Source organism: Candidatus Bathyarchaeota archaeon (assembly GCA_023131225.1).
Lineage (GTDB): Archaea > Thermoproteota > Bathyarchaeia > Bathyarchaeales > SOJC01 > JAGLZW01.
Genome location: JAGLZW010000019.1, coordinates 57,672 through 114,197, shown reverse-complemented (window position 1 = coordinate 114,197; position 56,526 = coordinate 57,672). Strand labels below are relative to the sequence as shown.

63 protein-coding genes and 1 pseudogene (1 of these 64 cut by a window edge) are annotated in these 56,526 nt (G+C 42.7%); 31 read left to right on the top strand and 33 right to left on the bottom strand.

What is annotated here, in order from left to right:
* The 6 genes from gcvT to KAU88_05310 form a co-directional block, all read left to right on the top strand.
* Positions 1–240, top strand: the 3' portion of a protein-coding gene (gene gcvT, locus KAU88_05335; GenBank protein MCK4477932.1) for a glycine cleavage system aminomethyltransferase GcvT. 945 nt of this gene lie to the left of the window's left edge; 240 of the gene's 1,185 nt are visible here — the last part of the coding sequence; the start codon falls outside the window, past its left edge; its stop codon occupies positions 238–240.
* Positions 241–316: 76 nt separating this feature from the next.
* Positions 317–2,494 (top strand): hypothetical protein, encoded by a 2,178-nt coding sequence (locus tag KAU88_05330; protein ID MCK4477931.1) that lies wholly within the window; start codon positions 317–319, stop codon positions 2,492–2,494.
* 11 nt (positions 2,495–2,505) lie between these two features.
* A complete protein-coding gene (locus KAU88_05325; protein MCK4477930.1) occupies positions 2,506–3,354 on the top strand; it encodes a hypothetical protein in 849 nt (282 codons plus the stop codon).
* 171 nt (positions 3,355–3,525) lie between these two features.
* Positions 3,526–4,518 carry a DUF354 domain-containing protein gene (locus tag KAU88_05320; protein MCK4477929.1) on the top strand — a complete coding sequence of 331 codons (993 nt, stop codon included), beginning with the start codon at positions 3,526–3,528 and terminating at the stop codon, positions 4,516–4,518.
* 68 nt (positions 4,519–4,586) lie between these two features.
* Complete coding sequence (locus KAU88_05315) at positions 4,587–5,303, top strand: hypothetical protein (protein MCK4477928.1); 717 nt, start codon at positions 4,587–4,589, stop codon at positions 5,301–5,303.
* Positions 5,304–5,346: 43 nt separating this feature from the next.
* Positions 5,347–6,210, top strand: a complete 864-nt coding sequence (locus tag KAU88_05310; protein MCK4477927.1) for a GDP-mannose dehydrogenase — start codon at positions 5,347–5,349, stop codon at positions 6,208–6,210.
* A gap of 198 nt (positions 6,211–6,408) precedes the next feature.
* On the opposite strand, the gene KAU88_05305 is transcribed toward KAU88_05310, so the two are convergent.
* Positions 6,409–7,242: a glycosyltransferase gene (locus tag KAU88_05305; GenBank protein MCK4477926.1), complete on the bottom strand. Its 834-nt coding sequence runs from the start codon at positions 7,240–7,242 to the stop codon at positions 6,409–6,411.
* Between the two features lie 145 nt (positions 7,243–7,387).
* Between KAU88_05305 and KAU88_05300 the strand changes: the two genes are divergently transcribed.
* The gene (locus KAU88_05300) at positions 7,388–7,873 is read left to right on the top strand and encodes a class I SAM-dependent methyltransferase (GenBank protein MCK4477925.1); all 486 of its coding nucleotides are present in this window, start codon (positions 7,388–7,390) and stop codon (positions 7,871–7,873) included.
* A gap of 170 nt (positions 7,874–8,043) precedes the next feature.
* Positions 8,044–8,269, top strand: a pseudogene (locus KAU88_05295) (hypothetical protein).
* Positions 8,270–8,488: 219 nt separating this feature from the next.
* On the opposite strand, the gene KAU88_05290 reads toward KAU88_05295, so the two are convergent.
* From KAU88_05290 to KAU88_05245, 10 genes are all read right to left on the bottom strand, one after another.
* The gene (locus KAU88_05290; protein ID MCK4477924.1) at positions 8,489–8,806 is read right to left on the bottom strand and encodes a hypothetical protein; all 318 of its coding nucleotides are present in this window, start codon (positions 8,804–8,806) and stop codon (positions 8,489–8,491) included.
* A 203-nt stretch (positions 8,807–9,009) separates the two neighbouring features.
* Positions 9,010–10,005 carry a dTDP-glucose 4,6-dehydratase gene (gene rfbB / locus KAU88_05285; GenBank protein MCK4477923.1) on the bottom strand — a complete coding sequence of 332 codons (996 nt, stop codon included), beginning with the start codon at positions 10,003–10,005 and terminating at the stop codon, positions 9,010–9,012.
* Positions 10,006–10,015: 10 nt separating this feature from the next.
* Positions 10,016–10,483 (bottom strand): dTDP-4-dehydrorhamnose 3,5-epimerase family protein, encoded by a 468-nt coding sequence (locus KAU88_05280; protein MCK4477922.1) that lies wholly within the window; start codon positions 10,481–10,483, stop codon positions 10,016–10,018.
* 10 nt (positions 10,484–10,493) lie between these two features.
* On the bottom strand, positions 10,494–11,564 hold the full coding sequence (locus KAU88_05275; protein ID MCK4477921.1) for a glucose-1-phosphate thymidylyltransferase: 1,071 nt from the start codon (positions 11,562–11,564) through the stop codon (positions 10,494–10,496).
* Positions 11,561–12,457, bottom strand: a complete 897-nt coding sequence (gene rfbD / locus KAU88_05270; protein ID MCK4477920.1) for a dTDP-4-dehydrorhamnose reductase — start codon at positions 12,455–12,457, stop codon at positions 11,561–11,563. The genes KAU88_05275 and rfbD overlap by 4 nt, the downstream gene beginning before the upstream one ends.
* A 40-nt stretch (positions 12,458–12,497) precedes the next feature.
* Entirely contained in the window at positions 12,498–13,265 is a 768-nt protein-coding gene (locus KAU88_05265; GenBank protein ID MCK4477919.1) for a PAC2 family protein, read from the bottom strand.
* On the bottom strand, positions 13,207–13,431 hold the full coding sequence (locus tag KAU88_05260) for an RNA-protein complex protein Nop10 (protein MCK4477918.1): 225 nt from the start codon (positions 13,429–13,431) through the stop codon (positions 13,207–13,209). Before KAU88_05260 ends, KAU88_05265 begins: the two co-directional genes overlap by 59 nt.
* On the bottom strand, positions 13,431–14,228 hold the full coding sequence (locus KAU88_05255) for a translation initiation factor IF-2 subunit alpha (protein MCK4477917.1): 798 nt from the start codon (positions 14,226–14,228) through the stop codon (positions 13,431–13,433). The genes KAU88_05260 and KAU88_05255 overlap by 1 nt, the downstream gene beginning before the upstream one ends.
* A 12-nt stretch (positions 14,229–14,240) precedes the next feature.
* Positions 14,241–14,441, bottom strand: coding sequence for a 30S ribosomal protein S27e (locus tag KAU88_05250; protein ID MCK4477916.1), 201 nt, complete (start codon positions 14,439–14,441; stop codon positions 14,241–14,243).
* Between the two features lie 3 nt (positions 14,442–14,444).
* On the bottom strand, positions 14,445–14,729 hold the full coding sequence (locus tag KAU88_05245) for a 50S ribosomal protein L44e (GenBank protein ID MCK4477915.1): 285 nt from the start codon (positions 14,727–14,729) through the stop codon (positions 14,445–14,447).
* A 400-nt stretch (positions 14,730–15,129) separates the two neighbouring features.
* Between KAU88_05245 and KAU88_05240 the strand changes: the two genes are divergently transcribed.
* The 7 genes from KAU88_05240 to KAU88_05210 all read left to right on the top strand — a co-directional run bounded on the left by KAU88_05240 (position 15,130) and on the right by KAU88_05210 (position 21,477).
* On the top strand, positions 15,130–15,654 hold the full coding sequence (locus KAU88_05240) for a hypothetical protein (protein MCK4477914.1): 525 nt from the start codon (positions 15,130–15,132) through the stop codon (positions 15,652–15,654).
* A gap of 90 nt (positions 15,655–15,744) precedes the next feature.
* Complete coding sequence (locus KAU88_05235; GenBank protein MCK4477913.1) at positions 15,745–16,260, top strand: 50S ribosomal protein L16; 516 nt, start codon at positions 15,745–15,747, stop codon at positions 16,258–16,260.
* A gap of 5 nt (positions 16,261–16,265) precedes the next feature.
* Positions 16,266–18,707 carry a phosphoenolpyruvate synthase gene (gene ppsA, locus KAU88_05230; GenBank protein MCK4477912.1) on the top strand — a complete coding sequence of 814 codons (2,442 nt, stop codon included), beginning with the start codon at positions 16,266–16,268 and terminating at the stop codon, positions 18,705–18,707.
* A 51-nt stretch (positions 18,708–18,758) separates the two neighbouring features.
* On the top strand, positions 18,759–19,766 hold the full coding sequence (dph2, locus tag KAU88_05225; protein ID MCK4477911.1) for a diphthamide biosynthesis enzyme Dph2: 1,008 nt from the start codon (positions 18,759–18,761) through the stop codon (positions 19,764–19,766).
* Positions 19,739–20,428: a 50S ribosomal protein L11 methyltransferase gene (locus KAU88_05220; protein ID MCK4477910.1), complete on the top strand. Its 690-nt coding sequence runs from the start codon at positions 19,739–19,741 to the stop codon at positions 20,426–20,428. The genes dph2 and KAU88_05220 overlap by 28 nt, the downstream gene beginning before the upstream one ends.
* 160 nt (positions 20,429–20,588) lie before the next feature.
* Positions 20,589–21,209: an exosome complex RNA-binding protein Csl4 gene (locus tag KAU88_05215; protein MCK4477909.1), complete on the top strand. Its 621-nt coding sequence runs from the start codon at positions 20,589–20,591 to the stop codon at positions 21,207–21,209.
* Positions 21,187–21,477, top strand: a complete 291-nt coding sequence (locus KAU88_05210; protein ID MCK4477908.1) for a DNA-directed RNA polymerase subunit L — start codon at positions 21,187–21,189, stop codon at positions 21,475–21,477. Before KAU88_05215 ends, KAU88_05210 begins: the two co-directional genes overlap by 23 nt.
* Before the next feature lie 11 nt (positions 21,478–21,488).
* Here KAU88_05210 and KAU88_05205 read toward each other — a convergent pair whose 3' ends face one another.
* The gene (locus KAU88_05205; protein MCK4477907.1) at positions 21,489–21,881 is read right to left on the bottom strand and encodes a hypothetical protein; all 393 of its coding nucleotides are present in this window, start codon (positions 21,879–21,881) and stop codon (positions 21,489–21,491) included.
* An 88-nt stretch (positions 21,882–21,969) separates the two neighbouring features.
* Between KAU88_05205 and KAU88_05200 the strand changes: the two genes are divergently transcribed.
* Together KAU88_05200 and KAU88_05195 are read left to right on the top strand one after the other, a co-directional pair.
* Positions 21,970–22,560: a DUF99 family protein gene (locus tag KAU88_05200; GenBank protein MCK4477906.1), complete on the top strand. Its 591-nt coding sequence runs from the start codon at positions 21,970–21,972 to the stop codon at positions 22,558–22,560.
* Positions 22,561–22,641: 81 nt separating this feature from the next.
* A complete protein-coding gene (locus KAU88_05195; protein MCK4477905.1) occupies positions 22,642–22,989 on the top strand; it encodes a transcription factor S in 348 nt (115 codons plus the stop codon).
* A 101-nt stretch (positions 22,990–23,090) separates the two neighbouring features.
* Here KAU88_05195 and KAU88_05190 read toward each other — a convergent pair whose 3' ends face one another.
* The 5 genes from KAU88_05190 to KAU88_05170 form a co-directional block, all read right to left on the bottom strand.
* Positions 23,091–23,234 carry a hypothetical protein gene (locus KAU88_05190; GenBank protein MCK4477904.1) on the bottom strand — a complete coding sequence of 48 codons (144 nt, stop codon included), beginning with the start codon at positions 23,232–23,234 and terminating at the stop codon, positions 23,091–23,093.
* Complete coding sequence (locus KAU88_05185) at positions 23,235–23,495, bottom strand: hypothetical protein (GenBank protein ID MCK4477903.1); 261 nt, start codon at positions 23,493–23,495, stop codon at positions 23,235–23,237. It lies immediately after the preceding gene.
* A 19-nt stretch (positions 23,496–23,514) separates the two neighbouring features.
* Positions 23,515–23,745, bottom strand: a complete 231-nt coding sequence (locus KAU88_05180) for a hypothetical protein (protein ID MCK4477902.1) — start codon at positions 23,743–23,745, stop codon at positions 23,515–23,517.
* 77 nt (positions 23,746–23,822) lie between these two features.
* Entirely contained in the window at positions 23,823–25,160 is a 1,338-nt protein-coding gene (locus tag KAU88_05175; GenBank protein ID MCK4477901.1) for an acetyl ornithine aminotransferase family protein, read from the bottom strand.
* Positions 25,161–25,362: 202 nt separating this feature from the next.
* A complete protein-coding gene (locus KAU88_05170) occupies positions 25,363–25,503 on the bottom strand; it encodes a ribbon-helix-helix protein, CopG family (protein MCK4477900.1) in 141 nt (46 codons plus the stop codon).
* 89 nt (positions 25,504–25,592) lie between these two features.
* Here KAU88_05170 and KAU88_05165 point away from each other — a divergent pair, with 89 nt between their 5' ends.
* Entirely contained in the window at positions 25,593–25,739 is a 147-nt protein-coding gene (locus KAU88_05165) for a hypothetical protein (protein MCK4477899.1), read from the top strand.
* A gap of 96 nt (positions 25,740–25,835) precedes the next feature.
* A complete protein-coding gene (locus KAU88_05160) occupies positions 25,836–27,398 on the top strand; it encodes a site-specific DNA-methyltransferase (protein ID MCK4477898.1) in 1,563 nt (520 codons plus the stop codon).
* 13 nt (positions 27,399–27,411) lie between these two features.
* Here the strand turns inward: KAU88_05160 and KAU88_05155 are convergent, their stop codons facing one another.
* From KAU88_05155 to KAU88_05125, 7 genes are all read right to left on the bottom strand, one after another.
* On the bottom strand, positions 27,412–28,647 hold the full coding sequence (locus KAU88_05155) for a hypothetical protein (protein ID MCK4477897.1): 1,236 nt from the start codon (positions 28,645–28,647) through the stop codon (positions 27,412–27,414).
* On the bottom strand, positions 28,644–31,244 hold the full coding sequence (locus KAU88_05150) for an ATP-dependent helicase (GenBank protein ID MCK4477896.1): 2,601 nt from the start codon (positions 31,242–31,244) through the stop codon (positions 28,644–28,646). The genes KAU88_05155 and KAU88_05150 overlap by 4 nt, the downstream gene beginning before the upstream one ends.
* A 326-nt stretch (positions 31,245–31,570) precedes the next feature.
* Positions 31,571–31,804, bottom strand: a complete 234-nt coding sequence (gene albA / locus KAU88_05145) for a DNA-binding protein Alba (GenBank protein MCK4477895.1) — start codon at positions 31,802–31,804, stop codon at positions 31,571–31,573.
* Between the two features lie 277 nt (positions 31,805–32,081).
* Entirely contained in the window at positions 32,082–32,642 is a 561-nt protein-coding gene (locus KAU88_05140; protein MCK4477894.1) for a 2-oxoacid:acceptor oxidoreductase family protein, read from the bottom strand.
* A 3-nt stretch (positions 32,643–32,645) separates the two neighbouring features.
* Positions 32,646–33,401 (bottom strand): 2-oxoglutarate oxidoreductase, encoded by a 756-nt coding sequence (locus KAU88_05135; protein MCK4477893.1) that lies wholly within the window; start codon positions 33,399–33,401, stop codon positions 32,646–32,648.
* A gap of 3 nt (positions 33,402–33,404) precedes the next feature.
* Positions 33,405–34,466, bottom strand: a complete 1,062-nt coding sequence (locus KAU88_05130; GenBank protein ID MCK4477892.1) for a 3-methyl-2-oxobutanoate dehydrogenase subunit VorB — start codon at positions 34,464–34,466, stop codon at positions 33,405–33,407.
* Positions 34,463–34,696 (bottom strand): ferredoxin family protein, encoded by a 234-nt coding sequence (locus KAU88_05125; GenBank protein MCK4477891.1) that lies wholly within the window; start codon positions 34,694–34,696, stop codon positions 34,463–34,465. Before KAU88_05125 ends, KAU88_05130 begins: the two co-directional genes overlap by 4 nt.
* A gap of 250 nt (positions 34,697–34,946) precedes the next feature.
* Between KAU88_05125 and KAU88_05120 the strand changes: the two genes are divergently transcribed.
* Genes KAU88_05120 through KAU88_05105 form a run of 4 tightly spaced genes read left to right on the top strand, consistent with a single transcriptional unit; the run spans position 34,947 to position 37,994 of the window.
* Positions 34,947–35,498, top strand: a complete 552-nt coding sequence (locus KAU88_05120; protein MCK4477890.1) for a 2-oxoacid:acceptor oxidoreductase family protein — start codon at positions 34,947–34,949, stop codon at positions 35,496–35,498.
* Positions 35,495–35,782, top strand: a complete 288-nt coding sequence (locus KAU88_05115; GenBank protein ID MCK4477889.1) for a 4Fe-4S binding protein — start codon at positions 35,495–35,497, stop codon at positions 35,780–35,782. Before KAU88_05120 ends, KAU88_05115 begins: the two co-directional genes overlap by 4 nt.
* Before the next feature lie 3 nt (positions 35,783–35,785).
* On the top strand, positions 35,786–37,015 hold the full coding sequence (gene porA / locus KAU88_05110; GenBank protein ID MCK4477888.1) for a pyruvate ferredoxin oxidoreductase: 1,230 nt from the start codon (positions 35,786–35,788) through the stop codon (positions 37,013–37,015).
* A gap of 13 nt (positions 37,016–37,028) precedes the next feature.
* Positions 37,029–37,994 (top strand): pyruvate synthase subunit beta, encoded by a 966-nt coding sequence (locus KAU88_05105; protein MCK4477887.1) that lies wholly within the window; start codon positions 37,029–37,031, stop codon positions 37,992–37,994.
* A gap of 2 nt (positions 37,995–37,996) precedes the next feature.
* On the opposite strand, the gene KAU88_05100 is transcribed toward KAU88_05105, so the two are convergent.
* A complete protein-coding gene (locus KAU88_05100) occupies positions 37,997–39,814 on the bottom strand; it encodes a DUF2070 family protein (GenBank protein ID MCK4477886.1) in 1,818 nt (605 codons plus the stop codon).
* A 158-nt stretch (positions 39,815–39,972) separates the two neighbouring features.
* On the opposite strand from KAU88_05100, the gene KAU88_05095 reads away from it, so the two are divergent.
* Complete coding sequence (locus KAU88_05095; GenBank protein ID MCK4477885.1) at positions 39,973–40,260, top strand: hypothetical protein; 288 nt, start codon at positions 39,973–39,975, stop codon at positions 40,258–40,260.
* A 9-nt stretch (positions 40,261–40,269) separates the two neighbouring features.
* On the opposite strand, the gene KAU88_05090 is transcribed toward KAU88_05095, so the two are convergent.
* Entirely contained in the window at positions 40,270–40,455 is a 186-nt protein-coding gene (locus tag KAU88_05090) for a preprotein translocase subunit Sec61beta (GenBank protein ID MCK4477884.1), read from the bottom strand.
* Positions 40,456–40,571: 116 nt separating this feature from the next.
* Here KAU88_05090 and KAU88_05085 point away from each other — a divergent pair, with 116 nt between their 5' ends.
* Positions 40,572–41,885, top strand: coding sequence for a serine hydroxymethyltransferase (locus KAU88_05085; protein MCK4477883.1), 1,314 nt, complete (start codon positions 40,572–40,574; stop codon positions 41,883–41,885).
* Positions 41,886–42,069: 184 nt separating this feature from the next.
* Positions 42,070–42,336 (top strand): nucleotide pyrophosphohydrolase, encoded by a 267-nt coding sequence (locus tag KAU88_05080; protein ID MCK4477882.1) that lies wholly within the window; start codon positions 42,070–42,072, stop codon positions 42,334–42,336.
* Between the two features lie 7 nt (positions 42,337–42,343).
* Here the strand turns inward: KAU88_05080 and KAU88_05075 are convergent, their stop codons facing one another.
* The 5 genes from KAU88_05075 to KAU88_05055 all read right to left on the bottom strand — a co-directional run bounded on the left by KAU88_05075 (position 42,344) and on the right by KAU88_05055 (position 48,384).
* On the bottom strand, positions 42,344–42,622 hold the full coding sequence (locus KAU88_05075; GenBank protein MCK4477881.1) for a hypothetical protein: 279 nt from the start codon (positions 42,620–42,622) through the stop codon (positions 42,344–42,346).
* Positions 42,623–42,655: 33 nt separating this feature from the next.
* Positions 42,656–46,066: a DNA polymerase II large subunit gene (locus tag KAU88_05070; GenBank protein MCK4477880.1), complete on the bottom strand. Its 3,411-nt coding sequence runs from the start codon at positions 46,064–46,066 to the stop codon at positions 42,656–42,658.
* 178 nt (positions 46,067–46,244) lie between these two features.
* Complete coding sequence (locus KAU88_05065) at positions 46,245–46,997, bottom strand: geranylgeranylglyceryl/heptaprenylglyceryl phosphate synthase (GenBank protein MCK4477879.1); 753 nt, start codon at positions 46,995–46,997, stop codon at positions 46,245–46,247.
* Positions 46,998–47,009: 12 nt separating this feature from the next.
* Positions 47,010–47,270, bottom strand: a complete 261-nt coding sequence (locus KAU88_05060; GenBank protein MCK4477878.1) for a hypothetical protein — start codon at positions 47,268–47,270, stop codon at positions 47,010–47,012.
* 136 nt (positions 47,271–47,406) lie between these two features.
* Positions 47,407–48,384 carry a phosphate uptake regulator PhoU gene (locus KAU88_05055; GenBank protein MCK4477877.1) on the bottom strand — a complete coding sequence of 326 codons (978 nt, stop codon included), beginning with the start codon at positions 48,382–48,384 and terminating at the stop codon, positions 47,407–47,409.
* A 333-nt stretch (positions 48,385–48,717) separates the two neighbouring features.
* Between KAU88_05055 and KAU88_05050 the strand changes: the two genes are divergently transcribed.
* On the top strand, positions 48,718–48,960 hold the full coding sequence (locus KAU88_05050) for a hypothetical protein (protein MCK4477876.1): 243 nt from the start codon (positions 48,718–48,720) through the stop codon (positions 48,958–48,960).
* Between the two features lie 42 nt (positions 48,961–49,002).
* A complete protein-coding gene (locus KAU88_05045; GenBank protein ID MCK4477875.1) occupies positions 49,003–50,595 on the top strand; it encodes a DNA-directed DNA polymerase II small subunit in 1,593 nt (530 codons plus the stop codon).
* Here the strand turns inward: KAU88_05045 and KAU88_05040 are convergent.
* Positions 50,585–51,841, bottom strand: coding sequence for an orc1/cdc6 family replication initiation protein (locus KAU88_05040; GenBank protein ID MCK4477874.1), 1,257 nt, complete (start codon positions 51,839–51,841; stop codon positions 50,585–50,587). The genes KAU88_05045 and KAU88_05040 overlap by 11 nt on opposite strands.
* 743 nt (positions 51,842–52,584) lie before the next feature.
* On the opposite strand from KAU88_05040, the gene KAU88_05035 reads away from it, so the two are divergent.
* The 3 genes from KAU88_05035 (at position 52,585) to KAU88_05025 (ending at position 55,594) form a co-directional block, all read left to right on the top strand.
* Positions 52,585–53,004, top strand: coding sequence for a hypothetical protein (locus KAU88_05035; protein ID MCK4477873.1), 420 nt, complete (start codon positions 52,585–52,587; stop codon positions 53,002–53,004).
* Positions 53,005–53,076: 72 nt separating this feature from the next.
* Positions 53,077–54,063: a DNA double-strand break repair nuclease NurA gene (locus KAU88_05030; GenBank protein MCK4477872.1), complete on the top strand. Its 987-nt coding sequence runs from the start codon at positions 53,077–53,079 to the stop codon at positions 54,061–54,063.
* Positions 54,029–55,594: an ATP-binding protein gene (locus tag KAU88_05025; GenBank protein ID MCK4477871.1), complete on the top strand. Its 1,566-nt coding sequence runs from the start codon at positions 54,029–54,031 to the stop codon at positions 55,592–55,594. The genes KAU88_05030 and KAU88_05025 overlap by 35 nt, the downstream gene beginning before the upstream one ends.
* Here the strand turns inward: KAU88_05025 and KAU88_05020 are convergent.
* Positions 55,591–56,292: a MarR family transcriptional regulator gene (locus tag KAU88_05020; GenBank protein ID MCK4477870.1), complete on the bottom strand. Its 702-nt coding sequence runs from the start codon at positions 56,290–56,292 to the stop codon at positions 55,591–55,593. The genes KAU88_05025 and KAU88_05020 overlap by 4 nt on opposite strands.
* Positions 56,293–56,526: the final 234 nt, after the last annotated feature.

The following is a 56,526-nucleotide window of genomic DNA, read 5'->3' as shown; positions in this document are numbered from 1 at the left end:
CCTGGAATCCCACGCCCCAAGCATGAAATCTTTAAAGATGGGGAGAAAATAGGTTATCTGACAAGCGGAACCTTCTCGCCTCTATTAAAGTACGGCATCGCTATGGCCTATGTCCAAACGGAGCATGCAATTCAAGGTGAAACAGTAAACGTAAAGATAAGAAACAAACAGGCAAAAGCTGAGATAGTCAAATCACCATTCTACGACCCCAATCGATATGGTTACGCAAGAAAACACTGATGCAAATTGCTTTCGGAACCGCAAGGGAAATAAAAGAGTTTTATCAACTTGATTGAACAAAAAGGGGACGTGACTATTGGACCTTAGAAATTTGATATCACGAGAAAAAATTGTTGACGCTCTACATAGTCTATCAAACTTAAGAATCCCTGTTTCTCGTTCCACTTTGCTCACAATTTCAGCATTAACGTTAATTTTCTTTGTCGCCTTCTCTATAAGATTGTTCCCTATCCGTTGGGGGCTCGAACTCTCAGAATTCGACCCGTACTTTCAATATCAATTTACAGAAAAAATAGTGAAAGACGGATACTTCGACTGGGTTACGTGGAAAACGTCTGACGCTCATCGATGGTATCCTCTTGAAGTATCGGTCGGGGGCGCAGCTTTCCCTGGTCTTCCTCTAACCGCTGCAACACTGTACAACATACTCTCTATCTTGGGGGTGCCCATATCCCTATACCACTTTTGCATAATATTTCCAGTTATTTTTGGGGCGTTGGCGTGTTTAATGGCGTTTTTCTTGGGAAATGATGTGGGAGGCAAGACTGTAGGTCTTTTCTCTGCCTTCTTCCTCGCATTGAATTCATCCCATATTACAAGAACATCTATAGGATTTTTCGATGATGAAACCGTTGGAATAGGGGCCATTCTCCTTTTTGCGTTTTTGTTTCTCAGAGCCTTAGATGAAAAACGCCCCAAAAAACACTCTGCACTTTATGCCGTCACAGCTGGTTTGACGCTTGGTTATGTAACCGCCTCATGGGGAGCAGCACTTTACCCAATAGCTATGGCAACCCTCTTTGTGTTTACCCTGATTTTGCTTAAGCGTTACACACGCCGTCTGCTTATTTCATACAGCATAACATTCGGCCTTAGCTTATTTCTAGCAATTAATGTCCCTAAGAACTCCATTAGCTACCTTACCACATGGGCAATTCTGCCAGTGCTAGGCGTCTTCGGTTTGCTATGTCTTAATGAAGTGCTAAATGCCATAAGCAGCAGAAAATGGAAATTTATCCTAACTGCAGCTTTCTTTGCAACGATAATTGGTGGGTTCCTAACCCTGTCATATCTGGGGTATATGGGTTCGATTGGCGGAAAGTTTATTGGTGTCATAAACCCGACGCAGCGAGGGGCATCGCAAATATATCAATCAGTTCAAGAGCACAGACTTACAGCATGGGGTTCTCTGTACTATGACTACGGTGTTGGCGTGCTCTTTTTCGCGTTAGGCTTGTTCTTCGCAATAAGAGACCTAACTAATAGAAACCTCTTCCTTGTTATTTTCGGCTTAACAACATTATACTTCGCTTCCTCTATGGTTCGATTAACCATATTGTTAGCGCCTGCATTCTGCCTTCTGATGGCAATCGGAATAGTGAACTTGCTGAAACCATTCATTACCATAATGAAAGAGACACCAAAACTAGCCCTAGGCAAAAGATATATCACAGGACATGTTGGAAAGGAATTCAGCGGATCGGTTCTCATCCTCATATTCTTGATTTTAACACTAACCTATGCCTTTCCTTCGCCGAGAATGTATACCCATTCATACTCACCACCTACAATACTTTCCGCAAGCACCCCAATACGACCATCAGAGCCAATTACTGAGTGGACTGAGATGCTTGAATGGATGAAACTTAACCTTCCAGAAAAGGCAATTGTCTGCAGCTGGTGGGACTATGGATATTGGATTTCAGTGAAGGGGAATCGAACATCTCTCGCAGATAACGCCACTTTCAACTCTACACAAATAGGATCGATAGGCCAAGTTTTTATGTCCAATGAAACCCAAGCAGTAAAAATTCTAAAAGATCAATTCAACGGACCCGATGGCCCCCCAACACACATTCTTGTCTTCACGACATTCAACAGTTTAGGAGGCGACGGTAATTATGGTGACGAGGGAAAATGGCGATGGATGGCTAGAATTGCCAACCAAACTGTTGCTCCTGGCTTCTATTGGGAGTCAGAAGACGGACGGTCCAATACTTTCGGAAACATAACGGAGGAGGGACGGTGGGTGTGGAATGATTTAGGAAGAAACACAACGATTTACAAATTGATGGAAACAGCAAAGTACTCTTCAGGTGGTGCTCCCGAAGAAGCACCTGACCTAGAATTCTTCAAAGTCTCCCACTTCTCGCCTGGAACCCCAATAGCATCCCTGGGAACAACTGAAGACGGTAGAACCGTGTACCTTTTCGCGTTGGTTGCTCTTTATGAAGTAGATTACCCTGCTGCTTGAAGGCGAAAAACTTGTTTCCTAAAGCGGTTGATCAACATAAGCCAAACAAACCTTTAGTTCCAAATGGGCTTGGCGTGATATATGTTCTAGTTAGTGCAGTCTACCTTTTTTTACTCTACTTTTTTGACCATGCAGCAGCCTTGCCTTTAGCCGGGTGTATTTTATTCGGCGGATTTATGGGGCTTCTTGATGACTGGGTAGACTTGAGATGGCGATACAAAGCATTTCTACCACTGTTTGCATCATTGCCCTTAGCCGTGCAGAGAGAAGCAATAGGTCCCGAAGCCACAAAAATGGCGACGTACATCTTCGGCAAAATTGATTTCGGCATCTACTTCTACATCATAGTAATACCGATAATAGTCACTATAACGACTAATACAGTAAATCAACTTGGCGGGCTGAACGGTTTAGAAACTATCTGCCCTTCTATTATCATGGTTGGATTAATAGCTACTTCCCCTAAGACAAATGTTCTCCTTTTTGCGCCTTTTCTCATCTACCTAATTCTTGCCTGCCTAAACTTTTCTGGAAAGATATTTGTGGGTAACACAGGTTCTTTCGCCATTGGCATCACGCTTGCCTCGTACGCCATCATCGCCAATAACGAACAAACATTGATGATTTCAATTCTACCCTTCATCTTCAACTCCTCTCTGATACTGCTAAACGTTTTCCTCTTTGGCAAAACTGCTCACCTTATCCTAGAGGAAAACAAGCTACGTGCAGATAACAAGCGCAGTCTGTTAACACTAATCGCTTACTATAAACCTTTAACTGAGCGGAAACTTGTATCAGTTGTGTCGTTGCTTGTTACATTTTCGACTTTCATAGCAGTTTTTGTGTGGTTTATATATTAAAAAAGAATTTTGATAATAGGCGCTGGCGACCCAGCTGGCGTAACCTTCACGCATTCGTTGAGGTATTAGTAGTGAAAATTTTACAGCTATGCTGATCTTGTGGCGATGCCCTAGAACTGTAAAGTTAAATAAATGAGAAAACTATGAGAAAAAAGGAGCGGACAAAATGAAATGAGAATTTGGTATGACGCGTGCACAGGCAAACATGTGCGATATGGACATGCGATTGCTCAACGTCTCAGAAAACTTGGACATCACATGGTTTTAACAACTAGGGAACATCCTGATACTATAAACGTTATGAAGACATTGGGTGAACGGTTCGAAATCATTGGAAAATACGATCCCACGTCGCTCGTTTCAAGATTTAGAGCAAGTATAGAGAGAGAGCTTCGATTCTATGAAATGTTCAAAGACGATAAACCACATGTTGCCATATCCCACGGATCAGTAGAACTCTGTCGAACCGCGTTCGGGCTTGGTGTGCAAATCATTTGCACAGGAGATACAACTTACACAAAAGCTAACTGGCTAATTGTTCCCCTGGCGGACACATTAATAATCTCGAAGGCGATTCCAAAGAGGCTTTATCAAAGGTACGGGGCAAGAAACATAGTCCAATTTGATGGTGTCGATGAGGTTGCTTGGGTCCACCCTCTTAAACGAGAAGAAGGTGAAAAGTATGAACATCCATTAATCGTAGTGAGGCAGAGTGAGTTTAAAGCCTCATACATGAAAGGAACAGATGTGACAGTAGACATTGCAAAGAAGCTGACTTCACTAGGAAATGTGGTTTTTCTTCCAAGATATAAAAAAGAAAAGATTGAAGGGCTAACAGTTCCAGAGGGATTCGTAGATTCTCTCTCGCTAGTTAAAGAGGCTGACTTGGTTATAGGTGTAGGAGGAACGATAGCAAGGGAAGCCGCACTTCAAGGAACGCCAAGTATAGTCGTTCCAATATTGGGGTGGGCACATGTTAATGATTATGTTTCTAGAAAAGGATTCCCACTGTTTAAGGTTGAACTACCGGACATCTTGAAGTATGCAAAGAAGCATATAGGAAGACATGTAGACACAAGTGAAATGCTTGCAGAGCTGGAAAACCCTGTTAACGTGATTGAAACTCTCATAGAAGAAAAAACCTACAAAAATGATAAAAACTAGAAACTATAAAAACAACGAAATTAAGTGACTGTAATATAGAAAACTTTCGAAAGAATGAAGGAGATTACATGACGATAAATGAAAATGTTAGTTTGGGCAAAAGTGTAAAGATAGGACAGAACAGCGTTATTGAAGAGAACGCGACAATAGGCGATGACGTTGTCATATTCCCCAATGTCTACATAGGCAAAAATACAAAGATAGGCGACGGAAGCATCATACAGTACGGCGCTTTCATAGAACATAATTGCAGCATAGGAAAACATTGCAGGATAGGTACTAACACGGTATTGAGGAGAGAAACCAACATTGGCGATCACTCTATATTTGGATCATTGAGCGCCAGTGAAGGAAAAAACTGGATTGGTAACAATGTCTTGATACACAGCCAATGTCACTTGACTTCAGGAATAATCGTCGAGGACTGGGTGTTTATTGCCCCTCTGTTTGTTGGTGCTAATGACCCAAAAATGTTACATGGGAGAAGGCATGTAGAGAGATTCGTGCCTAAAGGTCCCCATATCAAATTTGGTAGCGGGATAGCTGTGAACGTTACCCTTCTTCCTGGAGTAGTTATAGGTAGAGAGTGTATAATAGGGGCATCTAGCCTTGTAAGTAAAGATGTGCCTGATTTTTCTATAGCTTTTGGCATACCTGCTAGAGTCGTAAAAGGTGTGGACGAGAAATGGAAACTTCCAGAAGAACAGTACCAAGAGTTTAGAAAGAGAGTTAGTGAGGAATACTTGGTGAAGTTTATAGATAGACTTCTTAGCGATTACAAATGATTATATGATTCTAGTTTGTAGAATTTGGCTGAGAGGATTGTTATTGGTTAAACCTATCATTCTGGTTGTTGGTTTGGGCGAAGTGGGGCGCTCTCTGTTTGAGTTGTTGAAGGAAAGCGAGAAGTTTGAGGTTTATGGTTTGGATGCAGATGAGAAAAAGATGCAAGATTTTCAGCAAGGTGATTTGCCCAAAGATGTAGATGTCTTGCACATTTGTTACGGCTGCCACGACCAAGAGGAATTTATCAAGATAACAGGAGACTATTCGAGGCAGTTTAGGCCCAAATTGACGATTATTAATAGTACTGTTCCACCCGGGACTACAAAGAAGGTGCATACACTTTTAGGAGGTCACATAGCGCATTCTCCTGTTCGTGGAATGCATAAGAGCAGGAAGAGCATGAAGCGATATTTGTCGTTTCTGACAAAATATATTGGTGGGGTGGATGGCGAATCCTCGAGGTTGGCGCGTAAACATTTTGAGGGTTTGAGGTTGAAGACTAGGGGTTTGAAGAGCCCAATGGAGACGGAGTTAGCCAAACTTTTTGAGACTACTTATAGGGCTTGGATGATTGTATGTTTCCAGGAGATGCATAGAATTAGTAGGCATTTTGGAGCTGATTTTGATGAAGTGGTAGATTTTTTGGAGGATACCCACCGTGTGAGGTTTGATAGACCAATAATGTTTCCAGACGTGATTGGGGGACACTGCTTGATTCCAAATGCGGAGTTGCTGCTGAAAAGTTATGATTCAGTGTTTTTGCGTTTGATTTTAGAGTCTAATGAAAAGCGAAAAGAAGAAGTTAAGGATGATCGTGCCAGGAAGGAAGTTGAAAAGGTTAGGGAAAGAGCAGAAGCTCTTCAAAAGAAGTTAATGAAGAAGTCGGGGGTTGATAATTATAGTTGACTGTGCTGAGTTCTTTGACCCAGTTGTAGAGTATGGATGAAGGTTTGGTTTTATATTAGAGTTACTGCTCCACCGTACTATTCACACCAACAGAAAACTGCACAAAAAACCTCATAAAAGAAGAAATAAAAATTACCAAAACAGGAGGCACCATACTTCTCCAAAGAAAACACCTTAGGCAAAACCTAACCCTCTCAACTAGAACAGAACCTCCCTTAATCTTTTAAAAAACATTTTCTTCTGGAAAAAAGGAACAAACTGTCGAATATCCTCATACAAAGAAACTTTCGATAAATATCCCTTCAGCATCAGATAACCCCCAACCGGATGCCCTAAACCAGTCAGAACAGCCCTTCCAAAAGCATACAACCACCAATAATTCAAAGCCTTCATCCCCTTACCCCACAAATACAATTTCCGCTTCGAAAACCGAGTTTCCCTCGACAACTTAAATGTTAAATCATGAAAAACAGCCACTTTCTTGCCTTGACAAAGAGCCTTATAAACAAGATAAACCTCAAAACCATAATTCTCCGGATACCTAAACCCAACCTCCCCAAACCATTTAGCATCTATAACCCTACCACAACCCCTAGGAGACAAAGACCGAGAAACCTCACCTTCTGCCACCCCAGAAGCCAAAACAACACCCTCCTCCATTTTATTAACAACCTCCTCAACATAATTCGAAGGATAAACAGCGTCAGCCCCGCTTATCAAAACATAAGCAACATCCTTTTCCTTCAAAACGTCAAATCCAGCATTAATAACCCTTGCAAGCTCAGGCCGCCCAGCCCAGCTCGCCTTATGCCTAGGCAAGTCAACAACAACATCAGCATACCTCGAAGCAACCTCACCAGTTCCATCCATACTTCCATCATCAACCACTACCAAAAACAATTTAACAGTTTGACCCCTCAAACTTTTGAGACATTCCCCAATCGTATTTGCCTCATCCCGAGCGTTCACCACAACGCCACAGCGCCAACCACCCAATTTTCTCTTCTCCCCTCTTTTGCATAACACCAACAACTATTTAAAAACGTTAAAAGATAAAGACTCTCTATAATCACGTTAACAACGTTCAAGTGAAGCTTTGGCTAAAAACGAAATTAGGCTTCATCCTTGCAATTGCAGCCCTCTGTCTAATCGTAGTCACAAAGAGAAGGTAGATTTTATGAAGATTTTAGAAGTTGGCAGCGGCGTGGTTGGGCATCCTCACCATGTTTTTCTTAGGGATGATAATATTGTTCATTTCGATATTGACCGAAATGCTTTTCACGTAGAGGTTTTAGGCGACGTTCATAAGTTGCCTTTTAAGACGGCGTCTGTTGGCGCTGTTAATGCTAGTCACATTTTTGAGCATTTAGAGAATCCTTTAATGGCGTTGAAAGAGTGCCACAGGGTTTTGCGTGTTGGCGGTTTGTTGGTTTTGCGTGTTCCTAACGGAAGTTTTTTTAAGTGGAAGTCGTCGGGCAAGGATCATCTTTTCAGCTGGAATCAGTATACGCTTAAGAACTTCATTTGTCAAGTTTTCAGTGATGTTGATGTTAAGTCGTTTTTGCGTAGTGTTGGTGGTCGTCGTCGTCGTAAGTTTTTAAATTTGTTGTTGTGTTTATTTATGGGTGAAAATGAGTTAGTTGCCTATTGCTATAAAACTTAAATATTAACTAGCTTTTTTATTTATTATTATATATGTGTATCTTTCTTCTTCTTGACTTCTATCTCGAGTCTTGCTATTTCTTGCTTACTATTTGACTTCTATAGGTCTCCTAACGGAGATATCCCAAAAAAAGCACGCGCGCGAAGCCAGATAAACTTGATTTCTTTTTCATTAACGAAGGCCATACATATGAAAGAGTAAAGCAGGATTTCGAAATGTATAGCAAACTAGTTAGACCGGGAGGAATAATAGGTTTTCACGACATTTTTCCAGGACCACCTGAAACTGTAGGAGGTGTGCCAAGATTTTGGGATGAAGTCAAATCTGACCTCGATTACATTGAGATTGTTAAAGATTGGAAAAGGCGGATGGGGTACAGGTGTTATCTATGTATAGAGTGCTAGTTCGGGGTGCATGAAAAGTCCAATTTATATATTTTTCCAAAAAAGGAGCGAAACAAAATGAAAGCCCTTGTTACTAGCACAAGAGGCTTGGCATAAAAATTGCAAGGGAACTCTAACTAAAAAGATGTGAAACGCGCATATTTTCCTGTCCTGAAAGTGTTGCTTTGATAAATTCACCTTAAATTGTCTCTTATATCTAAATCTCACACTATTATCCTGCTCGTGCAATACAACTAAATAAGTCAGCAATCCATCGGAGATTCGACGGAAAATAATCATGTAGTAATTCTATGTCTCGTTTCTCCACAGCTTTCAACGCAATCAAAGAGAGAAGATACACCACCACGCCTACGACTGCATAAACGGGAAGATGGTGTAAACGTAGAATGAAAAACTGATAAGACAAAGGTTCGATAATTGCCCTCAAAAGCTCCAACGCTAAGAGCGATAGAACGATGGCTACAGCGGCTGCTGCCGACTTCCATATTGCCTCTTTGTCAAACTCTATCTTGAGACTCGCCCAGAGCACATACGCTCCTGAAATAAACCCTGCAAGTGCAGCAAAAAACCTTGAACAAAGAAGAAAGTTGCGCCTCTTGCAACATGTGTTTGAGGGCTTATGTCTTCATTCAATGAGTACTTTCACTATCTTAACAGAGTAGAATGCCAGTTAAATGATTTAAATTACACGCCAAACTATCCATAGTAAGTTTCGGAACTTGCAAACAAAAATTAGATGAGCCATGGACTGTCCGCCTTAAAGAACTCGTCCTTCATTAAAGGACGCCACCACCACCCACTATTCAAATACCAACTAACTGTTTTTTCCAAACCTTCGGCGAACCCAATCTCGGGCTTCCATCCAAGCTTCTCTATCTTAGCAGTGTTCAGCGAGTATCGACGGTCATGACCAGGTCTATCAGGAACCGATTTGATTAGGCTCTCGGGTTTCTTCAGTGTTTTCAGAATGGTTTTCGCCACTTCTATGTTCATGTGTTCCTCGCCCGAAGCGATATTGTATATTTCTCCAGCCTTTCCTCTATGAGCCACTAGGTCTATAGCTGCGCAGTTGTCTTTCACGAAAAGCCAATCTCTCACCTGTGTTCCATCACCGTATATCGGTAAGGGTTGGTCGTGAAGGGCGCGCAATATTAACTTGGGGATGAGTTTTTCTGGGTGTTGGAATGGGCCGTAGTTGTTGGAGCTGCGAGTGACAACTACTGGGAGTCCGTATGTTTTGTGGAAGGCTAGGGCAATGTGGTCGCCTGCAGCCTTGCTTGCAGAATAGGGGCTGGAAGGGTCTAGAATGTCAGTTTCTTTGAAAGATCCTTCCTTTATGCTGCCATAGACTTCGTCGGTGGAAATTTGCACAAATCTTTTGACTTCAAATTTTCTTGCGGCGTCTAGGAGAATATAAGTTCCGTATGCGTCAGTTAAAACAAAGGAACCTGCCTCTGCAACACTTCTATCGACGTGAGTTTCAGCCGCAAAATTTACTATAAAGTCAAATTTCTCTTTCACCAAGGGTTCTACTGCTTTTCTGTCTCGAATATCCCCACGAATGAATCTATAACGTGAATCGTCTTTTATATCTTGCAAATTTTCAAGTCTACCTGCGTAGGTAAGCAGGTCAAAATTGACGATTTCTATGTCTTCATGGTTTGATAACATGTGTCTTATGAAGTTGCTGCCGATGAAGCCTGCTCCGCCTGTAACTAAGACTCTCATTACCCTTTTTTCACCCGTGTTTTAGCCATGGTGCAAGTTTCCAGTCATAAGGAATCTTCTCGGTGTCTGGGGGTAATCGGTGTTCGTCTGGTTTCTTGTAGTTGTATAGATTAGTTGGTACATTCATGACGAGGGCGGTTTCTTCGCCTATTGCTTTGAATCCATGCCAGACTTGTGGCGGTATCTTAACGAGTAGAGGGTTTTTTTCGCCGATGACGAACTCGTTGATTTCTCCTTTGGTTTTCGAATTTTTTCTGCCATCGCATAAAACGAGTTTAACCATTCCTCTTACGCAAGCTATGTTGTCTGTTTGTTTTTTATGCATGTGCCAAGCCTTCACCACTTCTGGATAGGCTGCGGTGACGTAGGCTTGGGCGAATCTTTCGAATAATTCCCAGTCGCTTCTGAGGACTTCCATTAACCAGCCTCTTTCATCTGCAATTAGCCTCAGTTGCCTTGTAACTACTCCTTCAATCAATTACAACGCCTCACAAAACTATTCTTGAATATTCACCTACAACAAGTCTATAGCCTTTTGGGCTTTTCTGATTTGTAGTCAATGTTGTCCCAGCTCCTACGAGGCTGTCGGTTATTTTGCCTTCAATTTCCACGTAGCAGTCATCCATGACAATCGAGTTTTCTATTTCCCCTCTTTCGATTTTTACGTTGTTTCCTATGCTTGTGTAGGGACCTATGTAGACATGTTCTCCTATGATTGCGTTTTTGCCGATTATAGCAGGCCCCCTTACTAAAGCGCCACGCTTGACGACTGTCTCTTTTCCTATAGATACTCTTCCTTGAATGGAGGATTTTTCTTCAACGATGCCATCTATTTTCTTTTCAAGGTCGTCAAGGACCAGTTGATTTGCTTCCAGTATGTCTTCCACCGTTCCAGTGTCCTTCCACCATCCTGTTACAAACTTGTAGCCAACTCTGTATCCTGCATCTAGTAAGCCTTGCAGTGCTTCGGTGATTTCCAGTTCTCCCCTCCAAGAAGGCTTTAAGCTTTTTATCATTTTGAAAATTACGGGCGTGAGAAAGTATATTCCACTGAGAGCGTAGTTGCTTGGTGGTTTTTTCGGTTTCTCTATTAGCTTAACCAGTTTTTCGTTTTTGTCAAATTCGGCTACCCCGAACTGCCGAGGGTTCTCGACTTCACACAGAAGAATCATTGCATCGTAGTTTGAATTCCTAAATTCTTTCGTATACTCTGCAATCTTACCCTTCAACAAGTTGTCGCCAAGATACACGATGAAAGGACTATCGCCAACAAAGTCTTCTGCAAGGCTGACTGCTTGAGCTATTCCACCAGGTTTTTTTTGGTGAATGTAGGTTGTTTTTACGCCGAACTCTCTGCCGTCCTTGTAGTAGTTTTCGACTTTTTCTGGCAAAATGTCTCCAACTACAATCGCAATTTCGTCTACACCCGAATCTCTCAAGTCTTCTAAAACATATTGTGACATTGGCTTGTTCGCCACGGGGATTAGCTGTTTGGGACCTGTATGGGTTAGCGGTCTAAGTCTTGTACCGTGACCCCCATGTAAGATAACCCCTTTTATTTTGTCTTTGCCCAATTTCTTTTCATCTCCTTCAAACCCTGCGCAACCCCTAAAAGCTCCTTATCTACCTCTTTTCTGACTTTATCTACACATAATGATGAGTCTTTCGGTCTCTTCGCTATCCAAGCTTTCAATTCGCTCGTCTTTATTGGCTGTATAAGGCTCGTATCGAAGTTAAAGGTTTCAGCAATCTCTAAGGCAAATCCATATCGGCTTATACGTTCACTTCCAGCAGTGTGATATACACCCTCCAGTTTTTTATCGATCATTTCGAGAATGACTTCAGCTAAGTTTTCAGCAAGAGTTGGAGAGTTATAATGGTCTTCCACGACTGCAAGTGGCTTCCCTTCCGCTAAAGTTATTATCACCCACTCTGCAAAATTCGGTTTCTCGGGATGCAAGCCATACAAGACACTTGTTCTTATAATAACAAAACTTTCACAAAACTCCGAAACATGTTTTTCTCCCATCAACTTCGTCAAACCATAATAGTTAACTGGGTTTGGCTCATCTTCTTCGGTGTATAGCCCTTTTTCGCCATCAAACACGTAATCGGTTGAAACATAAACGATTCTGGCATCCACTTCTTTGCATGTCTCCGCCAGAATCTTTGTCCCTTCAGCATTCACCCTAAACGCGTGATCTTTGTTGCTCTCGCATTTATCAACGTTTGTCTCTGCGGCTGCATGGATTACGATGTCTGGCTTAACTTTGCTAAAAACGCATCTCACTTCATCTTTGTCTTCAATGTTCATCTTCAACGAATTCTGGAGAAGTGGACGTGTTGCATGCGTCGGATAAACTGAAAATTTTTTCGCAGCTTTATCAACAATTTTGCTTCCTAAGAGCCCACCTGCACCTGTTACTAGAATCCTCCATTCTCTATTCTTCATAAGGAACAGCTTTTACAAATTAACGCGAACCTGCAATTTTTTAGCTTATGTAAGTGGTTTTACCTTCTTCGCCCTTACGTATTTTCCTCGCGTACTTTTCTCTTCGCGCCTCTATCTGCCGCATCTTCTCCAAAATCTTGTCCGATTTTACAATCTCATGATTCAAGTCATCCAAGCTAACGGTGATTTCCAGCATTTTTTGCAGAATAATGATAATACTCTTGGCGGCTTTAGGGTCTGGAAGATAGCCACGAGTTTCGCCCAAGAGACATAGCGCCGGAATGTTTTTGAACTTTGCCATGCCAACGAGCAAGCCTGCTGTTCCCACTATGGGGTTTCCTGGGGGACTACAAAATGCGCCTGCTTTAAGGGCTCTGTTTATTGTCTCGGCGTCTGTGGCGGTGGCGACAACTTTAGGGATCTCACCAGCTTCTTTGCGGTAGCCACCAATGGTGATTATTGTTTCTACCTTGTTTTTCTTGGCAAAGTCTAGAATAGTTTCAGCAATTTCGTATTGCCCCTCAATAGTCTGAGCCTGGCTGTCACCAGTGAAGAAAATAATGTCCTTGCCTTTCGGGTTTTTCCAGTAGTGAAACTCGCCGCGGAGAAGGCGAACGTTGCCTTTCTTATTTACAATGACGTAATATGGGAAGTGAGGTGAGTGGAGGAGGGCGAACTTTTCAGCTTTTAACTGCTTAACTAGATGGCGAGTGGCGATTCTACCAACCATTCCTAGGCCTGGGAGCCCTTCAATGAGGACAGGGTTCTTGGGATTTATCTTGGATATATCTTTGATCATTGTTTTCATGCGTGTGATCCTTCCTTTTCAGGGCTATGCGGTATTTGGCGTATTTGTCGTTTGGGGAGAATTTTGCGGGGTGGGGAATGTGGACTTTGCCACCGCAGTGGGGACATTCTTCCGTGTTTAAGGTGTAGCGAATGCATTTTTCGCATTTTCTCAGAAGCCAAACCATTATTTTTCCCTTTTGAAGCTGCCTTCTCCACCTGCTTTTGAGATTATTTTTATGGCTGCTTCTGAGGCTTTTTGGATTATGGTCTCGGCTTCTTTGTAGTTTTCAGCTTCTATCTTTAGGCGGTATTTTGGAGCTGCAATGGTGTAAATGTGGATCCTCGCGGTGTTGGGAGTCGGGGTTTTTTGGGCCGAGTGCAGAGCTTTTTTGATTATGTTGACGCCATCAGATTTTGTACTGGTGAGTTGGAGAACTCCATTAATTTCGACTAGTGGAGGGCGTATTTTTTCTTTGGCCAGTTCAGCTAAAGTCTGGGCGATATTGAGGGGAACGCCAATTTTTATTAATGGTTCAGAGCCTTGACGACTTGCATCTTCGAGAGCCGTGTAGACGTCACCATAGATTTCTTCCATGGGGACGACTGCTTTTTCTGTAATCTCCTCAAGAGGTTTGTTGAGTTTTTCAGCTGTAATGCGTAGGAAAGTTTCGGCTTTGCGATCGTGTTTGAAAGTGTAGATTTTATCTATGCGTTCACGTTTGTTGACACGTTTACGAGAAAGATCTATGTGCTTCTTATCCGGATCAACTCGAAGGACTTTGAGAACGAGTTTTTGGCCTTCACGGACGTGGTGGCGGATGTTGCGAACCCAACTTGTGCTGATTTCGCTTCGATGGAGGAGTCCTTCCTTGTTGCCATATTCTTCGAGGGCGACGTAGGCACCATAGTCCATGACCTTTTTGACTGTGGCGAGGACGAGTTCGCCTCTTTCTGGCCATTCGGGTTTTCGGATTATGGACATCGTTACGTAGCCTCACTCCATTATGGCAGTAATTTCACCGTTGATTTTTGCTTTGCCTCCTGTTGGAGTGGCAAGGGTGATTTTACATATGTTACATTTTACGGTGTTAGTTGGGTTGCTGTAGATTAGTTGCTCGTTGCCGCAATCTGGGCAACGAACGCGGATGAAGTAGGATTTAGGCTTAGGAATTAAGGTTTCCCAATCTGTGCTCATTGTCTAGGCTTGGCCTCCAATAGTTAATTTTCTCAGGCGGATCCCCTTTTTCTGAATGATAAAGCCACATTTTTTGCATTTAAATTTAAGAACTTGTTTTTTGGTGGTTTTGGCAAATTTTTTCTGGAGGGGCCATCCTTGGCCGCCATAGCCATGTTTTTCTCTTTCATGGCGGCGGGCGCCGACAGCTAGGGCGCGGCGTTTTCCAGCCTTGTAAAGGCTTACGGAGTGTTCAGTGTGAATTTTACATTTTGGACAGTACGTGTTTATTTTTTTGGGGAAATCCATATTTGTGCACGCGCGTGCTTGTTGCGTTTAGGTTAAAAACAAAAACCAACCATATAAACATTTAACAGTTTATGCCCTATTGGATTTGGTGAGCAAAACAGAAGAATTGAAAAGCTCTCAAGAGAAAATTCGGGCTTTTTATGAACCTTAAAAGAACAATTTAAAATCTTTAATCAACGAATCCTATCTGCAGTTTTTCTATTTGATACCTGCTTGACCAAATAAAATCTGGAAAAGATATGGACGTCACATGCACATCTTTAAGTCTTAACTATCATTTTCGGAGATTAATAGAATGGCCTAGTCTAAGCGTCACACATAAACGCCACGACTTACCGAAAATCTTTTTCACCACCATACACATTACAGACATCAAACACAAACAGGAGCATCCAAAACCATGTGTATCCTAGGCAAAGACAAAATCTTCAACCTCATAGAGCAATACCGTATAATCTACCCCTATGACTACCACCTCCTCGACGGGGATGGCTACGTCCTCACCGTTAAAGAAGAAACCACCCTTAACTACCTAGAACACCAAAACATCATCAGCTACGAAATAATATTCACACCACCCAACCTCGTAGCCCACCTCACAGCTAAAAGCAAATACGGGCGCATGGGGCTAAGCTTCCTTAACGCCGCAAAAGTCCACAGCGGCTTCATCGGACGCTTAGCACTAGAAATCGTCAACCTCAATAACAACCGCAACCCCATCACAATAAAACGAGGCGACCCCTTCATGCACATCGAATTCATAACCCGCGAAGGTGAACCATCACCCTACACAGGGCCTTATCAATTCCAATACATCACAAAAGAGGAAAAACAAATGTATATCCCCATCCTAAAGAAAGTTTTCCCAAACTATGAAGAATTAGCAGAAAAATGGTTCAAAAACAAGTCACCAGTAACCCTCTAACTGTTTTTCTCGGCCCAATTCATATTTTCAATTCATAACAGTCATAACAAACTTATCACAACAAACGCTTTAAATATCAGCGAAATCGCTATGCTGAAGGGAACAGCAGTGAAAGCCAAAAATTACCGTAAAGTAAAAGGTCAAGCTTACACAAGAAAAAAGTATGCTAAAAGCTCACCGCCCTCAAAAATCACCAAGTTCACTATGGGCGACACAAAAACAAAATTCCCAGTCAAAGCCAAGCTAATCGCGCTTGAAAAAGCTCAAATCCGCCACAACGCCCTAGAAGCAGCAAGAATAGCCTCAAACCGCCATTTATCAACAAAACTTGGAAACAACTACTTCCTACGAATCATGCCTTACCCACACATTATCCTAAGAGAAAATAAAATGATCTTCGGCGCCCACGCAGATAGACTGCAAGACGGCATGCGTGGAGCATTCGGCAAACCCGTAGGAATAGCAGCACGAGTAAGACCCAATCAGCCAATAATAGTTGTAGGTATAAACGAAGATTCCATAGAAACTGCAAAACATGCCCTAAAACTCGGCCAAGCAAAGCTCCCAATGCCCTGCCGCATAATAACCGAAAAAGTAGGAGATTAACAGCCATGGGCGACCCAACGGAAGAAAAGCTTGTACTATGGTTTGAAGAATTAACGAAGAGCGATATTCCAACAGCCGGCGGCAAAAACGCAAACTTGGGGGAAATGATACAAGCAAAGGTTCCCGTCCCCACAGGATTTGCTATAACAGCCCAAGCGTACAAGAAGTTTATAACCGAAACAAACATCGCTCAAAAAATATATCAAATCATTAAAGAAACCATTACTGATACTGACGACCCTAAACAATATCAAGAAGCCTCCAAAAAAATCAGAAAACTCATTGAAGCTGTAAGAATGCCCACAGAAATAGAGAAAGCTATCAAAGCCGCCTATCGAGAATTAAGTGAGAAAACGGATACTACAAACCTCTCTGTGGCTGTCCGCTCTAGCGCAACCGCTGAAGATTTGCCAGACGCTTCTTTTGCGGGGCAACAAGAAACTTATCTAAACGTAAAAGGACCCGATGAACTGGTTAAGAAAACGATTAAATGCTGGTCAAGCCTTTTCACTCCCAGAGCAATTTTCTACCGAACCGAAAAAGGGTTCAAACACGAACAAGTCCTCATAAGCGTAGGCGTCCAAAAAATGGTGAATGCCCGCTCGGCAGGCGTTATGTTTACAATAAACCCCGTGACTGGTGACCGAAGCCAAATAATCATCGAAGGCACTTGGGGCCTCGGTGAAGCGGTTGTCTCAGGCGCAGAAACTCCCGACCACTTTGTAGTAGACAAACAAACACTCGAAATAATCGAGAGAAAAATAGCGAAAAAAACGGCGGAGTACGTCCGCAACCTACAAACTGGAAAAACAGAGAGTGCTGTGGTGCCTTCAGAAAGACAGGACAAACCTTGCATTACCGATGAGGAAATTCATAGATTGGCTCAACTAGGCAACCAGATCGACCAGCATTATGGTAAACCTCAAGACATCGAATGGGCTATAGACCGTGACTTAGTGTTTCCTGAAAACATTTTCATTGTTCAATCGAGACCTGAAACCGTTTGGAGCATAAAGGAGAAAGAAAAGGAGATTGAAGCAACCGCTGCACCAAGGCAACTCTCAGAAATGAAAGTTGTTGTTAGAGGCATTGCGGCGGGGAGGAGAGATATAGGATTTGGTGTGGCAAAGATTGTTTTCACGCCTGAAGACGCCGCAAAGTTAGTTAAAAAAGGAGACATACTTGTTACACCCATGACTAGCCCAGATTTTGTGCCTTTCATGAAACTTGCCAGTGCCATAATAACGGATAAAGGCGGCGTCACAGCCCACGCAGCAATTGTAAGCCGTGAGCTAGGCATTCCGTGCATCGTAGGTACAGAGACAGCAACCAAAGTTATGAAGACAGATGAAGAATATACTGTGGATGCTCGGAACGGTGTGATCTACGAAGGCATAATACCGAGCCTTGAAAGACCAGCAGCCTCAATGGTCAGCACGGGTTCCATTTCAATGGTTCAATCTGCACCTGTGACTGCCACGAAGATTTTCATGAACCTTGGAGTTCCAGAAAAAATTGATGACTACAAAGATCTACCTTTTAATGGTATAGGACTCATGCGCATTGAGTTTATTCTCGCCAGTTACATCCGTGAACATCCACTGTACTTACTTGAAAAAGGCGAGGGAGACAAGTTCGTCAACAAGCTGGCAGAAGGAATAGCTAGAGTTGCAAGGACAATTCAGCCTCGACCAGTGGTTGTTAGGTTTAGTGACTTTAAAACAAATGAATACCGAGATTTGAAGGGGGGCGAAAAATATGAAATTGAAGAAGCCAACCCGATGCTTGGTTGGCGAGGAGCAAGTCGCTACATAAGTCAACGGTACGAGGGAGCATTCAGACTGGAGTGTGAAGCTATTCGCAAATGTCGTGAAGAGTGGAGACTCGAGAATATCTGGGTCATGCTTCCAGTGATAAGAACCTTATGGGAAGCCAAGAAATGCCTTGAAATTATGAAAGAGGAAGGGTTGGAAAGTTCTAGAGGCTTTCAAGTATGGTTTATGGCAGAAACTCCTTCAATAGCGATAATGGCAGACAAGTTCTCAAAGCTCTGTGACGCCTTTTCCATAGGCTCAAACGACCTGACTCAGGGCATCCTAATGATAGACCGAGACTCCGAAATACTAGGACAAATGGGCTACTTCGACGAACGAGACCCGGCAATCAAGCGCATAATCGCACACTTGATCAAAGTAGCCCACGAAAACGGAGTCACAGTTTCCATCTGTGGCGAAGGCCCCTCAAACCTGCCAGACTTTACTGAATTCCTAGTTCGTTGCGGTATCGACAGCATCTCCGTAAATAACGACGCCGTGATAAGCACCCGACAGCTGGTTGCAAGTATTGAACAGAAAATCATATTGGAACAAGCAATAGAGAGCCAGAAACAAGTGCAAGAGAAGCCAAAAAAGAAGGGTTCACAAAGCCCTGAATGGACTCTTGAATAAGCACTGCACCCTCCCTTTCACAAGGTATTTCTCTCTAAAGGAAAATCGCAAATGTCATCCTTAACATTTGACCTAGAAGAAAAACAATTACGAAGGGAAGTTCAGAAAAGAAAAGCTAAATTAGTTTTTATACAGCTTCCTGAGGGGTTGAAACCTCACGGTCCAATGTTGGCTGCTGAGGTTGAAAGTGCTGGCGCTCTCGCAATTGTTTCTGCCGATCCTTGCTATGGAGCCTGTGACTTGGCGATAGTTGAAGCAGAAAGACTGGGGGCGGATCTCATCGTTCATTACGGTCACAGTGAAATGATAAAGCAAACCGCGTTTTCAACGTTTTACATCGAAGCGAAAGCAAAGTGCTCCGTCATAAACGCCGTAAGAAAAGCAATTCCTTACCTTAAGGAGTATAAAAAAATGGGATTAGTAACAACCGTTCAGCACGTGCACAAACTTGATGATGTGAGAAACATACTTTTGGAAGAAGGAAAAACCATCGCAGTTGGAGATGCGGGGCGGTTGAAGTATGCAGGGCAAGTAATTGGGTGTGATTATAGCAATGCAAAAGCAATTTCAAAAGAAGTAGACGCTTTTCTCTTTGTTGGCGGCGGAAAATTCCATGCATTAGGTGTAGCCCTAGCTACGGCAAAGCCTACGATAGTAGCAGATCCCTACGAGAGAAGAGCTTTTACATTGGAGGATGAAACGTCAAGAATGCTGAAAAAACGTTGGGCAAACATTCACGAAGCCAAGCAAGCCGAGAAAATTGGCATACTGATAGGATTGAAAATTGGACAGAAAAGACTAGACCAAGCCTTAAAAATGAAGGGGCTTGTGGAAGATGCTGGCAAGAAAGCTACATGTTTTGCTTTGAAGGAGATTACCCCAGAGGTCCTAATGCAATTTCCAGCAGTAGATGCCTTCATAAACACAGCGTGCCCTAGACTGTCCTTAGATGACGCTAAGAAATTTCGTAAACCTTTACTTACACCAAAAGAGGCGCTGGTTGCTCTAGGTAAGCTGCAATGGGAAGAACTATGCAAAAGAGGTTGGTTCGAAAGCTAGACTTGGAAATCGCGCTTTCAAAAGTCGAGTCACATCCATCTCCCAAAGCCTATTTGGAACAATACACAATAACCCCAGAAGCCGCCGCTGAACTACTCTACATAGCAACATACACGTATGACGACATAATAGGCAAAAACATAGCAGACCTAGGTTGTGGAACAGGAAGACTCGCCATAGGCAGCGCTCTCTTAGGAGCAAAAGAGACAATGGGTGTAGACATAGACAGAAACGCTATAGAAGTGGCATCAAAAAACGCTGAAAGACTAGACGTGAAAGAAAAGATACAATGGATAACCACCGACATCACTACGATTCAAGGAGCCTTCGACACGGTATTGCAGAACCCCCCCTTTGGGATACAAAGAAGAAGGGCTGATCGGAAATTCCTAAGGAAAGCGCTAGAAATAGGCAAGCATGTTTATTCGTTACATAAAAGCAGCAGAGAAAACTGCAAGTTAGTCAAAAGACTAAGGGGACAAAAGTCTCGACTCATGCCAGTTTCTCCTTCTCCTTTTTTGAGGAAGTTCATTGAAAGGCATGGTGGAGAAATCAAGGCTGTATACACTACGCTAATGACAATTCCACACATGTTCGATTTCCATAGAAAACGAAAGCACCAATTTCTCGTTGATCTATACATAGTAGAAACCGGTCTTTAAAACTCCCAAAATTTATGTGGATATAGAGAAGGAGCCTTTTTTACTTCTTAATCAAAAGGTTTATTGAGGAGTACGATGGAAAAGTAACGAGCATTCAGCTTAGGATAACTATTCGAAACCTAATAAGCTTCACACAGAGCGCAAACGAGAGAGGAAATACATGAGTAAATCTCATTTAAAACGACAAAGTGGACAATTCGTTGCTCCAGGAGACCACTTGGGAGTAATTGAGGAGTTCTCGCCCGGCCAAGGTACTTACGTAGAGCAGGGGAAAATACACGCTAAAGTTAGTGGACGTACGCTTTTGGATTTGCAAAACAAAACAGTTTCGATTTTTCCACTGGTTCGTGGAGCAAGAGTGCCAAGAGTTGGCAGCATTGTGACTGGGCAGGTTTCAAATCTTCAAAACAAAACTGCAGTCGTGCGAATATCCAAAATAGGAGAAGAACATTTGTCGGGTGTCTTTTCAGGGTTGCTTTACATTTCTGATATAAGCACATCTTATGTTGACTCAATCCATGATGTTTGTAAACCGGGAGACATTCTCCGTGCAAAGGTAATAAGCGAAAAAAACAGAGTTTACCATCTTTCCACGACAGACAAGAATCTTGGAGTTTTGTACGCATTCTGCTCGCAATGTGGACACATGCTTCAACAAAGACGTTACAGAATGCATTGTCCAAGCTGTGGAAAAATTGAAAAGCGTCGAATTGCTGTAGATTACGGCGAAGCAATCTTTTGGAAAAGGGGGGCTTCCGATGAAAGTAAAAATTTTGAATAAGAAAAAAAATGAGCTAAAGATAGAGGTTGATGGAGAAAGCCACACCTTCTGTAATGTTATTCAAAAAGCCCTGCTTAAAGATGAACGGGTAGACTTTGCGAGTTATAATATTTCACATCCTCTCACTGCTAGCCCCATAATTTATCTTCGCACAAAAACACGGAGCAAGCCAGAGATTGTGCTCCAAGAAGCAGTGGCAGATGTGCAGAAAGATACTAAAACATTTAGGGCAGCATTTAACAAGGCTTTAAAGAAATGGCAAAGCTAGCAAAGTAGGCACTACAAGTTGAGCATTTTATTTGCTTTAGAAAGAAGGAAACTGAACGCTTCAACAACGTCTTCATGCTCTATTAGTATGCCTACGCTCTCTCTGATTGTTGTTAAGCCTTGCAACCAGACATAGACTAGTAACGCTTCTGCAGCATCTGCTTGCTTGTGACGGTCTACTCTTGAACCAAGTAGGTTTCTTAGTCCTGCTTGTTTCAAAGCCTGAGAGAGCATGTGACCATCTGCTTTCCCACCAGCTGGTTGCCCAGTTTTTGTGGAGATGTAGAGAGAGTAAACAAGGTTGGTGTAAGCGTCACCGAGGGCTGCAAGTTTATGGTCGGTTAGAATTTCTTGTATAGTTTTGTGGGTTGGTGTGAAGGAAAATCTTTTTTTCGGATTTGGCATATTGCTCATCAACTGTTTTGTGAGGAAAGGTTGGATATAATAATGCTTATTTTCTATTCGCCATGAAGAGTTAAAGAGGGTGTTACAGCTGAGAAATGGAAAATTTCGTTGTATAAAACCGGAGATTAGAAGCGTTGGTGTTGACGATGGGGCATTTATTCCTCATACACGGGGGAAGTGTGACGTTATTGGGGTTGTTTTTAGGGGTGGATATTGGCTTGATGGAGTTATGCGGACGCGGGTTGAGGTTGATGGCATGGACGCTACTGAGAAGATTGCAGAGATGATAACAAGCTCGCCTCATTATGGGCAGTTGAGAGTGATTATGCTGGATGGGGTAACTTTTGCAGGTTTTAATGTTGTTGATACTATGAGGCTTTTTGGAATGACCCATTTACCTGTTATTGCGGTTACGCGGAAGAAACCAGATTTTGATGATATTCGGAGAGCACTTGAGAATTTGCCATTTTCGGAGGAAAGGTGGAAGGCGATTAAGAATGCAGATAGAATTATCAAGGTTTTTACACGGCGGGAAGAAGAAGCAATTTTTATGCAAGTAGCGGGAATCGAAGTGGATGTTGCGAGGAGAATTGTGAAGAGCACTGCTACTCGGAGCAATGTTCCTGAGGCGTTGCGGGTGGCGCATTTGATTGCTTCAGGGTTGACGGGCCCTTTGTAGTAGTTGAAATCTTTATTGGAATTGGAAAAGATTTTTAAGAGTCTATTGCGAGGGGAAAGGAACAGATATGGTGAAGAAACCTTGGAGTTTTGTGTGAAGTGTGGAAAGAGGCTTGTAGCTGAGAAGAAGGGAAAAAAAGATGTGGTTTGGGTTTGTCCAAAATGTGGTTTTAAGAAAAGTGTTGATGCTAGTGAGAAGATTGTTGTTCCCTTGACTATAAAGGAGCCAAAGCCTTTTCAGGAGTCTATCACGGTGATTGGCAAAGAGGCGCAGAAGTTGCGAACTATGCCTACTATGAGAATTGAGTGCCCGAAATGTGGAAACAATTTGGCGCTTGTTTGGCAGGTGCAGACGCGGGGCAGTGATGAGTCGTCGACGCAGTTTTTTAGATGTACAAAGTGCAATTTCACGTTTAGAGAGTATACATAGGCCGTTATGTGTGCACGTCGCTTAGGCCAGCCGCCTTGCATAAGCTCCAAATAGGCGGCTAATACATAGCAATAGGGAAGTGAATGTGAGGTAAAACGTTTTTATTCTTCTTGGGAAGCCAGTTTATTCAAGTCCTCTTCTCCTTCTGCGTACCCTGAGGCGATTAGAATGTCTTTTGGTTTTATCACTGTGCCAGGTTTTGGGCGTATCCAAATGCTGTCTCTTCGTATTGCTAAGATCCACATTCAGGTTTCTTCGTGGATTTGAGCTTGGCGGATACTCTTTCCTATCAATGGAGAGCTAGGGGATACTTGGACCCGTGCAACAGTTTCTTCTGCCTCTTCAATTACAAGCTTCAGAATGCGATGTGGTTTCAATCCTCTAAGAACCACCTCCGCTATTTCGGCTCCAGCGTCGGCAATTTGCTCTGTGGCGACTCCCAGTCTAATCAATCCTAAGAAGTTTTTTGATTCTTCTGGCGTGAAGCCGCTTGACAGCACGAGCATCTCGAATTCTGTATGAAGCCTATAATTTAACCTGCAAAAACGCCGCCAAGGTTGAAGACGAGGGATAGTAGCGATTGTTGGGTTGTTTTGGCGAGACTGAGTTGCTTAACATTATCTGCGCCCATTTTAGACCCCTCTCTGCTTTTTTACGCTTCGAATCGCCATCGCTTTCACCTTCCATATTTACACTCCTCCAAGGCAGAGCGGTGCAATATTGCCAAACGTCTCGCCAGTTTCGCAACTTAAGCACTACTTTATATCCTCAATCTGCAAAATCAGACGTTATGGTTTAAAATAGGTTTTCAGTAGAATGGAAGAAAAAGGGTTTTAGCCTTCTTTTTCTACATGTTTGATTGCGTCCTCTATGATGTCCAGCCCTGCGTCCACAAGTTCCCGCGTTATAATGAGGGGAGGCGCCAATCGTATTGTTGACTTGCCACAGGTTATCACCGCCACGCCTCGTTTCCAACTTCGCGTCATGACCTCTGCTGCCTTTTTTGCTGCAGGCTTTTTGCTGACCTTGTCCTCAACGAGTTCTATGCCAATCATCAAACCCTTTCCACGTACGTCGCCGACAATGTTGCTTTCTTCTTTAAGCTCCTCAAGCCGCTTCATAATGTAAACGCCTTGCTTCGCAGCGTTCTCTCTCAGCCCCTCATCTTGAATTACATCAATAACCGCTGACGCAGCGGCACAAGATACTGGGTTTCCGCCAAAAGTGCTTGCGTGAGAACCGCCTTCCCAGTCCATTATTGAGGCTTTTGCAACCATGGCGCCAAGAGGCAACCCTGCTGCTATGGATTTGGCAATGCATATTATATCTGGCTCAACGCCCCAATGCTCAATTGCAAACCATTTACCAGTTCTCCCCATTCCCGCCTGCACCTCATCATCCATCATCAATATGCCATACTTGTCTGCCAACTTCTTGAGCCTTGGGAAATATTCGGGTGGAGGTACAACGTAGCCGCCTTCGCCTTGTATCGGTTCAAAGACGAAAGCTGCAACTTCTTCGGGAGGGATATATTTTTGCAGTACGTATTCGTCAATGAAATCTATGCACCAGTAGTGGCAGTCTGGGTAGGTGAGTTTGAAGGGACAACGGTAACAGTAACCATAAGGCACATGGGTTACGCCTGGAACCAAGGGAAAGAAGTAGCGTCTCTGAACGGGTTTGCTAGCTGTGAAGGACATTCCGCCAAAGGTTCTACCGTGGAACGCGCTGGTGAAGGCTATATACAATTGTTTTCGCGTGTGCCACCTTGCAAGTTTCGCTCCAGCTTCAACAGTCTCGGCACCGCTATTGCCGAAAAAAACTTTTTTTTCCCACCGGCCAGGAGTAATTTCAACCAGTTTCTCAGCCACATCCACGACTTCTCGATATAGGAAGTCAGTAACGGAATAGTGCAGAAAACGGTCTAATTGGCTTTTTACTGCCTCTATTATCTTTGGATGGCTGTGCCCTACGTTTAGACATACAAGGCCAGAGTTGAAGTCTATGAATTCGTTTCCGTCCACATCGCGAATTATACAGCCCTTCCCACTCTGTATTGCCAGAGGATAAAATCGCACAAACGACTGTGAAATTACCCTCTCGTCTCGTTTCGCAAGCTCTCGCGCCTTCGGTCCTGGAGGAGTAACAACAATTTTTGGATAATTTGACATTTAATTCCACCTTTGTTGTGAAGATTATTCAATAGTTGAAAACTGATTTTTATAGTCATCGGTAATCTCGCTACAGATTTTGGCTTCATAAACCAAAAAGGAGATGAAATGAAGAATGAATCCGAAGCGCGCGCGCTTTTTTTCAGCCATTCTTTTTCAATTTTGTCTGCATGGTAAGTTACGAAAAACTGTTCATTGATGCTCAAACGTTTCTACGCAATTGCTCTATGGCATACTCCATCAGATGGCTTCTATTTCTAAATCTCTTTGTTGCAATTTGCTCATCCATCCATTTCAAAACATCTTCATCCAATGAGACGCTTGTCTTAACTTTTTTACCCATTTTTACCACGTGCGAATACTAATTACCGAAAATTATTTAATTAACTTGTTACTACATTATACCGAGAAATACCGAGAGAGTCCTCAAGAATGGAGGAAACAAACTCTACAAAGAAATCTGAGAAGGAAGAAAGAGACCCTCTTCCAGATGAGGATATGGAAGACTCTGAAGCTTGTGGTTATGAATCTAGTGCAGAAATTGACCTAGAGGATACAGAAGCAGAAGAGGACCACTAGGCAGACAGATATGCTTATTGAATCAAGTGGCAACCGAAAAACCCTTCTTGTCAATTTCATATAATTATAAGGTAGGAGAATCAGATGCATCGAGATGTGAAAAGGACAAATAAAAAACGAGGCGGAAAAGGACCTCCAAATCGTATGAACGATTTGTCCTATAAAAACTGGATGAAGTTTCAGAAAAGCTTCTTCATATTTGAGAGTGTTGAAAATTTAGTTGAAGAATGCATTTTCTTCTTCACTAAGAGCAGGTGGCCAAATGGCAACCCCTCTCGAATACTTGTCCTGGACAAAAAAGAAGTTACCTATTCAGGGAAACATTTTGGTGAGAGGATAATCAAAAAGGTGAGCAACTTTGAAAATCATCATAATATAATGAGAATTCTTAAATCAGAACTTAACGGGTCTAGAGCGTATGATTTCTTGTTCATCGACTTCAGGCAAATGATAAGAGACAAAAGCGAATTTGATGATTTTGCCGCAGTATACTCGTCTAGACTTTCTGAATTGATGAGAAAAATCCTTGTTCCAAAGCGTTATTGTGCTATCCTGATTGATTTCTTAGGAAGATCTTCCACTTCATTCCCAATCCCATGGTTTTTTGCGTTGGCCTGTCGAGAGCATCTTCGTTTAAGGGATGAGAAAGTAGCATTAGTGAACTTCTATGACAAGACAAAGGATGTTGACGAAGCTCAAGATCTGGCTAATGAGGCGCATAGCAATGAAGAAGATCATAGAAGTGTCTACTATCTTCTTGTTTTTCAAGCAACAGATGACAGAAGAAGTCCTTTCAGACCGTCTGAGGAATATCTAAGATTAGCAAAGAGCCCACCGAGTATCCCTCCTTGGATCATTGTCAAACCGACCCCACGGAGTAAAACCGAATTATATCATCCCGCCAAATTCCCTGAAGAACTGATTGAACCATTCATCGAATTCTTCACAAAACCTGGTGAGACAATACTCGATCCAATGGCAGGAACTGGAAGCACTTTGATTGCTGCAGCCAGAACTGGAAGAAATGCCCTCGGTATGGATATTAACCAAGAATTCGTCAACGTGTCAAATGAAAGGCTTCTGTCTCAGATGCCAACACGTCTTGATAAGTGGATTCCACAGGGTGACAGGGATCATCCACCGCATAACAACAAGTTGGATATAAAGATGGTTCAAGGTGATGCTATGAAAATAATGGAAAATCCAACCTGCAAAAGAATGACCTTTGACTATTGTATAACGAGTCCCCCCTATTGGTCTGTTTTGAGAAACCGTGGAAGTGAATACCAGAAATCACGTAGAAAGCGACGCTTGCTTCAATATTACTCAAATGACCCTAACGATCTAGGAAACATTGACAATTATGAGAGGTTCTTAGAAGCATTAAAGGAGGTTTATGCGCAAGTGGCAACCTTGCTGAAACCTCGTGGTCTCTTAACAGTTATCGTGAAAAATGTGAAACGAGAGCATGTCATCTACCCACTGGCTTGGGATTTGACATTGCGATTATGTGGGAAAAGGGGAAACTATGACTATCTAGGAAACACTCTATGGTGCCAAGATGATGTCAAAATTCGACCTTTCGCCCTTGGAATAGTCTGGGTCAGCAATATTTTCCATCACTTTTGTTTGCATTTCAAGAAGAGAGAAAACATCTAGAATCAGCATTCCTTTATACTATTTTCAAAAGCTCATCCATTGTTCGCAGATCCCTAGGAAGGACATAGAAATTCTTGTTCCTCATGCCACCTCTCCAAACATTCGGATATATAAAACACGTAGTTCTTGGATACAGCAACCCTGGTCTCGATGGCACACCTTCAGTGTTACTGTACTTGTCGATCTTATCTTTAGGAGGACCGTAGCAAGGCAGTGAGGCCATTCTTTCTTTGAATGATTCGTAGCTAATCCATCCCAGGAAGAAAAACTCAGACTTTGGAGGATAAAGATTTGCGAAATGTTTTCTACCGAATGAGAATACTTTTTGGGGAAGTTTGTTAATATTCTTGAATCTTGTATTGAGCATTTTCTTGGTCAAATGATTCCTGATTTTCATCTTGATAAGTGCATGAAACGTTTCAAACTCTTCACGGTCCATTCTGACATATGAAAAGCCCGAAATATTAGGGAACTCATGTGCCTTATTCAGACCCAACTCAACCATCTCTTCGGAAAAGTTCCCATCTTTTTCATATCCGACATAAAATTTGTGGGTTTTTTTCTTCTTTGAAGGAATGTACTTCTCGAGCGTATGGTTATGCGAGACCGAGAAGCTTAAGGATATTCCTTTTCCTTCCTCTTCTCGGGCTTGAACCAGCTTTTTGTAGTTAAGGAAATTTCCTAAATCCATTGGGACGGCAGCAATAAGCCAATCATCTTCCCTTCCTGTCAGCTTATCTCTTATGAAATTAATACAGGTGACTATGGCAAAAAGATAGTAATCTTTGTGTCTTTTCCTTTTAACATTGAACTGCTCAGCTGGTACTAGACATGGAAAGAATGATCGATAGTCTTTTCCGCAATAGTCTTTGTTTTCAATGAGATATTTCAAGCTGAAATTCGGTCTAATTTCTGGCCCGACATAGTCTACATAGTAATTACTTGCTTTGCTGTCAAGTATCTCACCATTTGGCAAGGCCAGATCGAAGGTATCTTCTGTCCGGTAATCTGATAGATCTTTAATGATTTTTTTACCTCTCTTTTCCAACTCTCTGATGAGGCATTGTTGAACTGCAACGCCTGAAACTATTCTCATCATTCTTATATACCAGGTCCATGGCGATGCCTTGATCGCCAGTCTGTTAAAAGTCCAGTTCACTGACATTGAAGCATAACGTACAGCATTTATGCTAGTCTTTTTAGAAGGTTCAATTCGCCAGATCTGGTTTTCTTTGGTGAGTAGGGTCATCTAGATCCCTCTATCTTTGCGAATCCACAAATTGAGTTGACATCGCATCCTAGACAACTACCCAGAGAACTCTTTGGTGTGAAAATGAATTCTCTCAACCCCTTTAAATCTTGTTCTAGATCTTTCTCGAGGCTTTTCAGTGCCTGGGGCGAAATATCTACTTCGACCAGGTTGGGTTTGTTCTCTTCATATGTTCTTTTTATGTCGACAAGATATGCATTTGACACAGACGCTCCAGAATGTTTCAATGCTAGCACATAAAATTGAATCTGAGTTAAGTAACGCTTCAAGAACTCTTTACGAATCGAAGATTTCCAATCAAGGATCGTGAAACTCTCTGCGTTTCGATTCTTAACTAGACAATCTATTTTGCCAGTGATCGTGGCATTTTCCATGAAAATCCCAATGTCAACCTCACCGCGTGTTTGACCCTTTAATAGTCCAAGTGAGATTATTCTCTTAACTCGTCGCGTTATAGCCTGTTTATGTATCTCCAACTCTCTAGTGGATTCAAATGGGATATGGGTATATTCTTGCACGAGTTTCGACAATTGAACTGAATCAGGCTCCATAGCTCTTCGTTGGATAATTTCATGAAGAGAACGGCCAAAACCCAAGTCATCTCGGATAGGGGGATATATCCCTGAATTTCTTCGAAGATGATATTGGAAGGGGCATTCATGGTATGTCAACAGATCCGACAAACTAGTAGAAATGCTATCTTTGGTGACCGGTTGTTTCATCGGTCTTGGAAGGTCTTCGCCAGAGATATTTGTAAGGTGCACTGTTTTCAATTGCTTTGCTTTGTGAAGATCCTTAATAAACTTTGAAACGTTTGCTTTCTTTTGTCTGAATCCGAGTATGTATAGGGCATCCATAGCTCGGGTTGTTGCAACATAAAACAATCTTCTTTCGTCGGTCTCTGATGTCCCATATCTTCCTGCTATCTCGTCATCAAATGGTGTTTCATGGGCTCTTGCCCTCACAGGAAATCTTCCTGCAATTACTGAAGGAGCAATGACTATTGGCCACTCAAGCCCTTTTGCTTGGTGTACCGTTGTGACTATGACTGCATCAACTGAAGTCATCATCATATTTGTTTCTCCGAAGTCATCACTTCGTGTGGCGAGCATATACGAGATTTCTTTGTAGACTGCTTCAAGAGAAGGCCTTCTCGAAAACCCTTTAAGATTCCTGCGATGAATTTCTTCAACAGATCGAATTATCTGAGTGAGAGTCCCTATCTGTGGTAGAAGGTCAACTTCATCCCCGCTTAATTGAACACCCAAATTCTTGAAAAACTCAAAAAGGTACAATCGAACATTGTAAGCCTTCCTTTTATTCATTTGAATGTCAGATTTCCATTTTTCTAAAAACGAGCTGATTTCATCGATACTGGATTGAAAAAAGTTCTCAATTCCAACCGAAAATCTTTGAATAAGTCTGTCTTGTTCAGCCTCTTCCTCTTCATTCCTTGGTTCCGTTTCAGCAGAAAGGAGCTTAAATAGAGGAACAAAAACTTCTGTAATCACGGTCCCATCGATACTGACCTGGGGACTGAAAAAGGGAATGCCTAAATGTCTAAGAGCTCTAAGAATTGGTGGGGCTGAAGTTCTGGCAGATCTGAGAAGAACCGCAATATTTCTCCATTGATAACCTTGACTTTTTAGTTTCAGAATCAACTCACCCATCAGAGTCGACTGATGGTCCTCATCAGAAGCTTCTTGGAAGAGCACATTTCTAGATGGCTTCTTCTCTGAAAATGCTCTCATTTCCTTCTCGTGTCTCGGTTCGATTGTTTTAGCAAACGTCTCTGCCATTTCCACTATATGATAAGCAGAGCGATAATTGGTGTCAAGAACATGAAGTTTGGCTCCTGGAAATTGATTTTTGAAGTTCAGCAATAGCGAAACATCTGACCCTCTCCATTGATAGATGGATTGCAAGTCATCTCCAACAACGGTTAGTTTTGCTGAATCTCCTATCATCGCTTTGATAAGTCTCAATTGAGCTGGATTTACATCCTGAAACTCGTCTACAAGAAGATGCTTAATCTCAGATTCATGCGTTTGCGAGGTAAGATTCTTAACAGCATAACGGATCATAGAACCAAAAGTCAACAATCTGTTTTTTAGAAGAATATCTACAAACCTAGCTATCACATTTCGGATTTCGGGCGGAAGGACTGTCACTTCAAGAAGCTCATTTTCATAGAGTTCGTAATCCATCAAGAACCTCTCTATGTTCTTCGAAAAACTCATCCCGTAGGATTCATCCAAACCAAGATAATCATAGAGCCTATAAACAAGTGCTTCTGTATTTATCTCATCAAGAGCCTCAAAATTGATGAAACGTTTATCTTGCATAAGATAACGATAACAAAAACTATGTATTGTACCAATAAACATCCTTGAGAGCTCGGGTCCAAGATCTGCTAGTTCAAGAAAAATTCTAGATCTCAACTCATTGGCAGCTCGCTCTGTGAAAGTAAAAGCCACAATGTCACAAGGCTTTAGTTCTTCTACTCTTATGGCATGAATAACTCGTGCAACTAGTGTCCTAGTTTTTCCCGAACCCGCTGAGGCTAAAATGCCCACAAATCTTGAAGAATCTTTAACAGCCTTTATCTGTGCATTATCTAGGCTTGTAATATTTCGTCCCTCTGCATCTCTGAGAATCGGACTCTTTCCGATATATACAAGTTATCGCGATATAACTTAAAATGAATTCGCCCCATAGGCACGAGTTAACGAATTTTTAAGGATTACAAAACGTGCACAGCTACACTTAATTTCAAGAAGGTTTTTTTGAATTGATATACCATACTTCATATTAAGAAAAAGGTGTGGGTCAGGTCCTTGTTCTGTCGTTCGGGAACCTGAGACCCGACTTTTGGATGCGGACTGAGGGAAACCTTTCAGGTCTATGGTCGAGCCAGAGCTATCTCGATGGTTGAGACGTTGCTTTTTCTTCCCTCTTCTCTTTGTACCTCTTCGGTGCCGATAACGATGCTTTTTAGCTCTACGTCTTTTGTGAAGGCGCGTCGCAACAACTCGACAGTATCAACGGCCGTGCTGATCGCTCGCCCTCTGGCTTTGACGCAGATGTTCTTCTCACCTGAATTGAAGTAGGTAAGGCATGCAACTACATAGTTCATCACTGGTTTTCTGCCGATGAGGACAGCGTTCTCACTCGTCTTTACAACCTCTTTAGGTTTCTCTTTTTTTTCCGGTTCAGGTTCTGGTTTTGCAGTTTTTTCTTCTTCTGTCACGTTTTCTACCTCCCCAATTTACTTGAGGACCATGATAGCACATGATGGCATCTGTACTCAAGATACTGTGTAGTGCTCTTTAAAATTCGCGCGGAGTCTCTTATAGTTTTCCCGCGTCTCATATCCAACAGATAAAAACCTTCGGTTTTTACAGCGTATTTCTTCAGCGTTTGCCGTATTCCATTCCTTTTTCGAAGGCCTTCGTGTTTACGTCGAGAAATTGGATTTTCTTTCCAAAAAATTCTTTCAGACCTTCCAGGATGCTTTCCTTAGAGACAACCTCTGTCCGCGCCACATAAGCTCCAAGCATTACCATGTTAGCCGTTCTTTTTTCGCCAATTTCCACTGCGATGTCGTTCGCTGGTACTGCAATAGCCTTAACATCTTCTCTTCTGAGTTGACGGGTGATTAACGAATTGTTGAGAAATAGCAATCCTTGAGTTTGCAGCCGAGGTTCAAATGCTTCCAAAGAGGGGTTATTCATAATTATCAATGCTTGCGGCGAGGTTATGACTGGAGAACCTATTTCTTCGCCTGATATGACGACTGTGCAGTTGGCGGTTCCTCCACGCATTTCTGGGCCGTAAGAAGGTATCCATGTAACATGTTTTCCAGCTTTCATGGCGCTGTACGCTAAAAGCTTTCCAATAAACATCAATCCTTGGCCGCCGAAACCAGCCATTATGACGTTGGCATAAACAGGTTTTCCAACTGTTTTTTCCATGTGTCAACCCTCTTTTGGAACTTTGAATTCGCCTAACGGATAATATGGCACCATTTTCTCTTCAACCCATTTTACTGCCTCGACGGGACTCATACGCCAATCAGTTGGACACTGCGATAAGACTTCAACCATGGAGTAGCCTAAACCTTTTATTTGTGTCTCAAACGCCTTCTTTATGGCTTTCTTAGCATGTATGATGTGTTTAGCATTGTTCACGGCAACTCTTGCAATGTACGCCGCACCGTCAAGTGTTGAAAGCAACTCTGCCATCCTAATTGGATAGCCGGCGCGCTCTGGAATCCGCCCCATGGGCGAGGTTGTGGTTTTCTGTCCGATAAGCGTTGTAGGCGCCATCTGCCCACCAGTCATTCCATAGATTGCATTGTTAATGAAAATCGTGGTTATTTTTTCTCCTCGAGCGGCTGCATGAACCGCTTCTGCAGTCCCTATAGAAGCGAAGTCGCCATCACCTTGGTAAGTGAAAACAACCAGTTCAGGGTGAACTCGTTTACAGCCAGTTGCAACCGCGGGCGCACGACCATGCGCGGCTTCATACATATCAACATCAAGATAGTTGTAGAGAAGAACCGAACAACCTACAGGCGCAACACCAACAGTTTTCTCCCTAATTCCCAACTCGTCTATCACTTCCGCCACGAGACGATGAGCAATCCCATGCCCACAGCCCGGGCAATAATGGGTCACCACAGGACGCAGGGCCCTTGGTCGTTCAAAAACCTTCTCAAGTTCCACTTGCATTTTTCAACACGCCTCCTTTACGAACTTTTCTGTTTCAGCAACTATCTCATCATAACTCGGAACCATACCTCCGGTTCGCCCATAAAAGCGGATGTTGGCTTCACCGCACAAGCCGAGCCTAACGTCTTCAACCATCTGCCCAAGGCTCATCTCAACCACCAAAAACTTGCCTACTCTATCAGCCATCTTTCTAAATGTGTCGTAGGGAAACGGAAAAACTGTAATCGGACGCACCATCCCTACCTTGACACCTTTTTCACGGAGAACTCTGATTGCAGTTTTTGCAATTCTCGCCACCGTCCCATAAGCAGCAATAATAACCTCAGCGTCGTCGGTTTGATAGGTTTCAACACGCACCTCATTCGCAATCATCTCTTGAATTTTGCGGTTTATTTCCAGATTGTGTTTTTCTAAAGCTTCAGGATCAAGGTAGAGGCTCTTAACCAAATTTGGAGGACGCCCCTTGGCACCTGTAAGGATCCATTCCTTTGGGGGAAGTTTCGATGGCGTTGTCTCTTTGAATTCAACGGGTTCCATCATTTGACCAATGTAACCGTCCCCTAAAACTAGTACAGGATTGCGATACTTGTCGGCCAAGTCGAAGGCTTCCATCGTAAGTGAAACCGCCTCCTGCACGGTGTGGGGCGCCAGCACAAGCAGATGATAGTCGCCATGTCCTCCGCCTTTAGTGGCTTGGAAGTAATCGGATTGCGAAGGCTGTATACCGCCCAGTCCAGGACCCCCACGCATGATATTCACTATTACGCAGGGAAGTTGGGCACCAACCATGTATGAGATTCCTTCTTGCATGAGGCTGATTCCAGGGCTAGAAGAGGATGTCATCACTCTTGCACCGGCACCAGCAGCGCCGAAAAGCATGTTGATCGCGGCTACCTCACTTTCGGCTTGGAGATATATTCCTCCAACTTCAGGAAGACGTTTTGACATATACTCAGGAATCTCGCTTTGGGGAGTTATGGGATAGCCAAAAAAGTGTCGGCAACCCGCTTGAATCGCCGACTCAGCGATCGCTTCGTTCCCAGTCATAAACTTTTTCTCCATCATTTCTCTCCTCCAACCTTCTTTTTTTCTCTGTAAACTTCTATGGCTACATCCGGGCATGTTATGGCGCACAGAGTGCAGCCAGTACATTTTCCTTCGGGGTCAACGAACTCTGCGGGATAGTAGCCTTTAGGGTTAATTCGTTGAGAGATTTGTATGAGACGGAATGGGCAGGCGTCAACACAGAGCGTGCAGCCCTTGCATGTCTTCTCATCGATTACTATTTTACCCATTTTTGTCTTGCATCCTTTAATCATAGCTCACTATTTGTGCACACTCGGATTTTGTTCATCGCAAGCACCATTTTTGAGAAGTAACAAATACGATAGGAAAGGGAAAAGTGTTTCGCAAAACCGCTGAAAATTAGCACTCTAAACGTTCCTGAGCAACTTTCAAAGCCGCATTCCGCAAGCCTTAGGGAAACGTGTATATTTAAGAGTTCAAATGTAGAACGATAGATTCGAGGAAAGTTAAATGTCACAGATTCAAGAAATACGATGGCATGGCAGAGGAGGACAAGGAGCATGGACGGCGAGCGAACTTCTAGCAAAAGCTGCCATTCTTGAAGGAAAACACATCCAGTCGTTCCCCGAGTTCGGACCTGAACGCATGGGCGCTCCTCTGGCGGCCTACACACGAATCAGCAATGACCCCATTAGACTCCACTGCGCAGTTTATAACCCAAACGTAGCAGTGGTTCTTGACCCGACACTTTTGAAAACGGTTAGGGTGACTGACGGCCTCACCGAAGACGGAGTGCTAATCGTCAACACCAAAGAACGCCCCGCAGAACTCAGGAAAAAATTGAATGTCACTTCCCAAAAAACCTGGACTGTTCCGGCAACTGATATCGCTATCAAAATACTAAACGTCCCCATCACAAACACTGCCATGCTCGGCGCTACAATCCGTGCAGTCTCTCTAGTGAGCCTAGAGAACATTGAAAAAGCTATCAGAGAACGTTTCCGACAGGAATTAGCGGAAAGAAATATCGCAGTATTAAAGGAGGCGTACAGGGAGGCAAAAACGGAATGAGCCAAAAGCCGAAGGGCTGGAAAGAAGTCCCCCTGGCAGGAGTTTGTTGGAAGCCGGCAACGGAATATCTCACCGGCGACTGGAGAACCTTCAAGCCAGTGCGTGACCCTGAAAAATGCACCAGATGCCTATTATGCCCCATGATTTGCCCCGACTCAGCCATAACGTGGAACAAAACCACAGAAGACATCGAGTTCAACTATGATTTCTGTAAAGGATGTGGCATATGCGCCAATGAATGCCCCGCAGACGCCATAAAAATGGTGAGAGAAGGGGAGGCTTAAAGAATGGCAACTATTCAACAAAAAGTCCTTGCATTAAATGGCGACGAAGCAGTTGCTCTGGCCGTCAAACAGTCAGATGTAGACGTGGTAGCAGCATATCCGATAACCCCTCAAACAATCATCGTAGAACGGTTCAGCGAATATGTGGCAGACGGAGAGGTAGACACCGAATTTATATGCACAGAGTCAGAACACAGCGCCCTCAGCGCATGTTTAACTGCCTCTGCCACCGGAGTTAGAACCTTCACCGCAACCGCTTCAGCTGGTCTTGCCTTGATGCATGAGATACTCGCCGTTACGTCAGGGTGCAGAGCACCCGTGGTAATGGCTATCGTAAATCGCGCGTTATCCGCGCCGATAAACATACACTGTGACCACTCGGATAGCATGGCAGAGAGAGATAGCGGTTGGATACAAATCTACGCCGAAAACTCGCAGGAAACGTACGATTCAATAATTCAAGCCTTCAGAATAGCCGAACATACAGACCTGCTTCTCCCAGTCATGGTGTGTCTCGACGCGTTCGTCCTCAGCCACACTCTGGAAAACGTCAAAGTTTTACCCGACGAAACTGTGCGAAAGTTTGTTGGCACTAGGCAAATTCCTTTAGTAATGGGGCACGAAGGCAAAAAAGTGCCCTTCAAACTGGACCCAGACACCCCGATAACGATGGGGCCCTTAGACCTTTATGACTATTATTTCGAGCATAAGAGACAGCAAGAAGAGGCAATGCGAAAAGCGTCAAAAATAATTGCGGATATCCACAATGAGTATGCTCAACTAAGCGGACGCAAATATGGAAATGGACTTGTTGACGCTTATTATCTTGAAGACGCCGATATTGCAACAGTATGCCTTGGCTCAACCGCGGGCACTGCCAAAACTGTCGTGGATCAGCTTCGAGCCGAAGGGGCAAAAGCTGGACTCTTACGTCTCCGCACCTTTAGACCGCTACCAGTAACTGACATCAGAAAGGCATTGGCTAACGTGAAAGCAGTGGCGGTAATGGATCGAAGCAACAGCTTCGGCGGACATGGAGGAGCGGTGTTTCACGAAATCCGTCACGCTCTCTACGACGCCCAATCACATCCATATGTTGTAAATTATATATACGGTCTTGGAGGAAGAGATATGCCTCAAAACATTATCCGAGGTATTTATGAAGACCTGCAGGAAATCCTCGAGACTAAACAGGTGAAAAGTTATGTGCAGTTTGCAGGAGTGCGAGAATAGGAGGAGATAAAAAATGGCAACAACTCCTTGGAAATTCACTGCAAAAGAAATCGTGGAAAAACCAGAACTCTTCACAGCTGGTCATCGGGCATGCGCAGGATGTGGCCCAGCCATTGCTTTACGGCAGATAATGAAAGCCACACGAGGACCTACAATAGTCACGAACGCAACAGGATGCATGGAAGTTGTATCGACGATATATCCCTACACGGCGTGGAAAGTCCCATGGATTCACACGGCCTTCGAAAACGCCGCAGCTAACGCATCCGGCATTGAAGCTGCTTTGAAGGTGATGAAAAGGAAGGGACGGCTTAAGCATGAGCATGTTGATGTGATAGCTTTTGCCGGTGACGGAGGAACCTTCGACATTGGAATTCAAGCGTTGTCAGGTGCAGTAGAACGAGGCCACGACTTTCTATACGTGCTCTACGACAATGAGGCGTACATGAACACGGGTATACAACGAAGCGGAGGCACCCCCCACGGCGCCTCAACCACCACATCACCAGCAGGCAGGGTAATCCCTGGAAAGACTCAATTCAAGAAACCCATAGCAGACATCATAGTAGCCCATGAAATTCCCTACGTGGCAACAGCTTCGATTGCATATTGGCAAGACATACTAAGCAAGGCGCGGAAAAGTCTAGAGGTAGAAGGCCCAGCTTTCATGCATGTCTTTGCACCTTGCCCCCGAGGCTGGCGCTACAATACAAGCAAAACTATAGAAATCGCCCGCTTAGCCGTGGAAACCTGTATATTTCCTTTGTGGGAAGCAGTGAACGAAGAATACCGCTTGTCTCCTCAGAGCAAGATTATGGCTTTGAAACCTGAACGTAAGAAGCCAGTCACGGAGTATTTGAAAATGCAGCGCCGTTTTAGACACTTGTTCACGCCGAAATTCGAATATGTAATAGATGACATTCAGAAGGTAGTTGACAAACGCTGGAACAAGCTGCTTAGGAAGTGCGACATGAGTTAAAGCTATAAGACAGTAACCAACGCTGTCAAAAGCAAGCCCACTGCCGTGAATAGTGGGATTGCCGTTTTCTTAGCCCGTTGTGATGCCCTATCTGCCAGAAGCGACAGCTCTTTTATCTGTTTTTCTCCAATCACACTCACATTGGGAACCTCGCCTACACGCCAAGCAGTAGATGTATACTCCACATTGCTCAATGCTTCTCTGACTGCTTGTTTGATATAGTTAATCAACTTCTCATGAGATATCGCCTCGCCCAGAGGATGATATCCACGCGCAGTCATAATAATGCCGTTTACGACATGCGTGTCCGTGGTGAAAACCTCCCCTATGTCAACATCCAACTCTTTTAGAGAGCCAAGAATCTTTTCTCTAAGACCAGAAACCATGTTATTGCCATCAATAGTCACGTAAGCACAAGTCTGTTTGCCAACTCTAATTACTAAAGCGCATATTCCACCAGGCCCCATCCCATCCTCAAAACTAAACTCCTTCGGTACAACCTTTGCTGCACCTACTTCAATAGAAGAACGCTTTAGTTTGGAGGCTTTTTTCAAAACGTCAAGAGCAGCCTCTTTCAAAGGCTCCACAACACCGCTTACATCAAAGACCCCGTTGATGCTATTATGGGCATTAATTATTATTACATGAGCTAAACCAAGCTTTGACGCTTCTACAAGAATAAAATCACCTATTTCCTGCGGAAAATCCTCGGTTGTCTCAGGCGCCAAAGTCAGAGTAAGAACTGCACAATCTCCAAATATCTGACAACCCGCACCCGCAATACCTTTCTTCGCTTCTACAAATCGCGTCGCTTTCAAACCAAAATGGGTAAAATCAGATGAGTCTAAAACCCCTCTCAATACTTTTTGATTTTGTTGCTGAGACGAAAGATCAAACTCATGTCCAAACAAGCCGTGAGGAACTGATACAACGCCACATAACTTCTTTTCTAATGCTTCTTGAATCATGAACGGAAGAAGACTACTCCCGACATTTCTAAAGGGTCCAGGATGGAAAGATGATACAACAATTACAGATTTAATACGGTCTTCTGCCTTAAAGGCTAATAGAGAGAAGTCAATAGTTTTTTCCGTTCCAAATCTTTCAAAAAGATTTTCAACAGGTACATTCAGATTTTCCATCCAGTTAACAAGAAAAGCCTTCAAGACCATGGTCGTAGGTATTTTGAAAGTTTCAACGCCTATGCTGTTCACTGAACTGATGAAGATAAACGATGTAAGAATCGATATGGGAATTGAAAAGAGAAAATATGCCATTGTAATACTGGCAAAGATATGGCCTACAGAGAATGACACATAGAACATGGGTAAAAGACAAACTATAGGCTGCATCATAGATGCACCCACAACTTTCCGATAAGGTGCAAAAGAAGTTGCAGAAAACACGATCAAACGAAGAATGCAAACAGCGGTGAACCCTATGAAAAAAAGGTCAACCCAAAAAATCCACGAATTAAGAAAAAGAGTTAGCAAAGAACCAATTAGGAGAAAACTTAACCACAACAGAATAGAGAACATAGAAAGAGCAGCGCAACGCCGCACGTTATGAACAGGGTCTGATTTCATAAAAACCTGTCTTATAATAAAGTCGGAAATTGCTGACGACAAAAAAAGAAGTAAGCCAAACTGCAAAGCCAAACTCATATCCGTGCGTGCAAGCAAAGAAGTCGTTATAACACTGCCTATTATGCACGACAGAAATGTGAGAAATGTTATTTTTCTAAAAGACGGTAAAATAAATAGTGAAGAATAATGCTTTTCTACCCTTTCAATCGAATGTTCCAAACTTTCAGAAACCAATCAAATCATTTCTCCGCACAAATCCTATAAATAGCCTCTTCCAAATATTAAAGTTAACAGACCTTCAGAAAAAATCCTAGACAGGCTTTAAGACTGTTCTCGCAGAAAATGGGGATAAAGTTTTATCCTAGAACAGAAATAAGAAGGTAGGACTGTTTATGCCAGCTAACATTATCCCACCTCCATCAATCTTTCACATGCTGGAAAAAACCGTGGGGAAAAAAATACTAGTAATTCTGAGCCAGACTTATGGCTTTGAAGGAACGTTAGCGGCTATAACACATGAACCGCCTGGAATCTGGCTTTCAAACGCTGAAGCCGTGATTTTCCGAACAACTATTGCAAACCCCATACCACAAATTGCGGGTAGGGAGGAGAGAAGTGAAATCTTTGTCAATCTAAACGCGGTTCAGCGAATAGAGATTCTTCACAAGGGCCAAGAATAGATACGTTCTTCAGAAAAGTCCTCCGACATAGTAGAGCTGTGCTAGTATACAGAAAATTATCAAACTAATAGCGAGAACAATAATAAGCTCTGGTTTAATTCGTATACCGTTAGTCTCCTCTTCAAAAAATCGCAGCAAACCAGCACTTGCTGCTGGCATTGGAGCACCACTTTCCCGCTTTTTCTTTCTACTCATACCGACAAACCCTTTAATGTCTATTTATACTCTTCAAATCTCAGCTAATTAATGTTATCGTTTCTTCAAAGTTTTTATGTCGGCACCGAGTTTTCAATAGAACAGAGGTTCATATATTGTCTGCCCGCGAATCATATAACCGAACATTCAGACTGCTCCAAGAACATCATAAATGGTTCCAAGAAAGTGTTCCACTCATAGCAAGTGAAAACGTATCAAGCCCAGCTGTGCGTGAAGCGTTGGCAAGTGACTTTGGTCACCGGTATGCTGAAGGCTGGCCTGGCGAGCGGGTTTACGCTGGGTGCACGTACATAGATCAAGTTGAGCTTCTATGTATTGATTTGATGAAGAAGTTGTTTAGTGCAGAGTTTGTTGATGTACGTCCAATTTCAGGGGTGGTTGCAAACCTTGTAGTTTACACGGCCTTCGCGGAGCCCGGCGATGTCATGATGGCATTGTCGATTCCATGTGGAGGGCACATTACGACGGGTAAGAAGCGGCTGGGTGGCACTGCAGGTGCAGTTAGTGGTTTAGATGTGCAATACTTAGCCTTAGACTATAAGGAACTAAATATTGATGTGGACAAGACGAAGAAACGAGTGAAAAAAATGGTCGATAAGGGAAAGCCACCGAAACTGGTGATGTTTGGGGCAAGTGTGTTCCCGTTCCCACACCCAATTGGAGAACTAGCTGAAATCTTTCACAATGTAGGTGCTACAGTAGGCTATGACGCCGCTCACGTAGCTGGCTTGATTGCTGGCGGAACATTTCAGGATCCACTGCGAGAAGGCGCCGATGTTGTCAGCTTAAGCACTCACAAAACTCTTTTCGGCCCTCAACACGGCGGCGTACTTTCATGGAGCAAATACGCAGACAACATCAAGAGAGCCACGTTTCCAGGGATGGTTAGCAATCATCATCTGCACGCTTTAGCAGGCGTTACCGTGGCATGTGCTGAGATGTTAGAGTTTGGAAAAGAATATACCCGACAAGTTATCAGGAACGCGAAAGCGTTGGCGCAGGATTTGCATGAACGTGGGTTCAAGGTGTTGGCAGAGCATAAAGGCTTCACCGAGTCGCATGTCATTCTTATCGACATAACACAACAAGGTGACGGTGGCTCAATAGAGGAGACCTTGGAAAAGGCGAACATCATCATAAACCGCAACTTGCTGCCTTGGGACATCAAAGAAGGCCGTCATTTTATGCACCCAGGCGGGATAAGACTGGGCACATCTGAGATAACAAGGCTTGGCATGAAAGAGTCGGAGATGGCTGAAATCGCCGAATTCATAAAGCGTGTAATCATCGATAAGGAAGATTTCCACAAGGTCAAAAGCGATGTTGCAGAGTTTAGAAGAGACTACGAAAAGGTGCACTATTGCTTTGAAGACGCTGCAAAGGCGTACAAATACGTAAAACTCCGCTAGAAACCATGTAACAGATTTCTTTATCTAAAAAGGGCGATAGATGTTGAAGCTAGTATCTCTGACCCATTCTTATGTTCATCAAGAACCTTTGCATTGTTTTACCCTCTTGACATTTTTGCTTGAATACCTTCAGAAGGCATATGGTCAGGGCTGATTTATGACTTCGATAAGAGCGTTTCAGAGCATGATGCGACGTATTTATTTTCATAGAGACTTTAAACGAGGGGTAGTGGGAACGTTTAGGTGGCTTAAAGAGGAAGTTGACGAGCTTGAAGAAGCCATGCAAAATGGAAATAAGAAAGCCCTAGAAGACGAGTTTGCAGATGTTATCGCTTGGCTTGCGTCATTGGCTAATGTTCTTGAAATAGACTTGGAAGAGGCTTCACTAAGGAAATATGATAACTGTTGCCCGAAATGTGGTTCATCGCCCTGCAAATGCCTTGTGAAATGATAAAGGGTTAAACGGTTTTCAAACGTTGCTGCCCCATACCCGTTAATTCCCAAAAATAAGGCTTCTTACTCCCTTTGTGCGAAGCAATTTTCTCAGTTTCTAAGAGCCTCAAGTGATGGAGAACCACATGGTAATTCAAACCTGCTTCTTTTGCCAGCATACTCGCAGTAACAATTTTTATTTCAAGAACTCTAAGGATTTTGGTACGCGAAGCTAATCCCTGTCGAACGTTCCTTGTTTCGCTCAAGTAGGCATTTGGATGAAAAGCCAGTTTGGCCATAGCCATCAATTATACTTCTGTGTTTCAGATAGAAAAAGTTTAAGCAAAATCTACAAGGCTTATTTGCCGAGGCTTCTTGCCTTCGAATAGAGCGACTATCTCTTCTTCCACCAATGCAAGACGGTGAAGATAATATCTGGGCAGATCATATTTTTCGACGAGGCGCCGTGCGGCGGCAATATATTTTTCGATTCCGCCACGATACACTGTCAGTGACAATGGGCCTCCGCATTCTAGACATTTTCCTTTAAGTGGCATGCGGCGGAAACGTTTGTTGCACAGTTTGCAGCGGAAGCCTTGAGTTGAGAAAGCGCGGAGGTTCCCAGAGATATCCCTAAGAAAATGAGTTGTTAAGACTTTCAAAGCCACACGCTTGGCGTCAACCGCTTCAATTTTGTCTGCAAGCTCTAACTGACTGTTTAGCTTGTCGGTCATCTTCTTAAGTTTCTTATACATGCTTTCACGATTCCCCATGTTAATGTTCGAAACAGGAGTTGTATAGCCAAAGCCTTCAAACTGCGCTTCAGTTCCCAACTTATGAGCAACCAAATCAATGATGTTCGTCACTTTCCAAGGAGCAATATTTTCTAACGTTTTCGCGTAAAATTCCAAAGGATAATGATCGACAATTTCAAACTCGTGCGCTTGGCGCTGCACCTCCATCGGATTAATAACTGGAATTATGAAAAGAGGCGCGTCCATTATGCCGCCTATTTGAGAAGGCAGATATGACCTTGAAAAGTTCAACAAAGTATCAAGAGCAAGCATCAAAGCGTCTTCATCTCCATCACAATCACGCCGCTTTGCAGAATGCCACAAGGGATGAGCGTAGCAGACATCAAGGTCGGTGAATCCTATGATGCGGCCTAAAATGCCGACAGAAGTGTGGGGCGCCAAACCAACCAAAAGATGACCTACCAAGTCTTCAGCTTGTTTCACGTTGTAATGTTTTGGAAGTTTGTAGACTTTTTCGAGAAGTTGGTCAAGAAAATTTGCCACACGAACAAAATATGTTACGCTCTTTCGCGGGATGACAACATCTTGCACCTTCAATTCGCAAATTTGCTCTTCACTGGTTAGAGGGCTGCCTTGGAAATCCAAAGCGTATCCTAACTGTTTAAGCTTTTCCACTGAAACTTTGACTTCAACAGGTTTGAAATGAGTTAGTGGAGCATTTGTAGCGTCAAACCGTACTGTCCCATCTTTATAAACAGACAGGTCTCCCCTAGCGCGAAGAATACCCTTCTCAAAAATTTCAGCAACCTTGTACTTGTTTGACAACCCTTTAACTCCTTTAATAATCTCTGGCTGATTGACAGCCAACTGGCGGCAAGAATCTCTAATCAGTGGTTTCAAGTCAAGCGTTTGCCGTTCAAAGCCGCTAGTGGAAATTTTGCAGGTCGGGCAAACATCTTTGTCAACTTTTATGCCACATCGGGGACAAGTTTTCTCAAGAACTGTTTTAACGTAACATGAAGCACATTTAGTTCTTAGAGTCAGTTCTAGGCAGCTTGGGCATCGTCGCTTTACCAAGTCTATATGAACGGGTCCCTTCTGAGCTGCTACAATTAAATCACGTTGCGACCCTCCAGCTAGTCCTACAGGGAAGAGAAGATGGACGCGAGGCTTCATTTCTCGTCTTTTTGCTTTCTCAGGCCTACCCATACGTGCCCCTATGGTGGTAGGTATTTTTGCTCGAACAGTAATACCAGAAAGATTCTTTAAAGCCTCGAAAGAAGAAATGGTAGTGTCAAATTTAGCTGTTGGTGAATCAATGCCAAGACAAGTAGCCAAGGCGAAAGCTTCATTGCCTTCAATGATTATTTGATTTTTGACAACTTGATGAGGAAGGCATAAACGCTCTAGCATACTCTTCATTGTAGCGTTCAATTCATTAGTTATTCGGGAAATTTGTTCGTTCTCTCTTTCAACCTGAGAATTGAGCAGCCATTGGCGCAGTTCGTGTAATTCCTCGGTTGTTATGTTCGACCAGAAGAAACTATAATTTGGATGAAGCGGAACATCTAGGTTTTTGGCTATCGCAATAGCTTCTTCCGCATTTGGTTTGTTGTGGAAGGGGTGTAAAAGGAATGTTTCTAAACGTTTCGCCGAGACATGTGTAGATGTTGCTGCTTTCTCACAATCACCGTTAAAACGCTGCGTTATCACTGATTTCAACTCATCCATCCACCATTCCTCTGTATACCCTGAAGGGCGAAGCTTTTTGTTGTTATACAAGAAATCTCCAAAGCTAACGAGTAGGTCACCCAAAAAAAGAATCTTATCAACCTTGTTTTTTATTTGTTCAAAGTTTTGTCTTGAAACGCGAGTTACTGAGCCGTCTTTTAACAATACTATAGGTGGCTCAATAGTGTCCACAGGCATAACTATCCCACTCTTACCTGGCAATTCTATACGAATCTGTGTGCCTCCAGCAAGGAATCGGTTTAGAACCAACATTGTCAAGGGGTGTACTCCAACAGCGGCCAAACCAGTGTTTCTTGACCGCCCATAACGAAGGCGAAACCCACCTGGTTGTGAAGGAAACGAAAAAACGGGACGCCCCGCAATTATGTCTTCCATAAAACCAGCAGTCTTTTTCTTTTCCTGAGTTCCCCTCGTTTCACCTGTGTGTTTCAGCCAATCCCAACCCTCAATGCCTAATTTTTTAATAATGATGAAGACCTTTGCAGCTCGACCTATAATACCATCGTTTACTACACGCAGAGCACCCCCACGAACATGATTTGTCTCTATTCTAGGCAAATTACGGAAAGACTGCACCTCAACAGGGTCAGATTCGGTGCCCGTTACCTCGACGGGTATTGACTCTAGAGCCATCCGAAGTCGCTCATCAGCGACGTGATATTGAAATCGACCCACACTTCGCTCATATAGCCGCATCTCTTCAATAAACCGATTTATTTCTTCTTCCGTAGGTTTGTAACGGTCCAAGCCAAGAAGACGACGTACAAAGTCGCCAATGACAAGTGTTAATGCCTGATCTGTGCCTCCAGCCGCACGAATTGGACCTGCATAATATATAGCCAAATACTTTGTCTGATCGAGGTTAGTTTTTATGGATACCTTTACAACTCCCTGCAAAGGAGCTGCTGTTATGCCTTCTGTCAGAATGGCAAGAGATGTGCGAACGGCTTGCTCTGCAGCGGTCTGAGTGTCCATGTGGCCAAACTTACCATAGACAATTTCTTCGGCAATTTTAAAAGCAAGCTCTTCGCGAGGAAGCTTTTCGCTTAGTTCCCTTATGCTCTCTGCAACCCCCGTGGGGCCCACCAAACCTTCTACAAGCTCCGCAAGGTCTTTCGCAATTTCGGATTCAGGTTTTAGTGCAGGGTCTAACCCTTTTTCTCGCGCTTTTCTGGCGATTTCATAAAGTCTCTTCAGTTCATTTTCAATTGAAAGCGCGTATCGCTGATATTCCTTGCTCATCTTGACGCCCAAAAAGCTCGCCCAGTAACTGCAATTGTAGACGCGTATTTTGGGTTTTCTGACACGAAGAAGGTTAAAAGTGCCAATAATGTGGATAGTGCTATTGTATTTATGGATAGCAACTTGTTTATTTTGCCCAGCATCGTTATAGGTTGAAATTGTTCAACGTAGTTGTTGTCTAAACCACGTTCTTCTTGACAGTTGTCACGAGTTTTTTAAACATACTTCTAGTGCCTATTTCTTCGGTGATGTTTCCAGTCACAACTATGTCTGCACCGGCCGCAACAGCAGTTTTAGCCTGCCCACTATCGCGAATTCCGCCTCCAACAATTAAAGGAGTGCTAATGGCGTGTTTTACAGTCTTTATCATGACCGACGGAACTGGTTGGCTTGCTCCAGATCCCGCTTCCAAATAAACAAACCTCATGCCAAAATATTGTGCCGCCAACGCATGTACTGCGGCAAGTTCTGGTTTCGTGTAGGGAATGGGAATGGCTCTTCCTACAATTCCAGCGGTACCACCTTCACCTACAATAATATAGCCAAGCGGAAGAGGTTCTAAACCGTATTTTTTAACCATGGGAGCGCCTAAAACTTGAGCGCCCATAAGAAAATAAGGATCAACCGAGTTTAGAAGAGACATGAACCATATTGCATCTGCGTATTTGCTGATTCCGGTTATATTGTTTGGAAACAAGATTATGGGAATTTTTACTGTACGTTTTATCGCCTTTATGATGCTGTTTAGATGAGTTATAGAAGTGGAAGTGGAGCCACCTACCATAATGGCTGTCGTTTTGTATACCTCTACTCTTTTAGCTAGTTGAGAAGCAGAAGAGACTGTAACTTTTTCGGGGTCAATCAAAGTAAGATGGATCGCACCTTCTTCTTGAATACGCTTAAGAAGATAATTTTCTACAGGGCCGACCATGCGAAGTCCTTCCTATGCGGTTGCTGTAGTTTTTGAAGCCTTCTTCATACTGTAGTATTTGTCGGTAAATCTGCAATAAACATCAATTTCTTTATAAGGCTGCTTAATTGATAAATCGTCTGTTAGGTCACAACCGCCACAATGCACCACGGCCTTTTTATCGTCTTTTAAAAGTTGTACTCGTATAGCTTCTTTCCCACATCGAGGGCAGAGAAAAACTTGTGGCAGACGCTTCTTAGGAATGCGAACAACTTTCCTTCGCCTTCTCCCCATGTCTTCAAGCCTCTATTCTTTAGCTTCTACGTTATTATTCCTTAAATACTTACCCAAAAGGCTCTCCACATTCTTTCTAGTCTCTCAACCAATTGTTTAGCGCTAGAATAGAAAGCTCTGATACGTTGTCATGCCCTTACAGCTCTTTCGGCATCACCAAATCCGCAATATCTACGCAGTGCCCAAAAATTCGATACATCGAAGACGCCACGGCTAAAATAAGAGGTACAACTTCTTCGGATTGCTTCATTGCTGCTTCTATGTCATGGAGCATGCTTTCCATCTTTGCCCTTTCATTGCGTACTTCCTCTGCTAAAACGACTGTGTGCCCGAAAAATGCTTTCAAAGCCTTCTCTTGAGCCTCAAAAACCATAGAATGAAACTTGGTCATCAATTTTGAAACCGCCCTAGAGATTTTCAAGGCTTTTAACAATAAGGCTTTACAGGCAATTTCTACAGCTCTGTCGCCTATTGTTTCAACTAAACTTGCACACATTCGACAATCGAGACAGTCAATGGAACGAATTTCCAATTTCTCGCCTAAATTTGGGTTTTGAATTATAGTTCGCAAAATTCTCACAAGAAGGAAATAAAGCCTATCCACTTCATCGTCACGGGCGATCACATTCTTGGCTAGATGTACGTCGCCTTCTAGAAAGGCACTCACAGCATCTCGGTGCATGCCAGCGGCAATGTTATACTCACGTCTCAGAATTTTCTCAGGTGGAAACGCGGCGGGTTCCAATAAACATTGCAAAACGATGCGAGTGTAATTTTCCTCTACAATCTCCAAACCCACAAGACGCCTAGAAGCCTGTTTGATTAATGCTCTTTCATGGGGTGAAATGCGGTTTTTGACCTCAACACGAATCACATCGTAACCAAGCAAATACTTGCCCACGATTTCTCTGTCTAAATAGGGTGTTGGCCTTATCGTAACGCTTAAAGGCTTGCGCTCGGCGTCATATTGTGGATCAAGGCATAAACGTCCATCACTAGACTCCAGAACTGCTAGAACCATTCCTTTGTCTAGCCCAACGCGTTCCGCCCAATCTTTAGGTAGAGAAACAAAAAAAGTGCCACTATTGGTACGTTGAACCTTACGAAGCTCCATGTTACTGCCTCAAACCGTCCATTAGAAGTCTAAAACAAGAGAGTGATATATAATTATAGGTGGCAAAAATGGAAGGTGGAAAGGAAGTTGTAATAGGTATAGATTTGGCAGTGTTAGAAAAAACCCGCCTGGGTGGAGTATTGGAAGAACGGATGGGCTTCCACATGTTACGTACATCGAGATAAGGAGATAATAAACTAAACAGTTAATCGCAAATCACGTATTATTGCAATAGACGCGTCTCTAACAACGCCAGAAACCGGGACAATGCGCAAAGCAAATAGAGACCTATTGAAACAGGGTTACTCCGTCTTTCCATCACTTATGTGTTCAATGAAGAACCTTACTAAGCGTGCCACTCCTCTAATGCATAAGCTGAGAGCCAACAGATTAGATGTCATTGAGGTTCATCCTGCATCAGCCAGAGAAGCTCTTGGCATGCCAACTAAAGATTGGCAAAAGACACGAACTTTTCTGAAACAAATAGGTTTAAAGGGAGATCTCGAAATACGAACTATGACACCGCATAAAATTGACGCTATAACTGCTATTCTAATAGCCTGCCTCTATTCATAAGGAAAGGCAAGAAAAATAGGTGATAAAAGGGAAGGTCACATAGTGATACTAAAAGAAACAATTGGAGACCGCTTAAAATTGAATAAGCAAAAGAAAGTTCAGCAAGCAGTCTCCTTTTCCCTCACAGCAGGCTATCACCTCAACAAAGAAGCTTTCAGCCTTCTCACTACAATATCAAAAACAGAGGATCCAGTAAAGCTCATTGAAATGACTCTGGAAAAATTGGAAAGACTCGAGGAAAGACCGCTTTTTATAAGCAAGAATCTTCTTGAAGAAACAGCAAAAGAAACCTTTCCAGATACGAAAGAAACAAAAACACTTACTGTCTCCGCCCTGCAGGAACCTTCTATAGCAACAGGAAAACCCAAAAGAACCTTCTACCCAAACGCAAAGGATGTGGATAAGGACATAAAAGTATTAGAGGATCCAACCGACAAAATATGTTCAACTGGTTCAATTAATGAATATCTTGAATACTTTCAGGATCGGTTTAAGCGAATAAGAAAACTGCTGCGACAACGAATGGATTCTAGGAATGCTGCATCAATAAAAGAGGCGTTCCGAGCGGCATCTAATTCAAGAGTCAATATATTTTGTATAGTTACAGAGAAGCGCGAATCAAAATACGGAGTTTTCTTAAAAATCGAAGACCTGGAAACCAACGCTATAGTGCTCATTCCCCGAAATGCATCTAAGGAACTTTTAGAGAAGACAAAGTCGCTACTACTTGATCAAGTTGTATGCCTAAGCTTATTGAAAAGCAGAAAGAACTTGCTAATTGTCGAAGAACTTTTCTTCCCAGATATCCCTCAAAAGAAACCGCATAAAGCTAAAGAAGCTGTCCATGTAGCCCTAATATCTGATCTTCATGTGGGAAGCAAAGAGTTCATGAGAGAGGAATTTAATCGTTTTGTGTTGTGGCTCAATGGAAAATACGGAGATGAGAACTTAAGAGAAGTCGCTAGCCGCGTCAAGTACATCATTATCGCCGGTGACATCGTGGACGGTGTAGGTATCTATCCAAACCAAATAAAAGAACTAGCCGAACGAGATATTTTCAAGCAATATAGGCTGGCGGCAAAATTCATTGAACAGATCCCAGACTACATAGAGCTGATAATCATTCCTGGAAACCACGACGCGTCAAGGAAGGCCTTGCCACAACCTGCCATCCCTAAGAGATATGGAGAGCCCCTTTATGAGACACGAAACATATTATCACTAGGCAACCCAGCAACTGTAAGCATTCATGGCGTAGAATTTCTCATTTATCATGGACGAAGTCTAGACGATGTCTTGGCTACAGCGGCAGATATGGATTTTCATTCTCCGGAGAGAGCTATGCGCTTGTTATTGAAAGGTAGACATTTGGCGCCTACATACGGTCAGCGCACCTCAATCGCGCCGGAGAAGCGAGACTTTCTTGTAATAGAAAGCGTTCCAGATGTTTTCCATGCAGGTCATGTACACGTTATGAAACATGAATTTTATAGAGGAACTCTTATGGTTAATTCTGGTGCTTGGCAAAAGCAAACTGGTTATCAGAGAAGTTTGGGTTTAGAACCCACACCGGGTATTATCCCTGTTGTAGATCTTCAGACACTTGCTGTTTTACCTGTGGATTTTAATGCTTAGTTTTACCAAATTTTAGTATCAAACACTTCGGTGTGAAATCAGTTAACTGTCCTAAGTGGGCATCGTCTATATACGCTTTCTTTAAGGGGCTTCGTGGTATTGCGAGATTAATTTTTTTTGTTCGACCATAGCGACCTCTACTTATGACCCTTGAATTTAGTAACCCAATTGAATCTAGCTCACTTACAAGCCCACTTACTCTTCTCTGTGTCAGTGGAGAAACTCCGATTTCCTTACACAGTTCAGTATATATTTCATATATGTCGCCAGTAATGGCGGAGTAAATGTTTGCTTTTCCGAGGAGGTATACGCTGTAGAGAACGAATTTTGAGTGCAGTGTCAAATTTGTTAAGGCATCAATTACTCTATTACGCTCAATTCGCTTCTCGGCTTCTCTAACATGGTCTTCGGCTATTATCTTTGCATTCTCCCTCTCCGCTACTTCGCCTGCCACACGGAGCAAGTCGAGTGCACGCCTTGCATCCCCATGTTCCGCAGCAGCCAAAGCAGCACACAGGCTCACAGCACCTTTTAGTAAGACACCATTGCAGAATGCTAACTCTGCCCTTTCCCATAAAATGTCTTGAAGTTCGGAAGCATCGTAGGGTTTAAACATTACCTCCTCTTCACTCAAGGCACTTAAAACGCGTGGCTCCAGCATTTCTTTGAAACGTAGATCGTTCGAGATTCCAATAATAGAGACGGTACTATTACAAAGAGCACCGTTTACCCTCGTCAGTTGATATAAGAGAACGTTGCCTCTAGCCTTTATCAACTCATCAAGTTCATCTAATATGACAATAAGTGAGAGATTTTGGGTTTCCAGACCTTTTTTAAAGCGATCAAAAACTTCGCCAACAGCAAGCCCAGTAAAGGGTACATGGATATTCAAGGAGTCACATAATCGTGTAAAAACCCTATATTCCGTTCCTGCTAAGCGGCAATTTACATACGCTGCCCTAACTGGTGCACCAAATTCTACAGCCTTTTGCACAAGCCGGCTTAGCACATACTTCATGACAGCAGTTTTTCCAGTACCTGTTTTTCCATAAATAAATATGTTGGAACATCTTTCTGCTTTTAACAGAGGAGCAACAATCATGCCTAAGTGCCTTATCTGATCTTCACGGTGAGGTAGTTTTTTGGGAATGTAGTCATGGCGGAGTACATCTCTATCCTTAAAAAAGTGGTTAGTTTTCAGAAAACGTTCAAAGACAGAATCAAGCATATCTGCTTCTTTTTTCATAATGATAGTCTTCTCCCTTCAGCAAATGCAATTGTAAAACCTTGCTTTCAACTGGCAAAGATAAACACTCTCCTACAAAAAAATGGAGGTGTACTATATAACTAAAAAGCAAAGTGTAAGATGTAGAAAATTGTTGTAGATATAAAGTAAAAAGAAGCTTAATTGTTTAAAGGCGCTTGCACACGCACCCCTTTCTTTCTGATGGAGACTCTTTTGAAATAAAATGTCAATATGATTTCTTATTGAAAGAAATATACTCTGGTTGTTTAGTACGATTGAATATTTTTAATATTAATGCTCAAATATTTTTTAGCAAATATACTCTTTTGTTTAATAAATCCATATTTCTAATATGAATCAGCAATATTAATTCATACACTAAGTTTTGCAATGGAAATATAGGGGTTGGTGAAATATTAATAGTCACATTTTGTGAAGCATTAGTAAAGTTTAGCCTAATGTGAGATTTTCTCTAGGATGGTCTGGCATTTTTTGGTTATTTTTGTCTACTCTAGTGTGAATAAGAGACCCCTTGGTTTCCTTTGGAAATTTAATGATGATTACAGTGTTTTTCCATTTTTTCAAACAAATAGTTTGTGAATACTGTTAACTCCAAATAATTGCAATTTTTCCTCCTTTTGTTTGTACGCCGCCGTTTTCAGCTTTTTTACTATGATGTTTTTTTCATAACAATTATATCTTGTGAAGTGTAAAGTGACTGATATTATCTTCTGGTGCGTACTATGCCTGCCAAGAAAATGCGAGTGGAAGTATATGATGAGGATGGTAACCGTTATAATATAACTTTTGAGGGTAAAGTGACTAGAGAAAAGGCTTTATGCTTACTTGATATTGTGGAGTTACTCAGCGGCGTGCATGACAAGGAAGAATTAAAGAATAGCATAGCTAGTGCTTCCAAATTTGACAAAACCAAAACTGTTGCTGAAAAACATTTTCCTTTTGCGTGGTTTTCTTCTAAGGAAATTCTCGTAGCGTACGAACAAGAATTCAATGAACCGATTTCTCTTAGTACGGTTTCTACATATTTAGCAAGAATGGTTGATCGTGGTTTCCTTGCGAGAAGAGGGTTGACCTCTAATAGGAAGTATCAAATTATGGCAAGATTGGCGCAAAACACCCTGAGGATTATGAAAAATAAATAAGCGAAAATGTTACAAAAAGATTTACGTTAAATTGGTTACTTTGTTATTTCGAAGGATTCAGGAGCCCAGCGAATGGATAGAGAAGTTAAAACGGATTTTGGCGAGATGAAGGAAATACTGAGAAGTTACATTGAGAAGGGGCAGTCAGTAGGTTTTAGAGACATAAAAGATGAGCCTTCAATAAACGTAAAACCAGCATTAGCAAATATTGCTCCGCTAAAAAAAGCGAAAACTTGCGACGTACATTTCTTTGCGGTAGATTGTTCGACTAGAACCTTAAAGAGAGCAAACAATTGGGGCATATACCTCTTTCGAGTTTCATACGCTACTGTTAGAAAACGAGAAGTAGACTGGAATTTCAAAGAGAGAATCAAAACGTTGAAGGGAGATTCATATGTACGTCGCAAAATTCTGCAAGAAACGAGGCTTCAATTAGAGAGCGAAATGGCATTAAGGTTACTCCATAAAGCAGATAAAAATGACTATGTTCTTCTCGATGGAGCCAGCTACTTTGGCGGTGAAAGAAAATTTAATGCCATGCTTTATGAGAAATGTGAAAAAAGAGGAATAAAACTACTAGCTATAAGTAAACAATCTCCTAAACTTCATGACGAGAAGGGTCGGGATCTTATTGCTGCGACGTACATGCTTGCCCCTCAGGGACGCTGGGTCTATTACCCGGTTAAGAAAGCCAACATTCATGAACACCTTTATGGCGACATATCTATCATTAAGCTGTGTGAAGACAGTCCGCGGGCCTTCCGCTGTGACGTAATGAGCTATTTAACCAACCACGACATACAATCACTGCTGTCACCTCTTTCTGTGATTTCCGAGGACCCTCGTTGTCTAGGCTATCCAGTGGTATTGTGGCTGGCGCACGATTTTTCGGGTGTTTCTGAGACCAAGCTACTTCAATATCACGTCCAAGTTGAAGAAGAGTTAGCCGACGCCGGACTTCTCGATGTACTTCGCCAAGAAGAGCTTGCCTGCAATTTTGCAGACGAGCTTCATGGAGCAAAACATGCTTTCAATTGGGAGTGGATTGAGCGTGTCTAACCATTTTGGTTCCATATGCGAAGTAAAAGGTGACAAGATATCCTTTTTCTTGAACAAGGGCACAAATCTTTCCTTTGGACAAATAGTTCGCGTAGAGTCCGGTAACAGTAGGTTTTATGCTAGAGTTGTGAATGCCCAAAGCAAGTCTACTCTTGATACTGGTGAGCAACTTCGCGAAGCAGAAGGAAAGGAAGCTTTTGGCCCTTACTCGTGTTACAAAAATATTGAGGCAATTCTTTTTCTTGAAAGAAAAGCTGGAAAGGTTCGGTCTCCGACTTTCAACCCTAACTATATGGACAAAGTATATCCGACAACTGCAGAAGATTCAGACGTATTGAAACTTGCAGGAGAGTTGAAAATAGGGTATCTGCGTTCCGGAGAGCAAACTCTCGGGATTGTAGGGATAAATGTAGATGCAATACCGCGAATGATGGGCATATTTGGCATGACAGGCTCTGGAAAAACCAACACTGAACTAATAATAAATGCACAGTTAGTCGACCACAGTCCAAGAACTGCAGGGTTGATTTTTGACTTCGCTGGGCAATTACTGGAGGGAAAGGAGCTAAATAATAAAGGCTTATGCAATCACCCGTTCTTTCATAGTAGAGTACGATTCTATAGCACAAAAGAGGAAAAACTGCGTATCGGTCTTCGAACACTTCGTCCTTGGAAGTTGCGTAATCTGTATCCCGATATTACCCCTCCTCAAAATCGACTTGCTGAGAAGCTATATCAGCAACTTGGAGAGGGGTGGATTGAAAAGTCAAGAGAAGAATATGAACGGAACGGGCGAACAGGTATTGCCAAAATAACAAGCGCACACAGAGAGACGATTGCTGCTTTAATGAGAAAACTCCTCTCCCTAGATTCAAGGCTTTTCCCTCCCTCTAGATACAGCTTTATTGATGATGTTATTGAAAATATAAGCCAAGGAATCACATGCCTCGTTGACATTTCAGGAATCACAACTGAGGAGCAACATCGTGTAGTTTGTTTAACGGCGTCAGGTGTGGCAAACCATTACAAGTGCATGTGGGAAGCAAAATATGAAGAATGGCAGAAACTGCCTACGTTATTGATAACGCTTGAGGAGGCTCACGAATTTCTAGATCCAAGCAAAGAAAGGACAATTTTCTCTGCTATCGCATTGACATATCGAAAATATCGTGTAGGATTAAACGCAGTGACGCCACGACCTTCTAGGATTAATCCTGATGTGTTTGCAGAGCTTTGGACCAAAGTTATTATGAAAACTGAGTTGAAGGCTGATAGAGAATATCTTACTAGAAATACGCCGTACCTCGAGTACAGTAACACAGAAGTAAAGATGCTTGACATAGGCGAAGCATTATTAATTTCTGAGCCAAAGATTCGATTTGCAGTCCCGGTGAAGGTGACGCACTACCCAGAATACTTAGAAACTAAAGAGAAAGTTGACTACAACCTGCCTCCATCTAAACCCCTTAAGGCTATGGAGAAAAATCTGAAAAGACTACGAAACGCAGCTAGGAACCTCGACACCAACTAGCCTTTCTGCTCAGGTCTACTGAGAATTTTCCGCATCTCTTCTTTCAGATGGTACTTGAAAGGAATTTTGTTGGCGCTACGCTCTAAATAACCACCTTCATAAAGTTTCTTCATCAAACGCGCCGTGTGTTCTCTGCTAAGTTTTATTCGCTCCTTTATTTCCGGCGCTGTCTTTTCTCCTTCAATAGCTAGAAACTCGAGAACTGAAAGTTCAGTTGTAGTCAACGGCGCCAACGCTTTTTCTCGCTTTATTGGAATGGCTGATTCAATTTTTGTTTCCAACTCTATCTGGTGAAACCTTCGTTTCTCCATCTCATCAACTTTCTGTAGCAAGGTATCTCTCATCGACGAAACTTCAACGAACTTATCTTCCAAGACGTCAATTCTAGTTAGCGCCTTTTCCAAAGTAGAAAGGGATTTCACCTTTTTCGCAAGCGCCTGGACCTCTTTTTCCTGCTTTGCCAGTTTTTCAGTAAAAAGCTCGTTATGACTAGAAAGAACATCGACCTTGCGAGCTGAAATCTCAAGCTGGTCCTCCTGTCTTTGCACCTGCCTATTAAAACTGAAAATAACGTCGCCAATAATGCTCTTGGCTTCTACATACTTTTCATGAGCTTCACGGATGCGTTTGCTATACAGAACTGCAACTATCAAAGTGAATACTGACAAGACGCTTACAAAAATAAAGGGGTCTAACATTTTCTGACACTAACCTGTGACTTCAACGTGATTAGCTGTGACCTGTATGACGTCACACCTGAAATCACAGTATTGTTGAACGAAAACTTAAGGTTTATGGTGGGAATGATGTTGATGTGACGTCACAAATCACATCACTATGAAGCGTTTCTTTCGTGCAAGACATGTTATTAGAAAATCATAAAACCACCGTTTTCGTTGGCTAATTCAATATTAATGCTCGTTTTGAGAATG

What these genes read in the sequence shown, in the direction of transcription:
- KAU88_05125 (MCK4477891.1), bottom strand. Translation starts at nt 34,696, where the DNA reads ATGGGTAAAATAGTAATCGATGAGAAGACATGCAAGGGCTGCACGCTC.
- KAU88_05030 (MCK4477872.1), top strand. Translation starts at nt 53,077, where the DNA reads ATGGATAGAGAAGTTAAAACGGATTTTGGCGAGATGAAGGAAATACTG.
- KAU88_05055 (MCK4477877.1), bottom strand. Translation starts at nt 48,384, where the DNA reads ATGGAGCTTCGTAAGGTTCAACGTACCAATAGTGGCACTTTTTTTGTT.
- KAU88_05170 (MCK4477900.1), bottom strand. Translation starts at nt 25,503, where the DNA reads ATGGGTAAAAAAGTTAAGACAAGCGTCTCATTGGATGAAGATGTTTTG.
- KAU88_05235 (MCK4477913.1), top strand. Translation starts at nt 15,745, where the DNA reads ATGCTGAAGGGAACAGCAGTGAAAGCCAAAAATTACCGTAAAGTAAAA.
- KAU88_05105 (MCK4477887.1), top strand. Translation starts at nt 37,029, where the DNA reads ATGGCAACAACTCCTTGGAAATTCACTGCAAAAGAAATCGTGGAAAAA.
- KAU88_05095 (MCK4477885.1), top strand. Translation starts at nt 39,973, where the DNA reads ATGCCAGCTAACATTATCCCACCTCCATCAATCTTTCACATGCTGGAA.
- KAU88_05265 (MCK4477919.1), bottom strand. Translation starts at nt 13,265, where the DNA reads ATGAAAACAATGATCAAAGATATATCCAAGATAAATCCCAAGAACCCT.
- KAU88_05240 (MCK4477914.1), top strand. Translation starts at nt 15,130, where the DNA reads ATGTGTATCCTAGGCAAAGACAAAATCTTCAACCTCATAGAGCAATAC.
- rfbB (MCK4477923.1), bottom strand. Translation starts at nt 10,005, where the DNA reads ATGAGAGTCTTAGTTACAGGCGGAGCAGGCTTCATCGGCAGCAACTTC.
- porA (MCK4477888.1), top strand. Translation starts at nt 35,786, where the DNA reads ATGGCAACTATTCAACAAAAAGTCCTTGCATTAAATGGCGACGAAGCA.
- KAU88_05215 (MCK4477909.1), top strand. Translation starts at nt 20,589, where the DNA reads ATGAGTAAATCTCATTTAAAACGACAAAGTGGACAATTCGTTGCTCCA.
- KAU88_05035 (MCK4477873.1), top strand. Translation starts at nt 52,585, where the DNA reads ATGCCTGCCAAGAAAATGCGAGTGGAAGTATATGATGAGGATGGTAAC.
- KAU88_05115 (MCK4477889.1), top strand. Translation starts at nt 35,495, where the DNA reads ATGAGCCAAAAGCCGAAGGGCTGGAAAGAAGTCCCCCTGGCAGGAGTT.
- KAU88_05040 (MCK4477874.1), bottom strand. Translation starts at nt 51,841, where the DNA reads ATGAAAAAAGAAGCAGATATGCTTGATTCTGTCTTTGAACGTTTTCTG.
- KAU88_05250 (MCK4477916.1), bottom strand. Translation starts at nt 14,441, where the DNA reads ATGAGCACAGATTGGGAAACCTTAATTCCTAAGCCTAAATCCTACTTC.
- KAU88_05050 (MCK4477876.1), top strand. Translation starts at nt 48,718, where the DNA reads ATGAAGAACCTTACTAAGCGTGCCACTCCTCTAATGCATAAGCTGAGA.
- ppsA (MCK4477912.1), top strand. Translation starts at nt 16,266, where the DNA reads ATGGGCGACCCAACGGAAGAAAAGCTTGTACTATGGTTTGAAGAATTA.
- dph2 (MCK4477911.1), top strand. Translation starts at nt 18,759, where the DNA reads ATGTCATCCTTAACATTTGACCTAGAAGAAAAACAATTACGAAGGGAA.
- KAU88_05165 (MCK4477899.1), top strand. Translation starts at nt 25,593, where the DNA reads ATGGAGGAAACAAACTCTACAAAGAAATCTGAGAAGGAAGAAAGAGAC.
- KAU88_05205 (MCK4477907.1), bottom strand. Translation starts at nt 21,881, where the DNA reads ATGCCAAATCCGAAAAAAAGATTTTCCTTCACACCAACCCACAAAACT.
- KAU88_05130 (MCK4477892.1), bottom strand. Translation starts at nt 34,466, where the DNA reads ATGATGGAGAAAAAGTTTATGACTGGGAACGAAGCGATCGCTGAGTCG.
- rfbD (MCK4477920.1), bottom strand. Translation starts at nt 12,457, where the DNA reads ATGAAGAATAGAGAATGGAGGATTCTAGTAACAGGTGCAGGTGGGCTC.
- KAU88_05140 (MCK4477894.1), bottom strand. Translation starts at nt 32,642, where the DNA reads ATGGAAAAAACAGTTGGAAAACCTGTTTATGCCAACGTCATAATGGCT.
- KAU88_05135 (MCK4477893.1), bottom strand. Translation starts at nt 33,401, where the DNA reads ATGCAAGTGGAACTTGAGAAGGTTTTTGAACGACCAAGGGCCCTGCGT.
- KAU88_05020 (MCK4477870.1), bottom strand. Translation starts at nt 56,292, where the DNA reads ATGTTAGACCCCTTTATTTTTGTAAGCGTCTTGTCAGTATTCACTTTG.
- KAU88_05210 (MCK4477908.1), top strand. Translation starts at nt 21,187, where the DNA reads ATGAAAGTAAAAATTTTGAATAAGAAAAAAAATGAGCTAAAGATAGAG.
- KAU88_05320 (MCK4477929.1), top strand. Translation starts at nt 3,526, where the DNA reads ATGAGAATTTGGTATGACGCGTGCACAGGCAAACATGTGCGATATGGA.
- KAU88_05080 (MCK4477882.1), top strand. Translation starts at nt 42,070, where the DNA reads ATGATGCGACGTATTTATTTTCATAGAGACTTTAAACGAGGGGTAGTG.
- KAU88_05060 (MCK4477878.1), bottom strand. Translation starts at nt 47,270, where the DNA reads ATGGGGAGAAGGCGAAGGAAAGTTGTTCGCATTCCTAAGAAGCGTCTG.
- KAU88_05220 (MCK4477910.1), top strand. Translation starts at nt 19,739, where the DNA reads ATGCAAAAGAGGTTGGTTCGAAAGCTAGACTTGGAAATCGCGCTTTCA.
- KAU88_05070 (MCK4477880.1), bottom strand. Translation starts at nt 46,066, where the DNA reads ATGAGCAAGGAATATCAGCGATACGCGCTTTCAATTGAAAATGAACTG.
- KAU88_05315 (MCK4477928.1), top strand. Translation starts at nt 4,587, where the DNA reads ATGACGATAAATGAAAATGTTAGTTTGGGCAAAAGTGTAAAGATAGGA.
- KAU88_05300 (MCK4477925.1), top strand. Translation starts at nt 7,388, where the DNA reads ATGAAGATTTTAGAAGTTGGCAGCGGCGTGGTTGGGCATCCTCACCAT.
- KAU88_05260 (MCK4477918.1), bottom strand. Translation starts at nt 13,431, where the DNA reads ATGGTTTGGCTTCTGAGAAAATGCGAAAAATGCATTCGCTACACCTTA.
- KAU88_05245 (MCK4477915.1), bottom strand. Translation starts at nt 14,729, where the DNA reads ATGGATTTCCCCAAAAAAATAAACACGTACTGTCCAAAATGTAAAATT.
- KAU88_05065 (MCK4477879.1), bottom strand. Translation starts at nt 46,997, where the DNA reads ATGGTCGGCCCTGTAGAAAATTATCTTCTTAAGCGTATTCAAGAAGAA.
- KAU88_05175 (MCK4477901.1), bottom strand. Translation starts at nt 25,160, where the DNA reads ATGTCAAATTATCCAAAAATTGTTGTTACTCCTCCAGGACCGAAGGCG.
- KAU88_05075 (MCK4477881.1), bottom strand. Translation starts at nt 42,622, where the DNA reads ATGGCTATGGCCAAACTGGCTTTTCATCCAAATGCCTACTTGAGCGAA.
- albA (MCK4477895.1), bottom strand. Translation starts at nt 31,804, where the DNA reads ATGAACTATGTAGTTGCATGCCTTACCTACTTCAATTCAGGTGAGAAG.
- KAU88_05090 (MCK4477884.1), bottom strand. Translation starts at nt 40,455, where the DNA reads ATGAGTAGAAAGAAAAAGCGGGAAAGTGGTGCTCCAATGCCAGCAGCA.
- KAU88_05190 (MCK4477904.1), bottom strand. Translation starts at nt 23,234, where the DNA reads ATGTGGATCTTAGCAATACGAAGAGACAGCATTTGGATACGCCCAAAA.
- KAU88_05155 (MCK4477897.1), bottom strand. Translation starts at nt 28,647, where the DNA reads ATGACCCTACTCACCAAAGAAAACCAGATCTGGCGAATTGAACCTTCT.
- KAU88_05025 (MCK4477871.1), top strand. Translation starts at nt 54,029, where the DNA reads ATGCTTTCAATTGGGAGTGGATTGAGCGTGTCTAACCATTTTGGTTCC.
- KAU88_05185 (MCK4477903.1), bottom strand. Translation starts at nt 23,495, where the DNA reads ATGCTCGTGCTGTCAAGCGGCTTCACGCCAGAAGAATCAAAAAACTTC.
- KAU88_05255 (MCK4477917.1), bottom strand. Translation starts at nt 14,228, where the DNA reads ATGTCCATAATCCGAAAACCCGAATGGCCAGAAAGAGGCGAACTCGTC.